The 57671-nt window shown below is 41.1% G+C and carries 56 protein-coding genes and 1 other RNA gene (2 of these 57 running past the window's edge); 29 read left to right on the top strand and 28 right to left on the bottom strand.

The genetic code is table 11. From position 1 onward, the window contains the following. The 3 genes from argC to rpiA form a co-directional block, all read right to left on the bottom strand. Positions 1-791 carry the 5' portion of an N-acetyl-gamma-glutamyl-phosphate reductase gene (gene argC, locus FD716_RS08115; RefSeq protein WP_171477007.1) on the bottom strand. The gene continues 319 nt to the left of window position 1, outside the view, so the window shows 791 of its 1110 coding nt (coding positions 1-791); the start codon lies at positions 789-791; the stop codon falls past the left edge of the window. Positions 792-1209: 418 nt separating this feature from the next. Continuing rightward, on the bottom strand, positions 1210-1893 hold the full coding sequence (locus tag FD716_RS08110; RefSeq protein ID WP_139851829.1) for a M48 family metallopeptidase: 684 nt from the start codon (positions 1891-1893) through the stop codon (positions 1210-1212). 32 nt (positions 1894-1925) lie between these two features. Further along, positions 1926-2597, bottom strand: coding sequence for a ribose-5-phosphate isomerase RpiA (gene rpiA / locus FD716_RS08105; RefSeq protein WP_139851828.1), 672 nt, complete (start codon positions 2595-2597; stop codon positions 1926-1928). Positions 2598-2713: 116 nt separating this feature from the next. Here rpiA and ilvA point away from each other — a divergent pair, with 116 nt between their 5' ends. Further along, positions 2714-4252 (top strand): threonine ammonia-lyase, biosynthetic, encoded by a 1539-nt coding sequence (ilvA, locus tag FD716_RS08100; protein WP_139851827.1) that lies wholly within the window; start codon positions 2714-2716, stop codon positions 4250-4252. A gap of 130 nt (positions 4253-4382) precedes the next feature. On the opposite strand, the gene FD716_RS08095 is transcribed toward ilvA, so the two are convergent. Further along, positions 4383-4928 carry a hypothetical protein gene (locus tag FD716_RS08095; RefSeq protein WP_139851826.1) on the bottom strand — a complete coding sequence of 182 codons (546 nt, stop codon included), beginning with the start codon at positions 4926-4928 and terminating at the stop codon, positions 4383-4385. A 163-nt stretch (positions 4929-5091) separates the two neighbouring features. Here FD716_RS08095 and FD716_RS08090 point away from each other — a divergent pair, with 163 nt between their 5' ends. Continuing rightward, positions 5092-5766, top strand: a complete 675-nt coding sequence (locus tag FD716_RS08090) for a potassium channel family protein (RefSeq protein WP_139851825.1) — start codon at positions 5092-5094, stop codon at positions 5764-5766. Beyond that, a complete protein-coding gene (locus tag FD716_RS08085; protein WP_139851824.1) occupies positions 5753-7090 on the top strand; it encodes a TrkH family potassium uptake protein in 1338 nt (445 codons plus the stop codon). The genes FD716_RS08090 and FD716_RS08085 overlap by 14 nt, the downstream gene beginning before the upstream one ends. 86 nt (positions 7091-7176) lie before the next feature. Here FD716_RS08085 and FD716_RS08080 read toward each other — a convergent pair whose 3' ends face one another. From FD716_RS08080 to FD716_RS08070, 3 genes are all read right to left on the bottom strand, one after another. After that, positions 7177-8331 (bottom strand): phospholipase A, encoded by a 1155-nt coding sequence (locus FD716_RS08080; protein WP_139851823.1) that lies wholly within the window; start codon positions 8329-8331, stop codon positions 7177-7179. Positions 8332-8364: 33 nt separating this feature from the next. Beyond that, positions 8365-11304 carry an insulinase family protein gene (locus FD716_RS08075; RefSeq protein ID WP_139851822.1) on the bottom strand — a complete coding sequence of 980 codons (2940 nt, stop codon included), beginning with the start codon at positions 11302-11304 and terminating at the stop codon, positions 8365-8367. A 201-nt stretch (positions 11305-11505) separates the two neighbouring features. Then, positions 11506-11967: a nucleotide triphosphate diphosphatase NUDT15 gene (locus tag FD716_RS08070; RefSeq protein ID WP_139851821.1), complete on the bottom strand. Its 462-nt coding sequence runs from the start codon at positions 11965-11967 to the stop codon at positions 11506-11508. A 153-nt stretch (positions 11968-12120) separates the two neighbouring features. Here FD716_RS08070 and FD716_RS08065 point away from each other — a divergent pair, with 153 nt between their 5' ends. Then, positions 12121-13131, top strand: a complete 1011-nt coding sequence (locus FD716_RS08065; RefSeq protein ID WP_139851820.1) for an adenosine kinase — start codon at positions 12121-12123, stop codon at positions 13129-13131. 11 nt (positions 13132-13142) lie between these two features. Beyond that, complete coding sequence (locus tag FD716_RS08060; protein ID WP_171477091.1) at positions 13143-13448, top strand: Rieske (2Fe-2S) protein; 306 nt, start codon at positions 13143-13145, stop codon at positions 13446-13448. A gap of 63 nt (positions 13449-13511) precedes the next feature. On the opposite strand, the gene FD716_RS08055 is transcribed toward FD716_RS08060, so the two are convergent. Then, positions 13512-13877, bottom strand: coding sequence for a 5-carboxymethyl-2-hydroxymuconate Delta-isomerase (locus FD716_RS08055; protein WP_139851818.1), 366 nt, complete (start codon positions 13875-13877; stop codon positions 13512-13514). Between the two features lie 118 nt (positions 13878-13995). Continuing rightward, on the bottom strand, positions 13996-15708 hold the full coding sequence (locus tag FD716_RS08050; RefSeq protein WP_139851817.1) for an AAA family ATPase: 1713 nt from the start codon (positions 15706-15708) through the stop codon (positions 13996-13998). 422 nt (positions 15709-16130) lie between these two features. Here FD716_RS08050 and mdh point away from each other — a divergent pair, with 422 nt between their 5' ends. The 4 genes from mdh to FD716_RS08030 all read left to right on the top strand — a co-directional run bounded on the left by mdh (position 16131) and on the right by FD716_RS08030 (position 20522). Next, positions 16131-17303 carry an iron-dependent methanol dehydrogenase gene (mdh, locus tag FD716_RS08045; RefSeq protein WP_139851816.1) on the top strand — a complete coding sequence of 391 codons (1173 nt, stop codon included), beginning with the start codon at positions 16131-16133 and terminating at the stop codon, positions 17301-17303. Positions 17304-17662: 359 nt separating this feature from the next. Beyond that, complete coding sequence (locus tag FD716_RS08040) at positions 17663-18862, top strand: multidrug effflux MFS transporter (RefSeq protein ID WP_139851815.1); 1200 nt, start codon at positions 17663-17665, stop codon at positions 18860-18862. Positions 18863-18869: 7 nt separating this feature from the next. Then, on the top strand, positions 18870-19466 hold the full coding sequence (locus FD716_RS08035; RefSeq protein ID WP_139851814.1) for a TetR/AcrR family transcriptional regulator: 597 nt from the start codon (positions 18870-18872) through the stop codon (positions 19464-19466). Between the two features lie 93 nt (positions 19467-19559). Next, positions 19560-20522 carry an alpha/beta hydrolase gene (locus FD716_RS08030; RefSeq protein ID WP_139851813.1) on the top strand — a complete coding sequence of 321 codons (963 nt, stop codon included), beginning with the start codon at positions 19560-19562 and terminating at the stop codon, positions 20520-20522. Positions 20523-20582: 60 nt separating this feature from the next. On the opposite strand, the gene FD716_RS08025 is transcribed toward FD716_RS08030, so the two are convergent. Next, entirely contained in the window at positions 20583-21764 is a 1182-nt protein-coding gene (locus FD716_RS08025) for a transcriptional regulator (RefSeq protein WP_139851812.1), read from the bottom strand. Positions 21765-22098: 334 nt separating this feature from the next. On the opposite strand from FD716_RS08025, the gene exaC reads away from it, so the two are divergent. The 4 genes from exaC (at position 22099) to xseB (ending at position 26193) form a co-directional block, all read left to right on the top strand. Beyond that, positions 22099-23610: an acetaldehyde dehydrogenase ExaC gene (gene exaC / locus FD716_RS08020; RefSeq protein WP_139851811.1), complete on the top strand. Its 1512-nt coding sequence runs from the start codon at positions 22099-22101 to the stop codon at positions 23608-23610. Positions 23611-23887: 277 nt separating this feature from the next. Next, positions 23888-24607: a glutamine amidotransferase gene (locus FD716_RS08015; RefSeq protein ID WP_139851810.1), complete on the top strand. Its 720-nt coding sequence runs from the start codon at positions 23888-23890 to the stop codon at positions 24605-24607. Positions 24608-24743: 136 nt separating this feature from the next. Continuing rightward, complete coding sequence (gene xseA / locus FD716_RS08010) at positions 24744-26006, top strand: exodeoxyribonuclease VII large subunit (protein WP_139851809.1); 1263 nt, start codon at positions 24744-24746, stop codon at positions 26004-26006. Next, positions 25999-26193: an exodeoxyribonuclease VII small subunit gene (gene xseB, locus FD716_RS08005; RefSeq protein WP_139851808.1), complete on the top strand. Its 195-nt coding sequence runs from the start codon at positions 25999-26001 to the stop codon at positions 26191-26193. The genes xseA and xseB overlap by 8 nt, the downstream gene beginning before the upstream one ends. A 265-nt stretch (positions 26194-26458) precedes the next feature. Here the strand turns inward: xseB and fghA are convergent, their stop codons facing one another. The 6 genes from fghA to FD716_RS07970 all read right to left on the bottom strand — a co-directional run bounded on the left by fghA (position 26459) and on the right by FD716_RS07970 (position 31263). Further along, complete coding sequence (gene fghA / locus FD716_RS08000; RefSeq protein ID WP_139851807.1) at positions 26459-27295, bottom strand: S-formylglutathione hydrolase; 837 nt, start codon at positions 27293-27295, stop codon at positions 26459-26461. 106 nt (positions 27296-27401) lie between these two features. Beyond that, entirely contained in the window at positions 27402-28514 is a 1113-nt protein-coding gene (locus tag FD716_RS07995; protein ID WP_139851806.1) for an S-(hydroxymethyl)glutathione dehydrogenase/class III alcohol dehydrogenase, read from the bottom strand. A 21-nt stretch (positions 28515-28535) separates the two neighbouring features. Then, a complete protein-coding gene (locus tag FD716_RS07990) occupies positions 28536-28811 on the bottom strand; it encodes a metal/formaldehyde-sensitive transcriptional repressor (protein WP_139851805.1) in 276 nt (91 codons plus the stop codon). 885 nt (positions 28812-29696) lie between these two features. Further along, positions 29697-30140: a hypothetical protein gene (locus tag FD716_RS07985; protein ID WP_139851804.1), complete on the bottom strand. Its 444-nt coding sequence runs from the start codon at positions 30138-30140 to the stop codon at positions 29697-29699. Between the two features lie 253 nt (positions 30141-30393). Next, positions 30394-30723, bottom strand: coding sequence for a hypothetical protein (locus tag FD716_RS07975; protein WP_228714926.1), 330 nt, complete (start codon positions 30721-30723; stop codon positions 30394-30396). Positions 30724-30837: 114 nt separating this feature from the next. Further along, entirely contained in the window at positions 30838-31263 is a 426-nt protein-coding gene (locus tag FD716_RS07970) for an energy transducer TonB family protein (RefSeq protein ID WP_139851802.1), read from the bottom strand. A 234-nt stretch (positions 31264-31497) separates the two neighbouring features. Here FD716_RS07970 and FD716_RS07965 point away from each other — a divergent pair, with 234 nt between their 5' ends. The 3 genes from FD716_RS07965 (at position 31498) to recA (ending at position 33822) form a co-directional block, all read left to right on the top strand. Beyond that, complete coding sequence (locus FD716_RS07965; RefSeq protein WP_139851801.1) at positions 31498-32202, top strand: HAD-IA family hydrolase; 705 nt, start codon at positions 31498-31500, stop codon at positions 32200-32202. Then, positions 32186-32626 carry an RNA-binding S4 domain-containing protein gene (locus tag FD716_RS07960; RefSeq protein WP_139851800.1) on the top strand — a complete coding sequence of 147 codons (441 nt, stop codon included), beginning with the start codon at positions 32186-32188 and terminating at the stop codon, positions 32624-32626. Before FD716_RS07965 ends, FD716_RS07960 begins: the two co-directional genes overlap by 17 nt. Positions 32627-32775: 149 nt before the next feature. Then, positions 32776-33822 carry a recombinase RecA gene (gene recA, locus FD716_RS07955; RefSeq protein ID WP_139851799.1) on the top strand — a complete coding sequence of 349 codons (1047 nt, stop codon included), beginning with the start codon at positions 32776-32778 and terminating at the stop codon, positions 33820-33822. Positions 33823-33937: 115 nt separating this feature from the next. Here the strand turns inward: recA and FD716_RS07950 are convergent, their stop codons facing one another. Then, complete coding sequence (locus FD716_RS07950) at positions 33938-34303, bottom strand: NirD/YgiW/YdeI family stress tolerance protein (protein WP_139851798.1); 366 nt, start codon at positions 34301-34303, stop codon at positions 33938-33940. 174 nt (positions 34304-34477) lie between these two features. After that, complete coding sequence (locus FD716_RS18865; RefSeq protein ID WP_171476964.1) at positions 34478-34615, bottom strand: hypothetical protein; 138 nt, start codon at positions 34613-34615, stop codon at positions 34478-34480. 114 nt (positions 34616-34729) lie between these two features. On the opposite strand from FD716_RS18865, the gene FD716_RS07945 reads away from it, so the two are divergent. Further along, entirely contained in the window at positions 34730-35341 is a 612-nt protein-coding gene (locus tag FD716_RS07945) for a regulatory protein RecX (protein ID WP_139851797.1), read from the top strand. A 232-nt stretch (positions 35342-35573) separates the two neighbouring features. On the opposite strand, the gene ffs is transcribed toward FD716_RS07945, so the two are convergent. Beyond that, positions 35574-35670: signal recognition particle sRNA small type (ffs, locus tag FD716_RS07940), an RNA gene on the bottom strand. A gap of 330 nt (positions 35671-36000) precedes the next feature. On the opposite strand from ffs, the gene FD716_RS07935 reads away from it, so the two are divergent. Next, positions 36001-36831 carry a YbgF trimerization domain-containing protein gene (locus tag FD716_RS07935; protein WP_139851796.1) on the top strand — a complete coding sequence of 277 codons (831 nt, stop codon included), beginning with the start codon at positions 36001-36003 and terminating at the stop codon, positions 36829-36831. Positions 36832-37061: 230 nt separating this feature from the next. Beyond that, positions 37062-38224, top strand: a protein-coding gene (locus tag FD716_RS07930) for an IS3 family transposase (protein WP_139851795.1) whose coding sequence is annotated in 2 segments (ribosomal slippage) — positions 37062-37317 and positions 37317-38224 — 1164 coding nt in all. Because the reading frame shifts where the segments join, the coding sequence is not laid out codon by codon here. Between the two features lie 267 nt (positions 38225-38491). On the opposite strand, the gene FD716_RS07925 is transcribed toward FD716_RS07930, so the two are convergent. After that, positions 38492-39730, bottom strand: a complete 1239-nt coding sequence (locus FD716_RS07925) for an alkane 1-monooxygenase (RefSeq protein WP_228714989.1) — start codon at positions 39728-39730, stop codon at positions 38492-38494. A 208-nt stretch (positions 39731-39938) separates the two neighbouring features. On the opposite strand from FD716_RS07925, the gene FD716_RS07920 reads away from it, so the two are divergent. After that, complete coding sequence (locus FD716_RS07920) at positions 39939-40889, top strand: AraC family transcriptional regulator (protein ID WP_139851793.1); 951 nt, start codon at positions 39939-39941, stop codon at positions 40887-40889. 100 nt (positions 40890-40989) lie between these two features. Here the strand turns inward: FD716_RS07920 and FD716_RS07915 are convergent, their stop codons facing one another. From FD716_RS07915 to FD716_RS07905, 3 genes are all read right to left on the bottom strand, one after another. Continuing rightward, a complete protein-coding gene (locus FD716_RS07915) occupies positions 40990-42855 on the bottom strand; it encodes a SurA N-terminal domain-containing protein (RefSeq protein ID WP_139851792.1) in 1866 nt (621 codons plus the stop codon). 130 nt (positions 42856-42985) lie between these two features. Further along, positions 42986-43258, bottom strand: coding sequence for an HU family DNA-binding protein (locus FD716_RS07910; RefSeq protein WP_067659107.1), 273 nt, complete (start codon positions 43256-43258; stop codon positions 42986-42988). A gap of 159 nt (positions 43259-43417) precedes the next feature. After that, entirely contained in the window at positions 43418-43906 is a 489-nt protein-coding gene (locus FD716_RS07905) for a phasin family protein (protein ID WP_139853640.1), read from the bottom strand. A 196-nt stretch (positions 43907-44102) separates the two neighbouring features. Between FD716_RS07905 and FD716_RS07900 the strand changes: the two genes are divergently transcribed. The 8 genes from FD716_RS07900 (at position 44103) to fdx (ending at position 50333) form a co-directional block, all read left to right on the top strand. After that, positions 44103-44744, top strand: a complete 642-nt coding sequence (locus FD716_RS07900) for a hypothetical protein (RefSeq protein WP_139851791.1) — start codon at positions 44103-44105, stop codon at positions 44742-44744. Between the two features lie 158 nt (positions 44745-44902). Beyond that, positions 44903-45376, top strand: a complete 474-nt coding sequence (locus FD716_RS07895; protein ID WP_139851790.1) for an Rrf2 family transcriptional regulator — start codon at positions 44903-44905, stop codon at positions 45374-45376. A gap of 1 nt (position 45377) precedes the next feature. Beyond that, positions 45378-46595, top strand: coding sequence for an IscS subfamily cysteine desulfurase (locus FD716_RS07890; protein WP_139851789.1), 1218 nt, complete (start codon positions 45378-45380; stop codon positions 46593-46595). Positions 46596-46681: 86 nt separating this feature from the next. Further along, positions 46682-47068: a Fe-S cluster assembly scaffold IscU gene (iscU, locus tag FD716_RS07885; protein ID WP_139851788.1), complete on the top strand. Its 387-nt coding sequence runs from the start codon at positions 46682-46684 to the stop codon at positions 47066-47068. 30 nt (positions 47069-47098) lie between these two features. Further along, positions 47099-47419 (top strand): iron-sulfur cluster assembly protein IscA, encoded by a 321-nt coding sequence (gene iscA, locus FD716_RS07880; RefSeq protein ID WP_139851787.1) that lies wholly within the window; start codon positions 47099-47101, stop codon positions 47417-47419. An 81-nt stretch (positions 47420-47500) separates the two neighbouring features. Then, on the top strand, positions 47501-48016 hold the full coding sequence (hscB, locus tag FD716_RS07875) for a Fe-S protein assembly co-chaperone HscB (protein ID WP_139851786.1): 516 nt from the start codon (positions 47501-47503) through the stop codon (positions 48014-48016). 102 nt (positions 48017-48118) lie between these two features. Then, positions 48119-49981 (top strand): Fe-S protein assembly chaperone HscA, encoded by a 1863-nt coding sequence (gene hscA / locus FD716_RS07870; RefSeq protein WP_139851785.1) that lies wholly within the window; start codon positions 48119-48121, stop codon positions 49979-49981. A 13-nt stretch (positions 49982-49994) separates the two neighbouring features. Continuing rightward, positions 49995-50333 (top strand): ISC system 2Fe-2S type ferredoxin, encoded by a 339-nt coding sequence (gene fdx / locus FD716_RS07865; RefSeq protein ID WP_139851784.1) that lies wholly within the window; start codon positions 49995-49997, stop codon positions 50331-50333. A 114-nt stretch (positions 50334-50447) separates the two neighbouring features. On the opposite strand, the gene FD716_RS07860 is transcribed toward fdx, so the two are convergent. The 5 genes from FD716_RS07860 to FD716_RS07840 all read right to left on the bottom strand — a co-directional run bounded on the left by FD716_RS07860 (position 50448) and on the right by FD716_RS07840 (position 57226). Continuing rightward, complete coding sequence (locus FD716_RS07860; protein WP_139851783.1) at positions 50448-51905, bottom strand: adenylate/guanylate cyclase domain-containing protein; 1458 nt, start codon at positions 51903-51905, stop codon at positions 50448-50450. A gap of 50 nt (positions 51906-51955) precedes the next feature. After that, positions 51956-52390 carry an HIT domain-containing protein gene (locus FD716_RS07855; RefSeq protein WP_139853639.1) on the bottom strand — a complete coding sequence of 145 codons (435 nt, stop codon included), beginning with the start codon at positions 52388-52390 and terminating at the stop codon, positions 51956-51958. Between the two features lie 219 nt (positions 52391-52609). Continuing rightward, complete coding sequence (mfd, locus tag FD716_RS07850; RefSeq protein WP_139851782.1) at positions 52610-56071, bottom strand: transcription-repair coupling factor; 3462 nt, start codon at positions 56069-56071, stop codon at positions 52610-52612. Positions 56072-56200: 129 nt separating this feature from the next. Next, positions 56201-56788 carry a TetR/AcrR family transcriptional regulator gene (locus tag FD716_RS07845; RefSeq protein ID WP_139851781.1) on the bottom strand — a complete coding sequence of 196 codons (588 nt, stop codon included), beginning with the start codon at positions 56786-56788 and terminating at the stop codon, positions 56201-56203. 102 nt (positions 56789-56890) lie between these two features. Next, positions 56891-57226 carry a carboxymuconolactone decarboxylase family protein gene (locus tag FD716_RS07840; protein WP_139851780.1) on the bottom strand — a complete coding sequence of 112 codons (336 nt, stop codon included), beginning with the start codon at positions 57224-57226 and terminating at the stop codon, positions 56891-56893. Positions 57227-57382: 156 nt separating this feature from the next. Between FD716_RS07840 and FD716_RS07835 the strand changes: the two genes are divergently transcribed. Beyond that, positions 57383-57671, top strand: partial view of a hypothetical protein gene (locus FD716_RS07835; protein WP_139851779.1) — the 5' end (the start) only. 296 nt of this gene lie beyond the right edge of the window; the window shows 289 of its 585 coding nt (coding positions 1-289); it begins with the start codon at positions 57383-57385; the stop codon falls past the right edge of the window.

Here is a 57671-nt window from a genome sequence, read left to right as displayed (position 1 = left end):
CGAATCATGGGCACCAAATGCGGCACAAAAATAAGATGATCGAACACCCCATTTAGACCCGAAATATTTTCAAGTGCTTCAACAATTTCTGGATGATGACGATGACCTGAAACAGCATAGGCTTTAAAGTTGTCTGCATTTTCTGAATAAATCATGCCCAAGCTGGCTTTACGCCCTGCGCCTGATACACCAGATTTTGCATCAATAATAATACTTTCTGGTTTAAGGAGTATTTCAGCGGACTTTAATAAAGGCGCTAAACCCAACTGTACTGTTGTTGGATAACAACCCGGGTTACCCACTACCTTGGCTTGTTTGATTTTTTCACGGTTTAACTCAGACAAACCATAAACTGAAGCTTGAAGTATTTCTGGACATGCATGGGTAAGACCATACCATTTTTCAAACTGCGCCAAATTTTGTAAGCGAAAGTCAGCGGCTAAATCGATCACTTTCGTACCTGCCGCAGTCAGTTCTGCGGCATGATGCATTGCAACGCCATGTGGGGTTGCAAAGAACACCACATCACACTGTTTCAGTGCATTGATCTCTAAATCTGAAAAAGCCAAATCGGTATGACCACGTAAACTTGAAAACATCTCATCTACGCGCTTGCCCGCTTCTGTACGAGAAGTGAGGACCTGAACCTGCACATTTGGATGTCGTAGCAAAAGACGCAATAATTCAACGCCTGTATAACCTGTACCACCGACAATTCCAACTGTAATCACAATCCTAACCTCAAAAATATAAGCATTGAATAACGCAGTAGTATGACAGGAAGTTGGCATTTTCCAAGCTATTTTAGCCGACTCGCCTTGATTATTTAAATTGTATAAGACCGTGTAGCGCGTATAAAATCTTCAATGCAGCCTTGCATTTAACGGATCTCTCGATAAGAGAGAAGCAGGAACAGCCGCTGGTGTGGATTAATCCCGATCATTTTTTGGAAACTGCGAATGGACGTATTTGGATCATTGAACAGCTTAAGCGATCATTCAAGGCTTACTGCAATGAACAGCACAGCCTAAAACCAAACCTTTTAACCAACACAACATTATTTAGCAGCCCGTAAATATGGTTTAAACCGAACACAATGAGTTCAAGGACCAGTTTATTCCATATCATTTAAATCTACGCGCTCAAAAAATGATTATGACTAAAGCAAGTAATCGCAAGACGTCTAGATGCATTTTGGTACAAACGGAATTAGTTTAAATGCCACCAATACGGAAGCCGGCCAGACTTCAAGTATTTGCGATGTTGCTTAAACTCAGCATCGTGCTGTTGTACTTCCATCCAAAACTGCGGACTATGATCGAAATGCTTGGTATGTGCTAACTCATGCACGCAGACATAGCGCACCTGTTCAATCGGAAACAAAATCAATGCGGCATTCAACATAATGTCATGTCGACCACTGCAACTGCCCCAACGGGTTTTGGCCTGACGGATGTTACATTTGGCAAACTGTAAACCGATCTCAAGACTGAGCTGTTCAAGGTAAAGCGGTAATTGCTGTTTGGCATAGGCCATGCAAAAGGCTTTTAAGGCAGCTTCAGCAACTTGATCACTGAGTGTTAAAGTGTAGTGTTCAACATCATAAATAAATGCTTTTTTTTGGCTTTGCTGTTGAATCGTGATGGGTTGTTCAAGGTTAAATAGTTTAAGTTCAGTCGGCAAAAGATCTGGTTGGGCTGTGATTTTCTGTTGTTGTTTGCGCCAAGTCTCCAATAACCACGTTGTAGACTGCTGAATAAAGGCTTGGATTTGTTTGTTGCTACAAAAAGGCGGCACGGTTAAGCGAATCGCGTTGGGCTCGACACGCAAGCGCAAGTGTTTAGCGCTAGCGTGGCGAACAATTTTAATCTCAGGTAAATCGTTAAGCGTCATGGACACCCTGAAAAATAATAAGCTGCAATAGCTTAAACCGCACGGCGCTCTTCAATGCCTTGACTGGTCGCGACAATTGCGATGTCTGCTTTATTTATGGCAAAAATACCATTGGTGACCACACCGGGAATATTGTTGATGGTACGCTCAAGCTCTAGTGCATTCAGAATGTTTAAGTTGTAGACATCTAAAATGACATTGCCGTTATCAGTACGCACACCTTCACGGTAAACCGGATCACCACCAAGCGCGACCAATTTACGTGCAACTGCCGAACGTGCCATTGGAATGACTTCTACTGGTAACGGGAAATCGTGACCCAATTGAGCAACCCATTTTGAATCATCGACAATACAAACAAATTTTTGAGCAATAGAGGCCACAATCTTTTCACGAGTCAATGCTGCGCCCCCCCCTTTGATCATATGCAAGTGACGATCAATTTCATCTGCGCCATCGACATAGGCATCGAGACCACCGACATGATTCATATCGACCACTTCAATACCGAGTTTTTTTAGACGATCAGCAGTTGCTTCTGAGCTGGCAACCGCAGCTTCAAGTTGTAATTGCGGTAAAAGCTCAATTAAGAAATTGACGGTACTTCCGGTTCCCACTCCCAAGATGCCGCCATTTGGTAGGTGCTTTAAAGCAGCTTCTGCAGCAGCTTGTTTTTTCTCATCTTGGGTTGCATATAGGCTCATGACTTTACTCTTTTTAATTTCTTCAGTTTTTGCAGATTCCGCATAAAATTAAGCCAAAATCTACAAGGGTTTGTTACAATAGCCGACTATTTTAAACTGTTAGATGGAAAATTAACATGCTGTCTCGTATGGTTCGACAAATTTTACAGGCAACCGTCTATGACGTTGCAATCGAAACCCCACTCGAAGCAGCGCCACGAATTAGTGAAAGACTAAATAACAACATTCGTTTTAAGCGTGAAGACTTACAACCGGTCTTTTCTTTTAAACTTCGTGGAGCCTATAACCGCATTAGTCAACTCCCAAAATCTCAATTGGAACGTGGCGTCATCACCGCTTCAGCAGGCAATCATGCGCAAGGCGTAGCACTCTCAGGCCAAAAGCTTGGAATTCGTGCGATTATTGTGATGCCCGTAACCACCCCAGAGATTAAAATTCAAGCGGTTAAGCGTTTAGGTGGAGATGTCGTTTTACATGGCGACGCTTTTGATGCCGCCAACAAATATGCAATCCAACGTGCCGCAGATGAAGGTCTCACCTTCATTCCACCCTACGATGACGAATTAGTCATGGCTGGACAAGGTACGATTGGCAATGAAATTTTACGTCAATGGCGTGATGTCGACTATGTCTTTGTGGCGGTCGGCGGTGGTGGTCTAATCGCAGGTGTTGCCGCCTACTTAGGTGATGTGGCACCGCATGTCAAAGTGATCCCAGTTGAATATGATGAATCTGCTTGCCTAAAAGCCGCTTTTGAAAGCAATCAACGTGTGATCCTGCCGCATGTTGGTTTATTTGCGGATGGTACAGCGGTTGCGCAAATTGGTGAAAAACCATTTGAGGTGATTCAGCTGCAAAAGTCGGACAATTCAGGTCCGATCGTTGAACGTGATGTGATCTTGGTCAACACCGATGAAATTTGTGCCGCAATCAAAGACACCTTTGATGAAAACCGCAGCATCGTTGAACCTTCTGGTGCCATGGCTTTGGCTGGTATTAAAAAATACGTCAAACAACATCAGCTGCAAGACAAGAATATTGTCTCGATCATTTGTGGCGCCAACATGAACTTTGACCGCTTACGCTATATCGCTGAGCGTACTGAGTTGGGCGAACGACGTGAAGCCATTTTTGCAGTCACCATTCCTGAAAGCAAAGGTGCCTTCCTGGATTTCTGCCGTAGCCTACAAGGTCGTAATATCACTGAATTCAACTACCGTGCTTCGGCATCAAACCTAGCACAGGTCTTTGTTGGGATTAGCTTGAAAGCGGGTGAAACGGAACGCCTTGAGATCTACAACATGTTGCAAAGCAAATATGATGTTGCAGATCTCTCCGATGATGAAGTGGCTAAATTGCACATTCGTTATTTGGTTGGTGGACACGCAAATGTTGAAAATGAACGCCTATTCCGGGTGGAGTTCCCAGAACGCCCAGGCGCACTGTTAACCTTCCTAGAACGTTTAGGACCAACCCACAACATCACTCTGTTCCACTATCGTAATCACGGTGCTGCTGAAGGGCGGGTTTTGGTTGCTTTAGAAGCGACAGATGCACAGCAAAACCCAGATGGTTTAATTGAAACACTTGAAAATATTACTTATCCATATGAAGAGATCTCAGATAACTTGGGTTATTTGCGCTTCTTAAAATAAGTCACTTTCCAAGTGTTGGGTCAAGAGGCCAGCCTCTTACTGAAAGCCGACTTCCATTTGATGTAAAAAGAGCGCAATGCGCTCTTTTTATTTTCTTGATATATAACATTAATATTCAAACGCCTGCTCCTTAAGTACTCCAAGACCAATGTCTGAGCTGATAATGCTCGATATTTTGATTTTGATCTTTAAAGTGTTGATTAAACAGCCGACAAAATTGATCAATTTGTACCTCATCATTCGGTACAGCCAACCAACAGTTTTGCCCCCCATAAATAAGCAACATCGCAAAATTCAAGCGCTTAAGCAGTATAAAAATCTCTTCAATCACAATGTCATTGATTTGGCTATATAAATCACAATGCGAACCAATCACTTTTTTATACTTTTCATAATGCGCAAAAATCGGCTGACAACGGACTGAAATTTGCTGTTGCGTCATTCCAATATCCACCGCTAGATCTTGCAATACCGCGCAGTGATTTAAGCCATTTTGCAAATATTGCTGACTATGCATTGGCATAAGATAAGAACGAAAGGTATGCGGCTCGACTGTCACATACAACCATTGCCTAAAGGTCTCATATTGCGTACGTTGCTCCTTACTTGGTAAATCTCGATAAGCCAGCTCTGGAAACCATTGTTGCAGTAATTTATAAATCGACTGAATACCCATTGCTTCTCTCCGTGAACCAATGATGCGGTGCGCTAGGCATTGCCATTATATTTTGTCTACACCACCAAAATTTTACATGACCTTTGCCGCGCCAATCCGTATGATAGTGCAAAATACATTTGTAAAAATGCTTTAGCACATCATCGAATTGTAAGGATTTTTAATGGCTCAGTTTGCTGTCATCGGTTTGGGGAGTTTTGGTGCCACAGTTGCATTAGAACTGGTTCATCTTAATCACGATGTCATTGGCATCGACAGTATAAAAAAGAATGTTGAAAACATTGCCGATCAACTCACGCATGCCGTGATTGCTGACGCTTCAGATGAACATGTGTTACAAGAACTCAATATTCAAAATTGCGATGCGGTAGTGGTTGCCATTGGTGAAGATATTGAAGCCAGTATTTTATGTGTGCTGCATCTTAAAAATATGGGGGCCAAGCGAATCTTAGCCAAGGCCAAATCCAAAGCACATCATATGATTCTGTCACACTTAGGCATACAGAAAATCATTCATCCTGAAGAAGACATGGGGACGCGGGTTGCACAGTCGCTCAGCTACCCCATGGTGCGTCGTTATATGGCGATTAACAATAATCGCTATATCGTCAAAATTGAAATTGGGGCGAATTTGCGCGGTGCTCAATTTGGCGACCTGATGCAACGCAGTGAAGAAACTGATTTTCAAACTTTACTGCTACAACGCGGCTCACATGTGTTATATGACATTCCACCTGGCACCATTCTGCAAGACAAAGATATTTTAATCGTTGAAGGTGCGGTAGACGTGCTCAGACGCCTTTCTACTCGATTCATAAAAAATTATGCTGCCATTTAATAAAAGTCGTAGACACGTCAATCTAAGCCCACCGAGCTTACTTGCGCTGGGTTTTTTAAGTTTTATTATCGTGGGCACGTTGCTGTTGAAATTACCGTACTCACATCACGGCGATCTCAGTTGGATTGAGGCGATGTTTACCGCAACCTCAGCGGTCACCATTACTGGATTATCGGTGGTGAATATCGGTCAAGCCTACACCCCTTTTGGTAAGATCGTGGTGATGATGTTGCTGCAATGTGGCGGACTTGGTTTTATGACTTTCGCACTGCTGGCAGTCATGAGTTTATCCTCCAAAATCGGTCTCAAACATCAAGTTATGGCGCAAGAAACCATCGGTCAGACGAGCTTATACAAAGTCTCATTTACCGTCAAAGCGGTCTTACTGTATTCCTTGTTTTTTGAAGCGGTTGGCACCACTATTTTGACCATTGCATGGATGCAATATTACGATTTCCCACATGCCCTGTTCTATGCTGCGTTTTATAGTATCTCAGCATTTAATAATGGCGGGTTTTCGCTATTCCCCAACAGTTTAATGAGTTTCTCAGGCCAATACATGGTCACACTGACCATCAGTATGCTGTATATTTTTGGTGGTATGGGCTTTTTGGTATTGATGGATATCAAACGTAAAAAGAGTTGGAAAAAGCTTTCACCCAACAGTAAATTGGTGCTCTGTACCATTGCAGGCTTGAATCTGTTCGCCTTCATTGCAATCTGGAGCATCGAAGCCAGCAACCCACTCACCTTGGGTCCAATGTCGATTGGGGACCAAGCGATTAACTCTTGGTTTCATGCCACCGTACCACGCTCATCTGGCTTTAATAGCTTAGATGTTGCCAGCTTAAGTAATGCCTCCACCTTGGTGACCATGTTTCTGATGTTTATCGGTGGTGGCTCGCTGAGTACCGCTGGTGGGATTAAGATCGGTACCTTCATCGTTGTATTATTGAGTGCGATTAACTTTTTAAGGCGCTCTGAAGAACTGACCGTGTTTAACTATTCAATTCCACAACAGACCCGCTTTAAAGCGCTTGCTGTGGTCTCGATTAGTTGCATTACCATCTTTCTAGGTTTCTTTTCACTGCTCATTTTAGAGCCCGACAAGCCCTTTCTCGACTTATTGTTTGAGACCTTTTCTGCAGCCTGTACCGTCGGTTTATCGCGTGGAGTCACCGAAGATCTACAGCCTGCCAGCTTATTGGTATTGATGATTCTCATGTTTACTGGACGCTTAGGCCCACTGACCTTGGCCTATCTGATTGCCACACCGAAAAAGAGCCGACTCAGACACCCAAGTACTGAAATTCAGGTGGGTTAAGCTTGAGCGCTTTATAAATGAAAAAGCCGCAACATGATTGTAAATCAATCATATTGCGGCTTTTATTTTACTAAATCGAGCCGAACTTAGTACCAGTCCATCAATGAAATACCGACACCGGCATAGGTTGCACGGTGATTATAATCAATCATGCTTTCGCCATAACCATCAAAGAGTTGGAAATTACCACGTAATTTGCCTTTAATTGGGAATGACCAAACAAATTGTGCAGCACCATGCGAGCGATCACCACCACGCAGGGAGTGACGCAGCATCATCGAAAAATCATGTTCTTTCCAACGATAAAATGCGGTTAAGTCACCACGTCCCATATAGTCTTCAATATCTGGATTATTGTCATCTTTGGCTTTTTCTGGCATGCGATACCACGGACGTAGCATCAATACAAAATTGTCTTTTTCCAATCCCACATTGAGCATCACGCGATTCCAGCTACGTGACAACGGATCAGCACGGCCATTGGATTGATGATTGAATGTCAGCCCAAGTAAACGACCATTTAAGCCGAGTAATTCATAATTGGTACGGAAAATCAAACTGGCTTCTGGTTCGTAATTGGTTTCTCTAAATGGTCGAGAATCTTCAGCATTGTAGACTTGCCAACGTGAAGACTGGGTATAACCAAACCAAAGATCGCCATTCTTTCCAAAAATATCATCCAAAGCTTTGGTTTTGAGTGAAATTTGGAATTTGGCTTCCGTTGAATCTAGGATTTGTTTTTGATCTGCTGGAACAGTGTTATCTGGATTGGGACTGTGCGGTAATGGGTTTTTACTGCTGGTCCAAAATACCGGCAACAAATATACCGGTTGATGTGCACGAATATTCCAAGTACCTAATTTACTGTTTTCAGAAAGTTCCCAACGCTTATCGAGTAAAGAACTATTGGCATCAAATTCAGGTCCTTCCAAAGAAAAAAGTGAATCGAACTTTTCTCCAATCTGAGCCTTTATATCTACAGGCTCAGTCTTCGGTACGGAAATTTCTTTGGCTGCTTGACGCTCTGTAACAAAAGATACTCGCTGATCATTTGGCACTTTAAACCAAGTATCATAACAAGTTAAACGTTCAGCATTAGATTCTAAAGCTGTGCAGGCCTGAGCACTGCTCGGTTGAATTAAGGCTGAATCATCAGCCCACAGCAAGGACGACATCCCCAAGCTGAGTATTGATACAATACTCAGCTGTAAAGTTGTGCGTTCAAATGATTTGAACCGCATCATATTCTCCAACCTTTTTTTATTTGGTTTATTTTATTTAACTTGCTTGATATCAAAGCCCAACTGCACCAAGACATCCTTTTTAGTGATCGGTGCAACCACTGCACGTACAGGTTTTTGCTCAATTAAATATTGAGTTGCAACCCGTTTGATGTCCTCTAAACTAACATGCAGTAGACGCTCACGCAAAACTTTTCTAAATGCTGGCGTACGACCATGTAACAAGGCATAACATGCACTAATCGACTCTCCTGCTGGTGATCCTGGCTTATCCATGCCAGAGACCAAACCTAAAATCGCCTCTTCAAGTTGATGCGGCAATTGTTCAGTATTCATCAACCACGCCAAACTTGCTTCAAAGTCTTGGAACGTCTCTGCTAGACGCGGATCACGGTAGCTATAGAAACGGAATGAACACGCATTGCCGTCATAGCTTGCGCCACCACCATAAGCCCCACCTTTCTCACGAATCGCACTGTGTAAGAAGCCATTACGTAGATAACCGGCCAAGACCATCAGCGGTGCAGCATCTGGATGTGATACATCAACTGCTGCATAGGCGGATGCACAGAACTGTACATTGGATTGAATCAACCAAGCTTGGTCGAGATTATCATTCGGTTGTTCAACTTGAGTTAGTGCTGCAACAGTTGCAATACGTGGTGATTTATCCCACACCTTTTGAATTTCTTCGATCAAGCGTTCTGAATGATGTTCTTCACAGACCAAGAGAAACTGCTTTGGCACAGCCATTAACTGTGCATGAATGGCTTGTAATTCTTGAATTAATGCAGCGTAAGCCTGCGCATCGGTTTCAATTTTCTCAACCAAATCACTTAACCAATTTAAAGCACCAAGCCCAGTATTGTGATAGTCACGGCGCGCCAAGGCACTCATCTGACGTGAAGCAACCTGCATTGCATAACTATGACCCGCACCCGAAACGCGCGAAGCCCAACGGGTTTTACGCTGTTGCAACAACTCGATAATGCGATCTTTTTCATCAAAACGTAGTTGTTCAAACGCCAGTTTTAACAACTCAATGGTATCGAGTTTAGCTGTCAATGATTTGGTGGTCAGGGTGAGCCAAGCACTGATTTGACCTTTGTCATTAATTTCACTGCGCAGTGATGCACCCATGCCCAAACCACCACTCACGGCAGTTTGCAGCTGTTGCAATTCGAGGTAGTCGTACTCACCCGCACCCACTTCACCCATCAAAATCGAGAGTAAGTTGAAATATGGGGACTGTACGACTTCATCTGGCAGTTTGATCAAAACTTGTTGGTAATAAATACCGTTGGTGCCGGCATGATATAAGTGAAGTGGTCGATCCATGCTATTGCAGATAATTTCACGCAATTGCCCTTGAGCAATCGCAAGCTCAGCGGGAATGTCTTCGAGGCCAACTTTTGGCAGTAAATTCAAATCATCGACACTTTCTTGACGCTGTTTTAACGCTTCGGTTTGCTCAACAATTTCAGCTTTATCCGCTGCTGTTAAAGATTCGCCTAGCTTTTGCAAACGCGCTTGTTCATCTGCTGCCTCAGCTGCGGACTTGTTGGCATCTGGTACCAAGGTCATTTGCACGCGGTGTGGGTTGTCTAATAAATGGGTTTGAATCAAGTTAGATAACCACATTGGATCTTTTAATTCGAGTTTAACTTGTTCAATCGCAGCATCTACATCCCACACATCAACAGGATCGCTGTGATGAATTGCACTGCTCAGACCATTTAAAATTAGGCTTAAACCATATGGCGTGCCATCGCCACCGATTTCACGTTGATGCAATTCAATCTGATGTAAGATTGCATCGACCATCGCCGTATCGACAGGTTTTTCAGCCACTTGCTGTAAAATATTTAATACGCCATCTTTAAACTGTTGTGCATGTTCAGGGTTTGAACCTTGTACACCACAGAAGAAAGTCATTTCATAATTCGAGTCATCGACCCCCATAATTGGGCCAGTCGATTGTGCATAATCACAGGTTTCTAAATAATGACGCAGCGGTGAAGCCGAGTCCTCAAGTAAAATCCCCTCCACCAAGCGCATGCCAAGACGTAATTTAATATCACTTGATTTTGGCAATAACCAAGACAACATATGATAAGTTTTGTCTTTTAAATCTTCTGCATCGACTGCATAGGTTTCAGAGACTGTAACTGGTGCAGCCAAACGCTGTTCAGCCACTGAGAATAGCGTTTCACCTTTGGCAAACTTATTCAGTGCCAAGCTTTCAAATTGTTCTTGTAAATCATAGGCCGATTGATTGCCAAAGGTCATGAAAATCGCATTACTTGGATGATAATGCGAGGCATAAAATGCCAGTAACTCATCATAACTGAGATCTGGAATATCTTTAGGATCACCACCTGAGTTGTAATGGTAGGTGGTTTTTGGGAATAAATGATGTGCCAATTGATGATAAAGCTGATCTGAAGGTGCGCTCATCGCCCCTTTCATTTCATTAAACACCACACCTTTATAAACAGGTTGCCCATCTTCGAGTTCAACACGAATGCCTTCTTGAGCAAAATCCAGTGGATTTAAGTTGGCTGCAAAAGCTGCATCTAAATACACTTCGAGTAGGTTTTGAAAATCTTTTTTATTCTGCGTTGCAAATGGATAAGCCGTCCAATCCGCAGCGGTAAAGGCATTCATAAAAGTATTTAATGAACGACGAATCATTAAGAAGAAAGGGTCACGCACTGGGAATTTTTCAGAACCACAGAGTGCTGTATGTTCAAGAATATGTGCTGCGCCTTTAGAGTCCATCGGTTGGGTTCTAAACGCCACTAAAAATACATTTTCATCTTGATCTGATGCCAAGTGATAATGTGCTGCACCGGTCACTTTATGACGATATTCGGAAACTAAAATGTCTAAAGCTTCAACATGGTGTTGACGTATCAACTGAAACGCAGGATGAATAGTTTGAGTAATGGTTCCAGTAACATCTACAGTCATGTTATCTCCTAATTTGGGCTTATAAAGTCTTCCGCATTATAACTATAGTTTGCTAGACAATTCACCCTCAATTACTCGGGATTCAAATCTTGTTCAACTATTTATAGCGTGTTTACAAGGGTGATCCCACTTTTCCCAATAAAATAGCGCCAAATCTGTGTTTTAACCCTATTCTTATTTTGGAAGAATTCGACAACTGTTTTAAACCGCCTTCAAGCGATAAGCTGACCATGCTGCCGATAACACTTGCCCATTCCAAAGCTTAAGCATCACTTCTGTTTCTGGAAATAACGGTGCTGGCAATTGATCGCGCTCAAACCATTGCCATACTTCAAAAATATGTGGTTCAGTCACTTTAATCTGCTGTATTTCCTCAGTCTGAATTTCCAGTGTCATGCCCATAGTGGTATTACAGCGTGGTGCAGCAGTATTGGTCATTACACAAAATGCCTGCATCCGAGCGATATCAATCCGTAAATCAGTTTCCTCATGCAGTTCACGCACGGCAGCTTGAGCATAGGTCTCGCCCAAATCCATTTTCCCACCCGGAAAACACCACGTCATCGTTTCATCACTTTTAATGCGTTTGCCCAATAAAACTTGACCTTCAGGATTGATCAGCATAATACCCACACCCAAAATCGGGATTTGCTTGTTACTCATTATTGATATCCTGCTATACACATGGCGGCTTCACTTCAGATGACTGATTTTTAAACAATACCTTAACAACTAAGCTGAAATTTATTCATTCAACTACAGCAAAACTGAGCATTGGTGTAAACTTCAGGTTTTACTCTAATTGTGATGAATAACATGGCGACAGTTGACCTTTTTGCGATCGGTAATGCACTGATTGATCAGGAATTTAAAGTTTCAGATGCGTTCTTGACCGAACAAAACCTACAAAAAGGCACCATGCAACTGACTGACGCCGACACCCAAGTCAAACTTTATCAAGATTTGATTGCATCACAACAGTACAAAGGCCAAGCCGCGGGGGGCTCTGCTGCCAACACCACAGTGGCTTTTAGTGCCTTAGGTGGTTCAGCATTTTATGCCTGTCGCGTTGGCCAAGACGATTTAGGCCGAGTCTATCTACAAGGCTTAAGCGAAGCAAATATCAAAACAACTGAAAAATCAATTAGCCCCGGTGTCACTGGCACGTGTATGGTACTGATCAGTGAAGACTCGGAACGTACCATGCATACCTTTTTGGGTTGTACTGCTGAACTTTCTGATGGTCAAATTGATTTCACTGCATTAACCACTGCACAATGGTTGTATATCGAAGGCTATTTATCAACAAGCGATTCAGCACGTGCAGCAGTCAAACAAGCCCGTTTGATTGCCAAACAAAATCAAGTGAAAATTGCACTGACGCTTTCAGATCCAGCCATGGTGCAATATGCGCGTAGTGGTCTAGATGAATTACTGGATGATGGCGTTGACTTGATTTTCTGTAACGATCAAGAAGCCATGATGTACACCGGCACTGATTCCGTTGCTGCCGCATTACTTCAATTAAAACAATTTAGTAAATCTATTGTTATTACTCTTGGCGCACAAGGTGCATTGGTTGCTGATGCAACACAGCAAGTTCTAATCGCTGGACGTCAAGTCAATGCAGTCGATACCAACGGTGCTGGTGATGCTTTTGCAGGTGCTTTCCTGTATGCACTGAATGCTGGTGAAAATATTACCCGTGCAGCCGAGCTTGCTATCTTAATTTCTAGTGAGGTGGTTGCACAATTTGGCCCACGTTTAGATTTGGCAGATTATGCTAAGCTATTGCAAACTTTCAAAGAAGAACAGGTTGGTGCATGAATAAAATTTGTATGACCGAAGATATTCCAGAGCGTGAAGCACGTAGCTTTGACAATGCAGAAGGTGCAACCTTCTTCATTACGCAACGGGATGGTGCTTTTTTTGCTTATCAGAATCTGTGCCCACATTTACAGACCGAACTCGAATTTCTAGAAAATCAATTTTTAGATCAAGATGGTGAATACATTGAATGCTCAACCCATGGCGCATTATTCAATGTTGAAACTGGTGAATGTATTGCAGGCCCATGTTTAGGCGAATCATTACAACCGATTAAAGTCACTGTTCATTCGGATGGTGGAATTTATTTAGATTAAATATGCACCCTCTCCCGTTGGAGATGAGCAGCATTGCTGCGCCAGGGAGAGGTTGCTTTTAACTTAAATCTGCACAACCGCTTTACGATAATCATCAATCGGCATTTCAGTCAGTTCTACACATAACTGCAAATCCAGCCCCAATCCTTGACCATAATCAAACTGTTGTAAGGCTGCAAACACTTGATCAGCTAATAGTTTCTTTTCCGCAAGACTACGACCATTCAAAATATAAAGATGCGCATGCACATAAGCTTGCTGTTGATCACCTAAGCCAATCAGAAAACGATGATTGGCGTGAATGCGTGATTTGAGATCTTTTCCAACCACCAAACCGGTTTGAATCAAATGCTGATTCAGACTCAGCAATAACGCACTCTCATCAAGCGCTTTGATATTGTCAGAATATTCAATGATTAACTGTGGCATCCATTTCCCCTTCGTCTAAACATTTTTAAGTTAACCGAATAACCCATTTAAAACCTGTGCTGAGCGCAAAGCTGCTGTATTCGCCCAAATAATGACTTAAGAATATGACTCAAGACAATCATTCAACAAACAGTAAAGCCAAACGCACCTGATCGTATCCCATTTTCGGACTGGTCGCTTCAACAATCGGGCGTAATTTAATCGCACCATCATCACTGAAATGTTCGGGGCTTTGACGTTTCAACAAACGTTTATAAATTTTACGAACTTGCTCGACCACTTCTTCACCGGGATTTGCTACGGCAATATCCAAGCCCTGCTCACGGTGTAACCGCGCCAAGTGATTGATAATTGTTGCAGGTGTTAGGCCGCGTTCCACTGCAATATCTTGAATCGTATAACCAGACTCAAATAATGCCTTGGTTTCATCAATGGTGGCCGTTGCATAATTTTGCTTCGCGCCCTTGGCGATTTTCTTCTCATTGCGTTCAATTTCAGTCGGATTTAAAGTCCCACCACAATGACGAATAAAGGCCTGATGTTGTTTGGTTAAATCAGACTCAATAAAATGCTGCTCTGCTTCTGCCGACAGCTCTTGAAAACGACGATCTGCTTTAATCGCTAAGGCATCCAATTCTAAAGCTTGGCTATTAAAGCCCAGTAATCTCAAACCATTAATTGATTTTAACCGTGACAAAGCTACATAACCTTGCCCTTTTTCGAAGGTATGGCTGAGGTTAATTTCCGCTGCCGCCAAAGTCATGCCTTGAGATTTATGAATGGTAATTGCCCAAGCCAAACGCAAAGGTACTTGTTCTAGACTGGCAATGGTCTTGCCAGCGTCATTGTCAACCGACCACGTTTCTGGTTCCACCAGCATGACCGTGCCATCCGTCAAGCGCACTTTAGGCAAAATACCATGTTGGTCATCTTCTTCAAAACCAATCACTTCACCCATGCTGCCATTGATATACCCCATATCAAAATTGTTTTTAACAAACATAACCTTGGCATGTTTTTTAAGGGTGAGTTCTTCAGGTGCCCGAACGGATGACTTCAGCGTTTCAATCAGCTTATCGTTGCCATCACCTACCGCGATAAACTGATGGCCATCACCAGAAATTTCATTAAGATGTTGATAGTTAATATTATCGACATCCATATTGTGGGTATAAAGCCGAGTATAGGTTTCACCGATATCTTGATGCCTTGTTTCTTCAAGTGCTTTAATATGTTGTGGTTCAATTTGCTGGGCACGAATCGCATTTAAAATATCATTCAATGCAGAATCATCTTGACGATGTTGCTCCGTCAAATAGCAGACTCGAAACTTCGCTTCAACCCAAGCATTTGACATAAAACAGAATTTATCACGATTTTTTTCATCATTACGACCCACTGGTGGTAACTGAAAGAAGTCACCTGCTGCAATCACTTGAATTCCACCAAAAGCCTCGTCGCTTTCTTTAAAGTATTTCAAGACTTGATTGACCAAATTGAGTTGTTTGGCGTGCAACATGGAAATTTCATCAATAATCAAAACTTGGGCATTTTCTAAATGCTCTTTTAAATATTTACGCTCTTTCATGCGTTTTAAGTCATCGTCAGACAAGACATCCTTAATACCGATGCCTGCCCAAGTATGAATGGTCATACCATTCATATGCGTGGCCGCAATTCCTGTAGATGCCGTAATCGCTACAGGTACTTTTCGTGCTTTTAAGTAATGAATATATTGGTTGAGCGTATAGGTTTTACCTGCACCTGCTGACCCTGTCAAAAAGACATTTTCACCTGCTTGCATTAATTTCAGTGCAGTGTCTTGTTTCATAACAACCCTAAACTTATAGAACTGCTATAGCCTAACGATTTTTCCTCTAAATGTTAAGCAATCAAGCGATAGATGCTTGGGATTCATTAAAAATAAGCCAGTGCTGCGACAAGCTATGTCCACAAACAGCTATTTCCCATGAAGTCAGAAGATTAAATATATATAAAATCCAGATCAATTTTAAACAAAACAACAATCCTTAAAATAAGCTAGCACCCTGTTTTAACGCAAGAAAAATGTAAAGCACTCCTCAACATCTGTGTATTACACACAGTCCCAAAAACTAGGTTTTAGCTAACATTCTGTTTTGGTAGGTGTTTAGTAGGTTTCTTAATATGTATGTTACTTAGATACTCAAAGTGTAGGGGCAATTACACCCCCAGGATAAAATTAACTTACTGTATGGTAGAAGGAATCGCACCATGTCATTTAAAAATATTGCAGATCAAACCAACGGCTTTTATATTCCTTGTGTTTCATTATTTGGTCCAGGTTGCGCGAAAGAAGTTGGCGCAAAAGCACAAAATTTGGGTGCTAAAAAAGCATTAATCGTTACAGATGCAGGCCTTTTCAAATTTGGCGTTGCAGACATCATCGTAAACTACCTAAAAGAAGCGGGTGTTGATAGCCACATCTTCCCTGGTGCAGAGCCTAACCCAACAGATGTAAACGTACATAATGGTGTTGATGCCTATAACCAAAACCAATGTGACTTCATTGTATCGCTTGGTGGTGGATCATCACATGACTGTGCAAAAGGTATTGGCCTTGTGACAGCAGGTGGTGGACACATTCGCGACTACGAAGGTATCGATAAAAGTACCGTACCAATGACACCGTTAATTGCAATTAACACCACCGCGGGTACTGCATCTGAAATGACGCGTTTCTGTATTATTACCAATACAGACACCCACGTAAAAATGGCAATTATCGATTGGCGTTGTACTCCATTAATTGCGGTTGACGATCCTAAACTCATGGTCGCTAAACCTGCTGCGTTAACAGCTGCAACTGGGATGGATGCTTTAACTCACGCGATTGAAGCTTATGTTTCAACGGCTGCAACACCAATTACCGATGCTTGTGCTGAAAAAGCCATTACCATGATTAGCCAATGGTTAAGTGCTGCAGTTGCCAATGGTGAAAATCTTGAAGCACGTGATGCAATGAGCTATGCACAATACCTTGCGGGCATGGCATTCAACAATGCATCGTTGGGCTACGTGCATGCAATGGCGCATCAATTGGGCGGTTTCTACAACCTTCCTCACGGCGTTTGTAATGCAATCTTGCTCCCTCATATCTGTACCTTCAACGTAATTGCCTGCCCAGAGCGCTATAAGAAAATTGCTGAATTGATGGGTGTGAATACCGACGGCCTGACTGTGACAGAAGCTGCATTTGCTGGTATTGATGCAATTCGTGAGCTTTCAGTTTCAATCGGGATTCCTTCAGGTCTCGCAGAACTTGGTGTGAAAGCAGCGGATCATGCAGTTATGGCTAAAAATGCACAGAATGATGCTTGTATGTTGACCAATCCACGTAAAGCCAATGATGCACAAGTGATCGCACTGTTTGAAGCGGCAATGTAAGTCACAACTGAAGTAAAGCCAACAAAATTCAGTGTCCTCTATACGTAGGGGGTTATCGCGGCTGAATATGGGGACGATCTCAAAACACTCTGAGATCGTCCCTTCTGATCAAACTCTCCCTTTATTTAGTTTTACACTTGGTTTCAGTTTTCCTGAGAATAGCGACCCATCGCTATTCTTTTTTTTGCTGTATTTTTTGTTTAACGTAAACCAAGCCAACCTATCGCACAACAGTGCCTTTCTTGCTATCAGGCCATTACAAACCTCTCCGCTAAAATAATGCTAAAAAAACTTGTATCTTCTGAAAAAATCGTTAAATTAACTACCTGTCGGTAGGTAGTCTTACTTTAGAGTTATACATGTCATCCCAAATTAGTTTTAAATTAACCCTATCATTTGCCATTGTGGTGGCTCTAGGCCCCGCAGCCATTGATATGTATCTTGCCTCAATGCCACAGATGGCACTAGATCTGCATGTTTCTTACGCATCCACGCAACTATCTTTAACGGTCTTTCTCATTTTTATGGGACTGGGCCAACTCTTTTTTGGCCCAGTCTCCGATGCCATTGGTCGACGACCGCCACTGTTGATCGGCTTATTGGTTTATTTCTTGGCATCCTTGCTTGCAGGTTTTGCCACCAGCTTAGAAATGCTCATTTTTGCACGTACCATTCAAGGTTTAGGTGCTGCCATGGCAATTGTGGTCATTATGAGTATGGTTCGAGATGTCGCTTCGGGTACACAAGCGGCACAACTCTATGCGCTGCTCAATACCATTGTCGCATTGGGTCCGATTGTGGCACCTGCACTGGGCGGACTTTTGGGTGCAGCCTATGGCTGGCAAGGCATCATGATCTTTCTTGGCATCTTGGGCCTAGCCGTCTTTTTAAATAGCCTGTTCAATATTCCAGAAACCTTGTTCAAGCAACAACGCGTTGCACTCAACCTCGCCAATATTTTTCAAAGCTATGCCAATATTTTAAAAAATAAAGCATTCTTGTTAAATCTAATGGCTTTGTCTGCCGTATTTTTCTTTTTATTTGCCTATATCGGTGGCTCTGCTTATGTCTATCAAAAGCAATTTGGCTTAACCGCTGAGCAGTTTGGTTTAGTCTTTGGCTTAACCAGTGTGAGTTTAATTTGTGGTGCCTTATCTTCAGCCTATTTAGTCAAAAAAATCAAAGTCAATCAATTGGCCTTGATCGGTGCTGTATTAATGACTTTAAGTGGTTTATCGTGTGTTGCAGCCGAAATACTACATTGGGGATTACCAGGTATTGTCTGTAGTATTGCCCTGGCCTTATTCGGCTTGGGCATATTAGAAGCGACCTTGATGGCGATTGCCATGGAAACTCAAACGACTGCACTGGGTTCAACCGCAGCATTATTGGGTGCAATTCCCATGGTTTTGGCATCAACTGCCACACCAATCGCGGGTGCACTGGTTGAAATCAGTTCGGTCTATTGGCTCAGTTTATTAGGTGCAATTTCACCTTTAATTTTAATACTGGTGTATTTCGGTTCACGCACAAAAGTCGCTCACGTTTCATTAAAATAGGGAAACCATGCCAAATTCCAAACCACGTTCTGTCGCAAAAGAACGCATCTGCACAGCAGCACTCGAACATTTCGTCATTAATACTTATGAGGGTGCCTCGCTGAATAACATTGCAGAAATGGTTGGAATTCGCAAAGCCTCGATTTATGCACACTTTAAAAGCAAAGATGAACTCTTCAAACAATTGATTGAGGATGCTCTACAAGTTGAGTGTGCATTTGTTGCGGAGAGTTTTAACAGCAATGCTACTGGTGATCCTGGGGAGTTCTACTGTCGTGCGCTTAAGCAACGCTATATCGAATCAATTCATCTGCGCTTTTTAATCCGTACTGCCTATGTACCCCCTGTACATATGGTTGATTATATTGCGACACACTACCAAAACTATATCGATTGCTTGACCGATTACTTTATTCAGTCCATGCAAAAAAATACTGCACTTTTAACTGAACAAACGACGCTTTATGGCGATGCTTATATTGGTGTCGTCGATAGTCTGCATGTTGACCTTCTCTATAGCGGACTCGACAATTTTGAGCGAAAGCTAGAAGCCATGCTCTTTCTACTCAAAAATGCCATCCATAGCCTCTCCACCTCTAAGTAACTCTAAATTGACTGAAAATTCATTTAAATAAAATTGACAAATCAGGGCAAATCAACAAGGATCAATGCTCGACAAAAATAATAGTGACGACACATGAACATCATAGAAACAAGTTATCAACCCGATATTTTGGGAACTGGTTATCAGCAAATCACCCTCAACTTTCCTGACGATTATGAGGGTCCTGTGGTTGCCACCTTAGTGCGCAAACAAGCCCCGCAGAAAACCCCCAAAGCAGTTTTATATATTCATGGATTTCTTGATTATTTCTTCCAAACTGAAATGGCAGATCAATTTAATCAGCATGGCTATGACTTCTATGCACTTGATCTCAGAAAGTATGGTCGCTCCCACCGCCGCCACCAAAAACGCTTTAATGTCCGTGATTTAAATGAATATGAAGCCGAAATCAGTGTGGCACTGGATCGTATTGGTCAAGAAGGTCATGATCACGTTATTTTGGCAGGACATTCGACTGGTGGGCTAATCGTGACACGCTATGCTGCACATCATCCAGAACATCCGTTACTGAAAGGGCTTTGGTGTAATAGTCCCTTTTATGACTTCAACAACAATCCCTTAAAGAAAAAAATTGCATTGCCACGCCTCAGCGCCTTGGGTAAATATTTACCCAACTTAAAATTTCCAAGCGAACTAAATAAATGGTATACCCAGAGTCTGCATCAGCGTTTTCATGGTGAATGGGATTTCAATTTAGAATGGAAACCCGTTACTTATCCTTTTGCATATTTAAGTTTTGTGCATGCCATTTTTGAAGCTCACAAGGACATTCATCAAGGTGCTCACTTGGGTATTCCTGCATTAATTATGCACTCACATCGAACGACATTTCCTCGGAAATGGGGCCATGATGCGCAAAGTAGCGATGTCATTTTATCGGTAAAAGATATTGAAAAGTATGCAAAAAAATTACAAGGTGATGTCAGTGTAATGACAATTAAGAATGGTTTACATGATTTGGTTTTATCTGCACCCCAAGTGCGTCAGACAGTTTATCAACAATTATTTGCTTGGTTACAGCAAAAAAACCTTTAACTTGAGCTTGGTTGAAGTGGTTAATTTCACTTTATAAACAGCAGAAAATCTGTATCGCGACTACTGTGCATCTTTATATTTTAAAAATAACTGATGCGCAGGATGTCCTGCTGGAGTCAGCTCGATTAGACGCTCAACCGCATCAATCGCTTCTGGACAATAAGCCAAATGCTTTAATAAAACATCCGCCTCATTGGCATTAAAGATCGCCTTACTTAAACGGGATTCTAGACAATCACGCCATGCGCATAAAAATGGGCTTTCCGTTTTGGCCAAAAATACACCACGACAAAGTTTGAGTGCGTGCTCGATATAACCTGAATCCAGTGCTTGTTCTGCCTGTAAAAAATCAGCTTCTACTGTCGCCAATAAACGATAAGGCCGAGAGCCCAACAAGCCTCCCAAAATATCGCGTAATTGCGACATTTCAGCTTTCAAGGTTCCCATGCTGACTTTACGTTCACCATAAAGTGCCTGATGTAAACTCTCTAAATTCATCCCTTGCGGACACAGCGCCAAAATCGTCAAAATTTCAATTTGGCGGGGGGTCAAGACAGCAACTTTACCATTAAACAACACTTGCGGTACCGTAAAGGCACGAATAAAGATGTGTTGTTGCTGCGACTCCAATAATGCCGACTGGATAATCGAGGCACAACGCTCTGCAGCCAATAAACCTAAACTATTATGATTATTCCACGTGGTAGATAAATCAATTACACCGAGTACTTGTTTAGAAAAGGGATCAATGATTGGCGCTGCATAGCACACCCAATCATGAATAGACGACATATAATGTTCGTTAGAAAATACACAGCTCGATTTTTGAGTTTTCAATGAAAGTGCCAAAGCATTGGTTCCGACCAAATCTTCACGCCATTGCCCCCCCTGCACAAAATGCACGCGTTCAGCAGCTTGTCGCATTTGACCACTGGCGGCTGACCAAACAATCGTACTTCCCACATCCCCAACAGCAACCACCATGGCGGATTGCTGTGCAATGTGTTTGAGCTCATTTTCACAATGAGACAGCGCCATTTGCAGCGCACTGGGCTGTTGTGTGGTCGAACCGAGTAAGGGGGCTGCTTCTCGCTCTACCGGGATGGAAGCAAGCTTGGAACGTTGCCAAGAACTATGAATACTTTGATCGTGTTGATCTGATTGCCTTAAAGAAAAATTACTATTTTCGCGTAAGACTTCAATCTCATGGCGTTTTTGTAATAACTCATGTTTGCTCAACATATTCATATCCTTATGGCTTGTTGTGGCATTTTCAAGTTGAGATTATTTATAATAAGCCTACTTTTCAAATGAATTAATATACGTCGTAGTGACTAACAGTTATATCAAAGCTTTTCGCCTAAACAAAACCTTAGATTGAATTAACCTTCACTTTAGACCAATCACTTAAAAAAATGAATGCTTAAAATTACAATCTGACCAAAAATACCACAGAAAACCGCCTACCTTTCTCCAACCTTAAGACTTATATGCTCGAATTACAATGGATGGGGTGGCCAACAGGCCATTACTATATCTATATTTTATTTGGAAAAATAAGTAAAAGGACATTCTTATGCGTTATGTAGATCCGAATCAACCTGGCTCTAAAGTCCAGTTTAAAGCACAGTATGATAACTTTATTGGTGGCCAATGGGTTGCACCTGTAAAAGGACAATACTTTGAAAATAGTTCACCTGTAGACGGTAAAGTATTTACCAAAGTATCTCGCTCATCGGCTGAAGATATCGAACTTGCACTTGATGCAGCGCATAAAGCCAAAGCAACTTGGGGACAAAGCTCTCCAACAGAACGCTCAAACATCTTATTAAAAATTGCTGATCGTCTTGAAGCCAATTTAGAAACCTTGGCTGTGGCTGAAACTTGGGATAACGGTAAACCAATTCGTGAAACCTTGGCTGCTGATATTCCATTAACCATTGATCATTTCCGCTATTTTGCAGGCTGCATCCGCGCTCAAGAAGGCGGTATCTCTGAAATTGACAAAGATACTATTGCCTATCATTTCCACGAGCCTTTGGGTGTTGTTGGACAGATTATTCCTTGGAACTTTCCAATCTTGATGGCAGCATGGAAATTGGCTCCTGCACTTGCAGCTGGTAACTGTATCGTGCTTAAACCAGCTGAACAAACTCCAGTCAGCATTTTAGTATTGGCTGAATTAATCCAAGACATCCTGCCACCGGGCGTTTTAAACATCGTCAATGGTTTCGGTGTTGAAGTGGGTCGCCCATTGGCAACCAATCCACGTATTGCAAAAATCGCATTTACGGGTTCAACCAAAGTCGGTCAAATGATCATGGAATATGCGACTGAAAACATTATTCCAGTGACATTAGAATTGGGTGGTAAATCGCCAAACATCTTCTTTGAAGATGTAATGGATCAAGATGATGACTACTTAGACAAAGCTTTAGAAGGTTTTGCAATGTTTGCCTTGAACCAAGGTGAAGTTTGTACTTGCCCATCTCGTGCACTTGTTCAAGAAAGTATTGCTGACAAATTCTTGGAAAAAGCCATTGAACGCGTTAAACGTATCAAAACAGGTCACCCGCTTGATACAACAACGATGATTGGTGCACAAGCGTCACAACAACAGCAAGACAAAATTTTGGGCTGCATCGCAACTGGCCGTGCTGAAGGCGCGCAAGTACTCACTGGTGGTGGCGAACGTCAAGACGTTGGTGGTGGTTTCTATATCGAACCGACCGTGTTTAGAGGCACCAATGAAATGAAGATTTTCCAAGAGGAAATTTTCGGACCTGTGCTTTCTGTAACAACCTTCAAAGATTATGATGATGCAATCCGCATTGCCAATGACACCATGTATGGTCTAGGTGCTGGTGTTTGGTCTCGTTCTGCGCACACCTCTTATCGTGCGGGTCGTGCGATTGAAGCTGGTCGCGTTTGGACCAACTGCTACCACATCTACCCTGCACATGCGGCATTTGGCGGTTATAAAAAATCAGGTATTGGTCGTGAGAATCACAAAATGATGCTTGATCATTATCAACAAACCAAAAACCTGTTGGTGAGCTACTCAACCAAAGCAATGGGCTTCTTCTAAGCGAGTACTCACTCATTTAGTCGATTAAAACAGATACAGCACAAGGCGAACTTCGGTTCGCTTTTTGTTTTTAACAACCAATCTTGACGTACGTTAAATTTAAATAAAATATATACTGAGAATATTTAGTACAGGCTTTAAAGCCATATAACGCTTAACTCAATATCGTAAATATGCTTTATTTTGACTAGATCCATAAAATTTCAGTTTACGCGTATTCACTCAGCTGGTATTTTCGGTTACATTAAATCATTCACTCACAAAGCAATCACTTCTTATGAGCCTCTCTCATTCAACACTCCCTAAAACGATCTATGCTATTCAACACGTGGCTTTTGAAGATCTCGGTATTTTTGAAGATCGCTTATATGAACTTGGATTTCGTGTGCGTTATTTTGAAGCAGGCGTCGACGATCTCGCGCCAGCATTTAATTTTGAGGGACTCTTGATGATTTTAGGAGGTCCCATTTCTGCCTATGATACGCAGGACTTCCCCTTTCTAAATACCGAGCTTGAACAATTAAAACAACGCCTAGCGCAAAACAAACCCACCTTTGGAATTTGCCTTGGTGCACAATTGATAGCCATGGCTTTGGGTGCCAAGGTTTATCCTGGTCATGTAGCAGAAATTGGTTGGAGTGAATTAGAACTAACACCATCACCGCACAATATTCTTGCCCCACTTAAATCAGTATCAGTCTTACACTGGCATGGCGATACCTTTGATTTACCTGAACATGCAACACTTTTGGCCAGCAGTGAACATTATCCGCATCAAGCCTTCCAAATTGGCCAGCAAATTTTGGCATTACAATTTCATTTAGAAGTTGATTATCTCGGCCTAGAAAAATGGTTTATTGGCCATAGCTGTGAGTTACGCCAATCCAAAATTAATATTGCACAACTCCGTGCTGATAATCGGGCTTTTGGGAAAGCCTTAATACAACCTGCTTGTGAAATATTTGAAAACTATTTAAATGGTTTAACAGTGAATTAATCGAATGACATGCATAATATCGTTAAGCCATGAGATCAATTGATCATGCGATTTGCATGGCACATTAAACAGCGTTGATTGCCTTTCCGTACTGAGCCGTATACTATTTTGTTAATTTAAATTTTCACTTTATTTTATGTCTGAATTTCAGCTTTCATTAAGCGAATATCTCTCTACCGTTCAGGAAATTATCCACGTCGCGTTTAATGAGCCAGTTTGGGTCAAAGCAGAAATTCGCAATCTCAATATCAAAGCTGGCCATTATTATTTAGAACTGGCGGAAAAAGACGAAGATACCGACAAAGTTATTGCCAGCTGCAAAGCCATGATTTGGAAATTTTCTGCGGCCAAAATCATCTTAAAATTTGAACGCGAAAGCGGTATTGAACTGTCCAAGGATTTAAATGTCCTGATTAAAGTCAAAGCCCGCTTCGATCCTCAATATGGCTTTTCAGTCACCATTGAAGCAATTGATTCAAGTTATACACTCGGTGATATTGCACGGCGCTATCAACAAATACTAACAAGACTGGATACCGAAGGCTTACTCAATAAAAATAAATCCTTGCCAATCCCCTTTGATATTCAAAATGTATTGGTGATTGCGCCAGAAAATGCAGCAGGCTTGGGGGACTTTAAAAAAGATGCCGATGCCTTAGCGCATGCTGGTGTTTGCCACTTTCGCTATCACACAGCAACCTTTCAGGGCAATACTGCTGCAGATAGCATTACAGAATCACTTAGCCTTGCCTTACGTCAGTGGGCTGCAACATTTGCTACAGCGCCAGATTTGATTGTCCTGATTCGTGGTGGCGGTGCGGTGAATGATCTGGCTTATCTAAACGACTACAATCTCGCGGCCTTGCTGTGTAAGCGCTCAGTCCCCATTTGGGTTGGGATCGGTCATGAAAAAGACCGCACCATCCTCGATGAAGTCGCCAACCGCTCCTTTGACACCCCCAGCAAAGTCATTGGCGGGATTCGCAATTTGATCGTTGAACGCAGTCAGGAAGTACTTGAAGCATTACAGAAAATCAAACTTCTGTCTCAACATCAAATTACCGCTTATCAAAGCCAAAACGATCAATACCTGCAAGTGATTAAGACCTTGGCACATACTCAAATTCAAGAGAGTCATAAAACCCTCGATTTGATTAAAGGGACAACGCACTATCTCGCACAACAGCAAATCAGAATGGCGACGACTCAACTTGAGTCACTGATGCGTGAAACGCTACTACAAAATCCAAGGCATGTGATGGCCAAAGGCTACGCGATTGTGCGTCACCAAGGCAAAGCCATTCGTTCCATTCAACAACTTTCAGCCGATAACATCCAAATTGAATTGCAGGATGGTACGATTGAAGCCAATGTCATACAGGTAAATCGCAATGACTAAAAAAGAAATCAGCTTTAAACAGGGCTATGACATTCTCAAAAAGAATGCCGAATTGCTAGATAATCAAGAAGAGCCTGACATTGACAATTTAATGAAAATTGTTGAGGAATCAATGTCTGCCTATCAAGCCTGTAAAACCCGGGTTGATGCCGTACAACAGGCATTAAATGAGACCTTTAAAGAGTAGGACTTTTTTCAATGTTTATAGCGTACGCTAAAAGGTATAAACAACTGATATAGCCTACTTTTACTCGGCTCATAGTTCCATGGCAGTAGCCGTGTTAATGGTTCATATGCGATGCTGAAAATACCAAAAGCCCATCTTATGATGGGCTCTACACGTATGCTCACTTAGACTGAACCGTTTTTCTCTAAAGTACTTATATGCGCTTATCATTTTCAACGTTTCAAAAAACTGTTTTGTTTGATTCACACATCATAAAAAGTGCTTTTTAAGCTTGGCTTGCCAAGTATTTACAGTGAAATTCTATGTGTTCTGCGATAAAACTCGCTATAAAATAATAGCTGTGATCATATCCATCTCTCATATTCAAAGAGATCGGATATTCTTTATCACGGCAAACATTTGCTAAGAGTTCAGGCTTTAATTGCGCTTCCAAAAAAGAATCTGCAGTTCCCTGATCAATTAAAATAGGTATCTTCACCGCACTTGATTTGATTAACTCAACGGCATCATAGTTAGACCATAAAGCCTGATCTGCACCAAGATAAGCGGTAAATGCTTTGTTACCCCAAGGCACTTGAGAAGGTGCAACAATTGGAGAGAAAGCAGAAATACTCTGATATATCTCAGGATTTCTTAACCCAATCACTAATGCCCCATGCCCACCAGCACTATGCCCCATAATGCTTTGCACTTTATTTGTCGGGAAATTACTCTCGATTAAAGTTCTTAGCTCATAGACAATATAGTCATACATTTTATAGTGTTCTGACCAAGGTACTTGAGTAGCATTGACATAAAAACCAGCACCCTGCCCCAAATCATAAGCCGCGTCGTCGGCAACACCATCACCACGTGGGCTTGTGTCAGGCGCAACAATAATTACCTGATGTTCAGCAGCATACTTTTGTGCTCCTGCTTTGGTGATAAAGTTTTGTTCATTGCAAGTCAATCCTGATAACCAGTATAAAACCGGTAATTTCTCACCTTCAACATGAGGCGGAATATAGATTGAGAAATTCATTAGACAGTTTAAGGTCGTTGACTGATGACGATACACTTCTTGCCATCCTGCAAATGAAGCGTGTCTTTCCATTATTTCCATAACCAATTACCCCTGTAGAGCTGCTTAATCGATGCTGCGCTGTAGCAAATATCGCCATGCACACAAAGCTTCTCGTGTGCATGGAAAAGATTGATTTAGAATAAAATTACTCGTAATGAATAACGGTACGAATAGATTTGCCTTCATGCATTAAATCAAATGCTTCATTGATTTGGTCCAAGCCCATGGTATGCGTTACAAAAGGTTCGAGTTGAATCTCGCCTTTCATTGCATCTTCTACCATTCCTGGAAGCTGAGAACGACCTTTCACTCCACCAAAGGCAGAGCCTAGCCATTTACGACCGGTTACGAGCTGGAACGGGCGGGTAGAGATTTCCTTGCCAGCACCTGCCACCCCAATAATCACGGACTGCCCCCAACCACGGTGTGCAGATTCAAGTGCCGAACGCATCACATTCACGTTACCAATACACTCAAATGAATGATCCACTCCCCAACCTGTCATTTCAACGATCACTTGCTCGATTGGTTTATCATAATCTTTAGGATTTAAGAAATCCGTTGCACCAAAGGTTTTTGCGAGTTCAAACTTTTCAGGATTCATGTCGACTACAATAATGCGCCCAGCCTTGGCTTGCCGTGCACCTTGTACCACTGCAAGGCCAATACCGCCTAAACCAAAGACTGCAACACTATCACCTTCTTGTACTTTAGCGGTGTTGTGTACCGCACCAATACCCGTTGTTACACCACAGCCCAGCAGGCATACCTGCTCATGATTGGCTTCAGGGTTAATTTTAGCCAAGGATACTTCTGCAACCACAGTATATTCACTAAAAGTTGAACATCCCATATAGTGGTAAATGGGTTGACCGTTATAAGAAAAGCGCGTTGTACCGTCTGGCATCAAACCTTTACCTTGCGTTTCACGAACAGCAATACAGAGGTTGGATTTTCCAGATTTACAGAATAGGCACTCGCCACATTCAGCAGTATAAAGTGGAATAACATGGTCACCAGGCTTGACGCTCGTCACACCTTCACCAACTTCCACAACAACGCCAGCACCTTCATGGCCTAAAATGACAGGGAAAACGCCTTCAGGATCATCACCAGATAAGGTGAAAGCGTCTGTATGACATACACCAGTATGGGAAATTTTAATTAATACTTCCCCTTTTTTCGGTGGTTCAACATCAACATCAATAATTTGAAGGGGTTCGCCAGGACCAAATGCGACGGCAGCACGTGACTTCATAGAATTTTTCCTTATACCAATCTATTTTAAATATGACTTTAGAATCTTTGCTATTTCAGCAAGTTCTTTGCTTCGTTGTTGTTCTGTCGTTTCACCAGATACCAGCGTGTCTTTTAAATGAACCTCTAGCATCTCATTCATTAGACCATTAATGGCACCACGTACAGAACATATTTGCTGCAGAATCGCGTGACATTCCACATTACTTTCTAGCGCTTTTTCGATCGCTTCAGCTTGACCTTTGATTCGCCTGACGCGTGTCAGAATCTTTTTTTTATCTTCAATTTCGTTTGGCATAAAAGTAACTCCTTAATGCGATAAATAGTATAGTACCCTATAGTATGGTGGTTGACAATAATCCCTAAGCAAATTAGTTGTTAATAGAAACCTATAATTGAAGAAACCTACATTTAATTTTGAGTTTTCTCAGCTTAAATACCATAAAAACCCATGCCATATTAATTTAATATTTAAAATAAATTCAACAACTTAGGTTGAAATATAAAGCTTGCCGTATCGAATAAAACTTTTTATGTAAATCTAACCACTTTATGGGTAATATTTCCTCAATACTGCTTATCACACTTCAATCATTCTTTATATTTTCAATTTACTTTGGTTACGTCCAACCCAATCATTCTTTATCAATTCGCTCTGCATCAGCTGCTTTTACTACAGTTTAATGCAAATGTTTCTACATATTCACCACTCACCAAAGTGTAGATGATAAAAAACCCGCATAAGCCTTAGGTCTGACTCATACAGGTTATTGTATTTTAAAGACTTATTTCCTAACCGATGCTTCAGTGGTAATTTTTACAGTGATCTTATCTCCAACATTTGGACGGTTTATTTTAATTTTATAAATCAATATGTTATATCTAATTGGTGCTTTTTTGGTGTAGATGGGTCGTTATCCATAATTAAAAACACCCTTATTACGACTATTTGGGTCTGACATCAAACCAACTTCAAACACCACTATGTCGTCATCTATTTTTATTTAGTTGACAAATCCTATTTTTAGCCATAAATCTTGGTTGACAGATTAGTAATTTAGCCAAAATTGAGCTTTGGGTCGCTTGTATTTGCACATGGTTTTATCACTGAAACCAGCTTAGTCAAAAATCTAGACAGTGCTGGTTTAGTGCTGATATAAAAATCGGAGATATTCTGGATAGGCTAATTATATCTATTTTTTAATTCTTGTTTCATACTCTCTAACGTATCGCAACTTCCGGATGCTTGCCAAGATTGAATAATCCCTTTTGCATTACTAACGAATAGTGTGTCACAGTACCGTGATACTGAACCCAGCATGGAATACTTATAATAAGTTCGCTCTCGGTAAGTGACATGGCGGCCACCATCAGCTCTATTGTATGTATTGGTTGGTCCACCCCAAGCTAAAACCAGATCATCAACACTTTTACCAACCCACGGGGCTCTATCAGCATTGAATTTTAATATTTTATGAGCTCTTTCCTTAAACTCACTCTGTGTTATTGGTTCTACTCTTTCATATTGCGCATAAGTTTGAGTCGTAGATAGGGATATTGCAAACATAAAAGCAAACCCAATTGAGTGAATCACCAAACCATTACGCATATAACTACCCTTTTCCATTCACTTTGTCCAAATAATCAATTATATTTCCCACTTTTATACTATCTAATTGAGTATATTTATGCAAAGAAAGAGCCCCTAGCTAAAAATCTAAAATAGAGTGGGTATTCGCTCTCACTCGAGGGCTTTCACAATAACACCATGTTTCATCTGACATTGGTTATATTGAATCACAGTGTCCACAGACCACAGCATTAAATCACTACCCAGTCCTCGCTCTAGTTCCTGCAAATCAGCATAAGATACAAGTAAATTATCTGGTATTTTTGGGGATGAGACTGTTGATTGCTGACACCCCGTCAGCATCAATACAGATGTTGCGATATACAGGCCTATCAATGATTTTTTGCACTTCTTTAATAACGACTTTATTTTTCACTCGCTGTTCTGATTTAAGTTTTTCATAGTCGGCACTGGCTTGGTTAGCCTTATCTTGTGCTTTGATTAACTCTCTCTTCTGATCATCATTTAGCTTTTGAATCTTTTGCTGACATCCAAAAATTGGTAAAAATAAGGACCGCAATTGCGATCCATGATTTGTATCTCCAAAGTGTGTAAAGGCGACCTCATCGTCTTGGCTCACCCCCATGTCCACCAAAATACATTTGCCCTAACTCAAACTGAGCACCCGCATCACCATTATTGGCAAGTTTTTAAGAAAGGCTAAATATCCCAGATATAAATCTCAATAAACGGCTTAATGTGAAAAATAAAATGGTGCCTTAAAGGTAAATGGAAATACAGTGCCTTGTTTAAACTTCGGCTTGACCTTAGCAGCCAGTGCCGCCCTTAAAATTTCTTGGTTTTTAAAAGTAACCCCGTTGCTGCTCAATATTTTGGCATCAACGACATTACCTTGGACATCGACTTGAAATTCAATTTCTGCAAAATAAAAATCTTGTCCAATCACATTGCGAAGATAATAGAAATCTTCTCGGCTAATTTCAGGTTTTGGTGACTGTATCCATTCAGGCTGATACCAATTTATTTCAAAGGATTCATCGGTGGGTGTAATGCCATTCTTCCCCATAATCATTCTATTTAAAAAATTAAATCCAGCATGAGCATGCGATAGCGACATTGCACCGAGGCAGACCGTCAATATTATTTTCCTTACTTGCATAACAACTCCCAATAATTGACGCCACCATAACAAAAAAATAGTCCCGAATCGGTGCTGATTGTATTATGTCTAAGATGTACACAGATCTGTACATATTTTTTACGACTCTAAATCGTCTTATTTTAAATTAACGTTATTAAAAGTGATTTAATTTGACTATTTAGGATTAAGCTCAATAATAATGACAAATTGAGTCACATATTATTAGACTTTAAAAACATTAAGGATTTTTGAATGACCCTGCCCATCATTATGTTCGATATGGACGGCACTCTCCTCGATCTAGCCTTTGACGATCTGATCTGGAACCAACAACTTCCAATTCGCCATGCACAAACGCACCAATGTACACTCGAGCAAAGCCAAAAAATCTTAGGCAGTTTTTATCAGCAGCACAAACATACCCTTGCTTGGTATTCATCCAAATATTGGACCGAAAAAGTCGGTGTTGATGTGCTGCAATTGCAGTATGATCATTGTGATCGAGTGAATACGCGTCCAGGCTGCATCGAACTTTTACAACAACTACAAGCCCAAGGCTATCGTTGTTGGCTCGTGACCAATGCAGATGTTGCAAGCCTAACGTTCAAACTCAAATTAATGAAGATTAAAGATTATTTTGAAGTGATCGTCAGCAGTGAACAATTGGCGCACGCCAAAGAGGAGCAAGCCTTTTGGCAGTTATTACAACAACAGCACCCTTTTAATCCTAATGAGGTTGTGTTCGTTGATGATACTGCTCCAGTATTAGATGCTGCCCAAAAATTTGGATTACAACATTTGGTCACGATTATTCAGCCCTCAAGCATACAGAAACCACGCGATGCTGCTGAATTAAATTACCCGAGTATTCAAGTACTCACAGAGCTGCTTCCCTATTTAAGCAAAATCAACTTATCCCCATCATCAACGAAGGAAGCCAATGTCAAAACAGCCTGAACAATGCCCCCTCGAATCCATGCGTGTCGATAAATGGTTGTGGGCTGCCCGATTCTTTAAAACACGCTCACTCTCTAAAGCAGCCATTGAAGGCGGTAAAGTGCATCACAATAGTGATCGAGTCAAAGTCTCCAGAGAGGTTCGTGTCGGGATGGAGTTAACCATCCAGCAAGGCTTTGATAAGAAAACTATTTTGATACTCGCACTGTCAAATAATCGCGGACCTGCACCGGTTGCACAACAACTTTATAGTGAAACTGAGGCGAGTATTGAGCGTCGTGAGTTGCTTTCCACCCAACGAAAGCTGCATAATTTAGCGCGCCCTGAACATCGCCCCAGTAAAAAAGATCGGCGTGATATCAGTAAGTTTAAACAACAAAATGATCAATCCTTTGAACAAAACTGGTCTCCTGATCATGACTAAGTTACTGCGACAAGCCTTGTCGCTGAACTAAAAATACAGATAGAATCGCTTGGGCTTTTCTGTCACTATAATTGCCGTGGACTTAAAGCATTAATGAAAGACATCCACTTATATATTGAATGAAATTAGATAGTCTTGAGGTTAGAAAGATGGATGAGAACAAAAGTAAAGCACTCACAGCTGCGCTCAGTCAAATTGAAAAACAATTTGGTAAAAATACAGTCATGCGCTTGGGTGATAATACCGTTCAAGCTGTTGAGGTGGTGTCAACAGGCTCTCTGACCTTAGATATTGCCTTAGGAATCGGTGGTTTACCTAAAGGCCGTATTGTTGAAATTTATGGTCCAGAATCTTCGGGTAAAACCACAATGACATTACAAGCCATTGCGCAATGTCAAAAAGCTGGCGGCACCTGTGCATTTATCGATGCAGAACATGCTTTAGATCCACAATACGCACGCAAACTGGGCGTTGATATCGACAATCTCTTGGTATCGCAGCCTGACCACGGTGAGCAAGCACTTGAAATTGCAGATATGCTGGTTCGTTCTGGTGCAGTTGACATGATCGTTGTCGACTCCGTTGCAGCCTTAACCCCACGCGCTGAGATTGAAGGCGAAATGGGTGATTCGCATATGGGCCTACAAGCACGCTTAATGAGCCAAGCCCTACGTAAAATTACGGGTAATGCCAAACGTTCAAATTGTATGGTGATCTTCATTAACCAAATTCGTATGAAAATTGGTGTGATGTTTGGTAGCCCAGAAACGACAACTGGTGGTAACGCACTAAAATTCTATGCTTCAGTCCGTTTAGATATTCGTCGTATTGGTCAAGTGAAAGAAGGCGATGAAATTGTTGGTTCTGAAACCCGCGTAAAAGTCGTTAAAAATAAAATGGCGCCTCCATTTAGAGAAGCACTGTTCCAAATCCTTTACGGCAAAGGCACCAATCAGCTTGGTGAATTGGTTGACCTTGCGGTACAGCAAGAACTGGTACAAAAAGCTGGTGCTTGGTACTCATATCAAGGAAGTAAAATCGGACAAGGTAAAAACAATGTGATTCGTCATTTAGAGGAACACACACAAATTGCTCAAGATCTTGACCGCATGATTCGTGAGAAATTATTAACCACGGCACAAGCTGAACCAGAAGATAAAAAAACTGAAGAACTTGACGAGGCATTAGACGCTTAATATTTTAAACCCGTTAATCGTCTATAAAAATAAACGCCAAGCTTGGCGTTTATTTTTGTTTATGATCTAAGAATTGTTGTTAAATATCTAACTTGACTCAGCTTCTAAAAGCCAATTACAGAAATTCAACCCGCACAACATCAATATCAGTTGCTCTATAGCGGTGTGTATCCACTTCACCAATCACACGAACTTTACTCCCTGGTTTGAGTTGAGCAGGGCCAGCGATATCATCATCAATCTCAACCACAATCGTACCGCTCTGGTCTTTCAGCTCATAATGTTCATGTTTAAGTTGACGTACAATTGTCCCAACAATCGTTACCGCGGTTTCATCTCTGGCTTTCGCAGCTTGAGCAACTGTGATGACATTGTTCGCTGCTGCCGCTATTACCCGTTGATCATCATCATGACCAGCCAAAACATGCGTGGAAACTGCTGTAAGTAGACCAACAATCAATAGTATTGGTTTAATTTTCATTTCTCATACCACTCCCACTTTGTGAAGTAAATAACAATAACCAATTTTAGTTGTGAAGTAAAACTTAATACAAGTAAAAAGCCAAACAATAAAAAACCGCCCACTGTTGTAGACGGTTTAATCAATTTAAATTTGACTAGACATTACATATTTAACAATGCGATTGTTAGACAGTTATTGCACTTCTTGAATATTAATCGGCTGATCTTTTTTAAACTCAACGATTCCCTCCCCTTTTTTAAAGTGAATTGAAACTCCTTCATCGTTAGCCATTTTAATACCACAATCGGTTATAATATCGAGTGTTCCCATTCAATAATTTCACTTGAATAAATCATGCACTGTTATATTTTATTGAGCAGATGATCAGCGATTATTTTGGGAGCATATCCTCTTATCTCGATCGTAAAAATAAAAGGTTGTGGCATGTCAGGCGCGAAATTCCCAAAGTACTTAGATTATGATCAGCTGGTGATGGCAACACAGTCACAACAAGATTCTGAGCTAAAACAGGAACAGCAGCCAGTCCGTCCTCACCCCCAGCTTCCAAGCGATTCGACTGAAACAGATTCAGAAATAACGCTCGACATTCCAGTTGGATTGACCGGAACCAAACTGCGCTCCTATGCTTTTGCAGTACTGACCCGCAAAGAATATTCAAAAATCGACCTAATTGAAAAGCTCATGCTTCGCGCACAAGATCGCAATGAAGTCATTGCCTTAGTAGATGAGTTCGCTGCTGCAAATTACCAAAGTGATGATCGAATGGCCGAAATGCTATTACGCAGTCAAGTGCGTAAAGGAAAAGGTCCTCAGCACATTAAACTTGCATTAAAAAGTAAAAGTTTAGATATCGAGCATTTAAAAGAAGACTTAAAAGAAATCGATTGGCTTGCACAAGCCTATGCTCTTAAAGTAAAAAAATTCGGTACTGACGTTGCCCAAGAACCTAAGGCCAAAGCCAAGCAGATTCGATTTTTACAATATCGGGGTTTTGATTTCGATGTCATTTTTAAAGCGATTGCACGAAAAAAATAAATCCACTGGACATATACGCTGATCATTCAATCACGATTCTAGCAAACACACTGAAGCGAAGATGCGAAGATGCGAAGATGCGAAGATGCGAAGATGCGAAGATGCGACAATATACTCAATAAATATCAAAAGTATAAATAAGTTAAATGAACAGGATTCGGTGGGATTGCTTAATCGCAAGACTGCGATAAAAAGGAAATGATTAATCTTATTATTGTAAAATTGGTGGCAACCCTATTAGCAAAATCTCGGCACATCATATATCTGCTACCGTTGCTACCTTCCGGTCCTGGCGGGGTTTACAGAATACAATTGCGAAACCACCAATAGGGTCACCATTACAGGATCAAAGTATAGCGATTTTTAAAATTGTTGCAATAAAGAAATTTGATTTAAAACAGATAAATCGCTCAACTGATTATTTGATCAGCGATCTGGGAATAATCCGCCTACATAATAAGCAAATCCTTGTTTTTGAGTTTTAAATAACGTATTCCCAGCCTGCTAGATAACACAAATATTTGAGAAGATTGTAAAACCATCTTGCAATTCAACTATGAGCCGTCTTTAATAACATATGATTTTCTGTGCTTATTTTCTAATAAATATTTAGCATAATATTGATTGGAAAAAAGTTTTAACAATACGGGTTTAATTTTATGCTCAAACAGCATCTGGCATTTTCTATCGCATTACTGAGTTCAGCAACCTTATACGCGATTCCAATTGAATCTCGCGAGCTTAGCCAACCAGGAAACTTTACGACCATCGAAAATAGTGCATCGCCTATTTCAGGGAATATGAACTGGGATTTAATGCAAAAGAATCAACAGTTAGAAAATCAAATTCGAGAACTACGCGGTAAAATAGAAGAGCAAGATCACCTGCTTGATCAAATGAATAAAGAACTCAATAGTCGTTATACCGACTTAGATCAACGTCTTGAGTTATTGCAACAGAAAATTGATCCTGAATCGCAGCACACTGATGAAGAAACATCGAATGAATCTGGTACGCCTGCCACAACCCCATCTGATAGCAATACAACCACTAACAGCGCCACTCCTGCCGCACCCAAAACCAACAACCCAGCAGCGGCAAACACCAATACCAGTAACGCAGTCGAACTAGAAAAAGCGGCCTACACAGTCGCTTTAGATGCCTATAAAAAAGGTGGTGCCAAACAAGCAATTGCACCGATGACCAACTTTATTAAAAGTTATCCAAACAGCGTCTACACAGGCAATGCTTATTTCTGGTTAGCTGAGTTTAATCTTGCAATTGATCCGCCGAATTACAACGAAGCCAAGAAAAACTATGAAACTGTCGCTGCAAAATTCCCCGATTCAGCCAAAGCGCCCCGCGCGCTGTATCAACTTTATAGCATTGCAAAAGATGTAAATAAAAATGCCGCTACAGCGAAAGTCTTTAAAGATAAACTATTAACGACCTATCCAAAGTCTGAAGAAGCAGGTTATTTCAAAAAATAACCTGCCATTCACCTCGAAGCAGATAAAATCGGTCAGTTAAAACATACTTAACCCCCAATACATCCTTCTCCTTTCGGCATAGGTATCTACACATCTTTTGATATGCTGTTTACAACCCAAAGTAATCCATCCCAACCTTCCTTTTTCTAAGGAAGGAGCGTTGTGTTGTAGTGGTCTAATAAAACTGGACACCCAATTAGGTGGTAGTCTAACCATACTAGAGGTGTCTAATGAAAAAACAACGTCGTGTATTTAGTGCAGAATTTAAGCTTGAAGCTGCTAGTTTAGTGCTGGATCAAGGTTATTCCATTCTTCAAGCTTGTCGATCCTTGGATGTGGGCGAAACTGCTCTTCGACGGTGGGTCGATCAACTGCAATTTGAGCGTACAGGAGAAACACCAACAATGAATGCGCTTACTCCTGAGCAGCAAAAAATTCAGGCTCTAGAAGCACGTATTCACCAGCTTGAACAGGAAAAATCAATTCTAAAAAAGGCTACTGCTCTCTTAATGTCAGACGAATTCAAACGTATGCGCTGATAGACCACCTGAGAGAGTTTAGTCCTGTTAATCTGGTCTGTCGTGCTTTTGGTATTTTACGTTCAAGCTATTACCGTCATCATTGCGTTAAAAAGCGCGTAAATCATAATCGCTTGCTATTAAAAGCACATGTGATTAAGGCATTCAAACAAAGCCGTGGTGCATTGGGTAGCCGAGGGATTCGAGATACTTTGCGTAATCAAAGTATTGGTATAGGACGCTATCTAGTGCGTAAGTTGATGCAGGAAGCTGGACTCATTTCGAAACAGCTTAAGACACACCGATACAAGAAGCTAGAAAGCGAACATCTGGATATTCCTAACGTCCTAAGTCGAGAGTTTAAACCAACCGAACCGAATAAAGTTTGGACCGGTGATATCACTTATATCTGGACAGGGAAAGGCTGGTCATATTTAGCCATAGTATTAGATTTATATGCTCGTAGAGTTGTTGGGTGGTCTTTCTCTAAAAGGCCAGATAAAGAATTAGTTATTCGAGCATTGGATGAAGCATGGCATCGTAGAGGAAAGCCAAGCGGAGTTATATTTCATAGTGATCAAGGGAGCCAATACAATAGTATTTTGTTTAGGCAGAAACTTGATCTTTATCAAATAGATCAAAGTATGTCGCGCAAAGGAAACTGTTGGGATAATACACCAACAGAAAGATTATTTAGAAGCTTGAAAACCGAGTGGATTCCACGATTGGGATATCACTCGATTATTGAGGCAAAGATGGATATAGGTCTGTACCTCATGAACTATTACAACCAAATTAGACCACATCAGTTTAATGGTGGTATTAGTCCTGAGGCAGCAGAAAATAAACTTAAAACTGTGTCCAGTATTTGTTGACCACTACATGTAGCCTATACTTGGCTTTGAATTCCCCGAAAAGTCCCCCTCTTTGGAAAAGAGGGGTTAGGGGAGATTGGGCATTTCTGAAATTCAATGAAATTTGCATTCAGCCCTAAATTCCAAATCTAAAGAGGACTTAAATACCTTGTATTAAGCTCAAATAGATTACATATTTCGACTAAATACATTTCTTAAATATTTGTGTAGATACCTATGCCTTTCGGGGAGAAGCTTGAGATGAGCAGCAATCCACTCAAATCCAGCTTAATCGACAACTACGCCCACATTACCCGCATCCTTTCTTATCAACCTATCAATCACAGCGAATTGACTGAAAATCTTAGCGCGTCTTTTCGGGTCAATATTGGCTTTATTTAAATCTCCCTGATAATGCCGATAAACCAATGGATCCATAATATAAAACCAAAGTGATGGAATTAATGCCGGCAACAACATACTGGCATAACCACTGGGTAATTGGGGCGCCTCATCAAAATGTCTTAATGCCTGAAATGCTCTGTTTGGAAATGCATGATGATCTGAATGGCGCTGTAACTGGTAAAGAAATAAATTGGTCACGATATTATTATTGTTCCAACTATGCTGCGGCATCATTCGTTCATATTGGCCATTGTCCTTTCTCTGACGCAACAAACCATAGTGCTCAATATAATTAATCAACTCAAATAAACTCAGCCCATAAAATGCCTGTGTCGCTAAATACGGCATGATTCCCCTACCAAACTGAGCCAACATGGTTAAATGAAAAACGCTCGCCATGCCCCAGCCCAGTAGCAATTCATTCTCTTTAGACCAAAAGCTTTTGGCTTTACGTTGCAGCCGATGTGTTTCAATTGCGATTGCTGATTTTAACGAACCCAATACAGTTCGCGGCCAAAACTGATAGTAACTCTCCCCCATTCTTGATGAGGCTGGATCTTCCGGTGTCCCTGCACGTTTATGATGCCCATATGGGTGTTCAATCCGGAAATGGTTATATCCCGTTGGAATAAGCGCTAAATGCGATAACAGATGATTAAGACGGTCTGGTTTATGACTGAGTTCATGCGCTGTATTAATCGCAATCCCATTAATCGCCCCCATGCTGATTCCCAATAATATTTTATCAAGCAATGAAGTGGTTTTTTGACTCACAATATAACCAGCATAAATATTTGCTGCGTATTGCAGTGGAATAAAAGCTTTTACCAGCCTTGCATAATATGGATCCTGTTCTAACAGTTTAATCTGAGTTGCTGTGGGATTATTTTGATCTTGACCCACGATATGGTCAACAACAGGAATGATCACGTGCAATAGAATTGGGCCTGTCAGCGCCCACGCTTTTTTGAATGGTCGAGGTGCAAACTGATAGCCAACTAAGGTTACAATCCCAATCAAAGGCAATGCTGGGCTAATCAGCCATAAATAGCGCTTTTTATCCAAAGCCAAGCCAGTAGACTGATCTGGTGGTGCAGTCAATTGAGTATTTGATGCATTCATTCGAACCGAAGCATTCATTACAGTCACCTTCCTTATGTGCTTTATTACACATATCTTCAGCGATATTGGCCTGTAAAAATACTATGCAGCGTCCAGAAAAACATACGCTACGTCTTTGGCACATTCTGCATTGTTTACGTCCTAAAACAACAAGCATAACCAGTATCACCGGCTTAATATGGCCACATAATTCGATTTTAAAAATACCATGGATGCACTCAGTCAGATTCTTAATGACATACATCTCAACCAAGCCGAATATTTTTATCTCAACACACATGGCGATTGGGCTTTCACTGTTGAAAAAAAACATGCTGTGATTGCCTATATCGTGCTTTCAGGCGAAATATTTATTCAGCTCGAACCACAAACCCTTATCTTTGCACAAACAGGTGATGTCATTCTTTTACCCGCTGGATCAGCACATCGTTGTAGCGCCTCATCTGTGCAACAACCACTTATTGAAACCCTCGATTTCACAGAATATTTTGATAAAACCCCACAGCAGAGCATCGATATCGGAACAACAGCCACCACACATAATCAATTGATGGCAATCCATTCACAACTGGATAGCCTAATGGCAAAACCGCTGTTAGACAGCCTCCCAACTTATATTTATCTACAAAGCCTTGCTAACCATCGCACACCTGAGTGGCTGCAAATCGGGCTATCTTTTTTGGCACTCGAAACACAGCAGACCAGACCCGGTCGGGATAAGATTATCGACCATCTGATTAGCATTTTATTTATTGAATGTATTCGAGATCACATACTACACCTAGACGATACACAGAGCTGGTTGCGTGCTTTAAGCCACCCTCAACTTTCACAGGCGCTAACAGCCATCCACGGCAAGCCTGGCTTCGCTTGGACTGTCGAGCTATTGGCACACCAGTGCCACATGTCACGCTCCAAATTTGCCAGTGAGTTCCATCAACTCCTTGGAACGACACCACTCGCCTACTTACAGCAACACCGTATGAATTTGGCCTGTCAACTCCTCCGAGCTGGTCAGCGATCCATCCAGCAAATTGCACAGCAACTCGGATATAGCTCAGACGTTACATTCAGTCAGCGTTTTAAAAAGCAGTTAAATATCAGTCCAAAACGCTATCAAAAACTGTTTTTTGCAGCAATACAGCCGCAATCAACTTAGTCATCCAAGCAACATAGGTGGTATCCCAAACGCAATCTTACAAACAAAAAAAAGACACCGAAGTGTCTTTTTCCTTAATTTCAATTCGATTCAGATGAAATTATTTGATTTTCGCTTTGGCTTTTAAATACTCAGTGTAATCACCCAATAATTGCTCGCCTCTTTGCTGCTGATACAATTTGGTTAACTCTGAGATTTGTGCCGCTTCAACCGCATCCTGTGGGGGTTTTACCACACTTGCAACAGCAACAATCACTAACTCATTTGGTAATGCAGCCGTATTCACTGACCACATACCTGCTTTCGGTGCCATCAAACTAAATGCTGCTTGTTCAACTTTACGCTTAAGCCCTTGTGAGCGAGTAAATTCACCCGCATGTTCAAATTTAAGCGCATGCTTTGCCAATACCTGTTGTGCAGGAAGCTTTTTAAAATCATCTAACACACTATTGATTTTAGCTTTCGCTGCATCAAATGCTTTTTGCTCGATTAACTGGGTTTTGACTTTAGCACTCACCTGATTCAAGGGTTGTACTGCAGCTGGATGATAGGCACGTACTTTCACCCACACCACATCACCATTCGCCAATGCAAGATTACTACTTGCATTTTGATCACCCGCTCTAACCGCCTCATTGAAAATTTTAATTTTCACATTCGGATCAGATAACACTGGGTGCTGAGTAGATAACATCAGTGATTTTACACTTTGCACCTGTGTTGCTTTAACTTCTTGCGAAACCACATCTAAAGCATCGTTATCCGATACAGTCGTGTTTAGACGATTCACTGTATCAATAAACAGGTTTTCAGATTTAGTTTTAGCAAGTTCGGCACTCAATCTTGCTCTTTCAGCATCAAATGCAGGAATCGGCTCAGAAATCGCCTTGGTTTCAATCAAATGATAACCAAAGGTGGTTTTAACTGGCGCGGATACTTGGCCTTTATTGGCAGCAACTGTCTTATCGAAGTCTTCACCAAACGTTCCAGCAGAATAACTTAATACCCCACCTTTGTTTTTAGAAGTCGTGTCATCTGAATATTGTGCTGCAGCTTGTGCAAAAGACTCACCCGCTTTAATTTTAGCAAAAACTTCATCTGCAAGCTTCTTGGCCTCTGCATCGGTACGGCTGCTATCAACACTGATTAAGATATGCTTAACTTCTTGCTGAAATTCAGTTTTACGCTTTGCAACAAATTGGTTATACGCCTGTTGAAGCTCTTCATCTGTAACAGCCGCTGGTGTCTGATCCAACATACTTGGACTCAACACCACATAATCAACATCAAACAACTCTGGTTGCTTAAACTGATTTTGATGACTGTTGTAGTAATTACTAATATCTTGATCCGATACTTTTACGCTGGCTTTATAACTGTCTAAATTGATACTCGACAAATATAAATCACGCTTTTCTGTACGCAGATTTTGAATTTGATCAACATCTTGCTTACTGACTAAAGCATTCAACGCAATACTTGATCTCAAAATATTTAAAGCAAAATCTTGGCGTAAGCTCTGGATTAACCCTTGGCTGGTTAAGCCTTCTCGTTTTAAATAATTGTCGTATAGTGTTTTAGAGAATTTTCCATTTTCTTTAAACGCTTCCTGTTGAGCAAGCATTTGTTTAATTTGATCATCACTTAACGTGATACCCAATTTTTCAGCTTGCTGAATTAATAGGTTACGAGCAATTAAACTTTCAAGTGCGGCATTTTCAATAAAAGGAAGATTTAATAAGGTTTCATCCCCATTGGTATATTTTAAATACTGGGTTTTAAAAGCATTAGTTTGATTATCAAGATCTTTTTTTAAAATCACCTCACCATTTACAGTCTTAGCTGCATCTGCTGGTAGCCCCCCACTGAAATAGCCCTCCATGCCAACAAAGGCAAAAAGCACCAAAATAACAGTGAGTAGGAGTTTACCAAGCCAACCCTTTATGAGATTACGAAAAGATTCCATAGGTATTCCAATATTTTATTCCGTGGGGATTCTAACCGATATTCGAAAGTGAAAGAATGAGCAAAAAATTATAATTTCAAATAATGTAAAAAAAACGCGCCGAACTGGCGCGTTTTTATAAAATCTGAGCTTAAGCTACAGAATCTTTCAAGCCTTTTCCTGCTTTGAAACTAGGCACTTTGCTTGCTTTAATTTGCAATTCTTCGCCAGTCTTAGGATTACGCCCAGTACGTGCTGCACGGTCTTTAACGCTAAAAGTACCAAAACCAACTAAGGTTACTGTGTCCCCTTTTTTCAACGCTTCACCAATTGAAGCAATAGTCGCGTCCAATGCTTTACCTGCATCAGTCTTAGACAATCCCCCTTTTTCTGCAATAGCGTCAATTAATTCTGATTTATTCATGAAGATTAAGTCCTCTTATATCGTTTGTTTAAGATTCAAGGCTTGTAGTTCGAAAGGCCATGACGACTTTATAGCAATGCTTTGGGGGGAAACGCAAGACCAGACCCACTGTTTTCACAAAAATAAATCACATAAAACGGTAAAAGTGGCATTTATTGCTTAACTTAGATTGTTTTTATGCAGCTTATCGTGCAATTGTTTGTTTTCTTCGCTGAGCAAATCAACCTTTTGATGTAGCTGTAAAATCAAACTTTCTAAGTACTGTAAATCCTTGGTTGTCACTAAGCCAATTCGATGTAATGAATGATGAACCCCCAAGTCCAATATTTTCTCTACTTTGTCTTTCTTATCACTTAATCCTGCTCGTTTCTGCTCCGCAGTTTTAGCCATCAATGTTTCACTGCCTTGTTCACTTGAAGATTCTAACTCCTCTCCAACTTTCACCAATGCATCAAATAATTTATTACCTTCTTCTTCAGCACGTGAAAAAGCCCCCAAACCTGCCAACCAAATTTGTTTGGTATATTTTCTAAAATCTAAAGACGATCTCCGTGATGAAGATAGCGAAGACTTTGTTTTTCCTTGACTTGAACCAGACGTTGATCGCGCTTTTTGTTGTTCTGAAAAATCGTCTTTTTCTTGATCCATCACGAAGTTCTCCTTCTCGTATGTGAAAGTTATAGCCTAAATATCTGTAAAATGCTGCTACAATATCGAATAAAATGCTTGAACCTTTTATAAATCTGTTCTAAAAAGCAAAATGATTATTGAGATGATTTTACTAAAATAGTTCATCTCTGTTTTTTTGAGATCGAATCATCAAACACACGTTTAAGGATATTTTATGAATGAGTCGCAACATCAACAGGCTCACACGCGTTGGTTGCTAAACATTTTGATGATTATATTAGAAACAATATATTCCTTCATCTTAAAACATGATCGTATGGTCCGACTACAAGCTCAAAAATTTATCGATCAAAAGATAACTATAAAAATAAATAGTTACATCCCCTATTTCGATTTTTATGTCCAATTTACGGACAAGGGTATGTTATTTGATCTTAGTCCCCCCATACAAGCGATTGATCTAACCATTAATAGCACGCTATTTGATTTGGTTCGTATTTTTGTCTTTGGCAACAAACGCAGTATTCGACGCCTACGTTTTGAGGGAGATCGCGGCCTAAAAGATGCATTTCAGGTACTCATTGTTCACTTAACTGCACCAAAGTTACTCTCAGACTGGAAGCAATGGCTTACACAGCCAACAGATGATCAAGACAGTAGCGCCTCAAAACAAAGAATCGCACCTCTACTTGAGAAAATTGATAACCAACGCGCTAAAATTGATAGCCTTTATGTAGAAGTAAAACAGTATCAGAACCGTGTTCGTCGTCTCGAAAAAAAGCAAAAACACTTAAAAATTCTGTTATGGATTATTTCGTTATTATTCGTGGGATTTATTATGTATAATTACTGGTAATTAAACGCCGACATCCGCTATTTATCCCAATATAAAAGCCTTTCGGCCCACTTATAAAATTAAACCAACTTATTTAGTAGGAATTCAGATAAAATACTTGACTATTTTAGTCGGGATTCATACACTTTAGCTAATTCGTCTTCATTGTGTGTAAGCTCATGCGCTTAACAACTCGCGGTCGCTATGCAGTGACTGCACTACTCGACCTAGCTTTGCAGCATACTGAGCAAACGATAACGCTTGCTGAGATCGCCACAAGACAAACCATATCCGTCGCTTATCTTGAACAACTCTTTGCCAAGCTAAAACGTCATGGTCTCGTGTCTAGTGTTCGTGGTGCAAATGGTGGTTACCACCTTGCTCGTCCTGCTGATCAAATTACAGTGCTCGAAATTATCGAAGCTGTAAACGAAACTGTTGATGCAACACGCTGCGACCACAAAGGCAACTGTCAAAATGGTGCAATGTGTTTAACGCACGACTTATGGCAAGAACTCTCCCTCCATATTGCTGATTACTTAGTGAAAATCACACTTGCTGATCTTGTAGCTCGTGACAACGTACAAACCGTTGCACTACGCCAAAACTCACCATCTCTTGATTCAGCTTTCTTATCGGCTACAGGTATCTGACATGAAACGTCCAATTTATCTTGATTACGCAGCAACAACTCCTGTCGATCCGCAAGTTGCAGAACGCATGATGGAATGCTTAACCTTTGACGGTGTCTTTGGTAATGCTGCATCACGCTCGCACTTCTACGGTTGGCAAGCTGAAGAAAAAATTGAATATGCCCGCGAACAAGTTGCCAATCTGATCAAAGCAGATCCGCGTGAAATCGTTTGGACCTCTGGTGCAACCGAATCAGATAACTTAGCACTTAAAGGGATTGCCCATTTTTATCAAAGCCGCGGCAAACATATTATTACCAGTAAAATCGAACATAAAGCCATTTTAGATCCATGTCGCGAGTTGGAAGCTGAAGGTTTTGAAATCACCTATTTAGAGCCAGAACCAAAAACTGGCATCATTACCCCTGACATGGTAAAAGCAGCGTTACGTCCAGACACCATTTTAGTTTCATTAATGATGGTCAACAACGAACTTGGCACCATTACTGATGTTGCTGCAATTGGCGAATTAACACGCGAAAACAAAACATTCTTCCATGTTGATGCTGCGCAAGCTGCAGGTAAAGTCGAAATCGACCTTTCAACCATGAAAGTCGATTTGATGAGTTTTTCTGCACATAAAGCTTATGGCCCTAAAGGCATGGGTGCACTCTACGTCCGTCGTACACCACGTGTTCGCTTAAAAGCACAAATTCATGGTGGTGGTCATGAGCGCGGTATGCGTTCTGGCACATTGGCAACACATCAAATTGTAGGTATGGGTGAAGCTTTTGAATTGGCTGGCAAAAACTTAGTAGCTGAACAAACACGCTTACGCGTCCTTCGTGACAAATTATGGAATGGCTTACAAGATTTAGAGCAAATCTTTTTAAATGGCCATCAAACGCAAAGCGTTTCGAACTATTTAAATGTCAGCTTTAACTTTGTTGAAGGTGAGTCCTTGATGATGGCATTAAAAGACGTTGCGGTTTCTTCGGGATCTGCATGTACCTCTGCCACACTTGAACCATCTTATGTACTGCGCGCACTTGGCTTATCTGATGAGTTGGCACACAGCTCAATTCGCTTTAGCTTTGGTACTTATACCACTGAAGCAGATATCGACCATGTTCTTACAGTCACGAAAGCGGCTGTTCAGAAATTACGTGAACTTTCTCCACTTTGGGATATGTACCAAGACGGAGTGGATTTAGCCTCAGTTGAGTGGGCTGAACATTAATTTATCCGAGACATCCTATTGAATCCTCTTAAGATGTCTCCATATCTAATCTAATCTAGGCTGACCCCGAGGTTTGGAGAAGCATCATGGCTTATAGTGAAAAAGTAATAGATCATTACGAAAATCCGCGTAATGTTGGTATTTTAGACAAAAATGCTGAAAACGTTGGTACAGGTATGGTCGGCGCACCAGCTTGTGGTGATGTTATGCGTTTGCAAATTCAAGTTGATGACAATGGCATCATTGAAGAAGCACGTTTCAAAACTTATGGTTGTGGCTCTGCAATTGCATCAAGCTCTTTGGTCACCGAGTGGCTCAAAGGCAAAACCCTTGATCAAGCACAAGCAATCAAAAATATCGATATTGCAACAGAACTTGCATTACCACCTGTTAAAGTCCATTGTTCAGTTCTGGCTGAAGATGCGATTAAAGCTGCTGTACAAGACTACCGCAGTAAAAAAGCGAAAGTTTAATTCTTACATCCTTGTGACATTGGAGTTTTCATGATTAACCTCACAAAAGATGCTGCAACTCATATCAGCAATTACATCAAAAATCGCGGTAAGGGTGAAGGTATCCGGGTTGGAGTGAAGACTTCAGGTTGTTCCGGCTTGGCCTATGTGCTTGAATTTGTCGATGATGTAGATACACATGATCAAATGTTTGAGCAGTTTGGCGTTAAAGTATTTGTTGATCCTAAAAGCCTCGTCTATTTAGATGGTATGCAAATGGACTATGTGAAAAATGGATTAAACGAAGGTTTTGAATTTAACAACCCAAACAAGAAAGGCGAATGTGGCTGCGGTGAATCGTTCACCATCTAAGCTCAAAACCTCTTTCTTCAGTACAGTAAAACAGTGTTCACACTGTTTTACTTGTATTATTTAGCTTGGAACTTAAACCCAATGAATCACTTTGCATTATTTGATCTCCCCCCTGAACTCGATATTGATTTAGCAATCTTAAAAGCCAATTTTTTAAAATTGCAACAACAATATCACCCAGACAAGGCCACAGATAAAAATCAAGCCATGATTAAATCAAGTGAGATTAATCAAGCGTTTAAGATTTTATCTCAAGTCGATAGTCGTGCTGGATACTTGCTTTCCTTACGTAAAGAAGATCACCATCTCGATCAATCGATCAGTGACTTTGAGTTTTTACAGTCTGCACTTGAAATACGCGAACAACTCGATGAAGCCGCAACCACTGAACAATTACACTCGTTGAAACATGAAGTTCAACAGTGGATTGATAGCTTAGTGCGCGAATTCAAAATTGATTTTGATGATGAAGATTGGGCAGAAGCACGTGACACTGTCCGTAAATTACGTTTCTTTCAGAAAGTAATGAACGATATAGATAAAGCGGAAGATCGCCTATTGGATGATGAAGATTTTAGCTTAGATGATGATTTTTAAGCCAAATCAAATATCGTTCAAGTTTTAAATTCCAGTTAGAAATATTCTAGTTTTAATGTTTTTGTTTTTCGTTATCGAATAGTTAGTTGAGGATGTAACAGCATGGCACTCTTGCAAATTGCAGAACCAGGACAATCAAGTGCGCCACACGAACACCGTATTGCCATTGGCATTGATTTAGGCACCACACACTCTTTGGTGGCCACGGTACTTTCAGGCAAAGCTAAAGTTCTGAGTGATGAACAAGGTCGTGTGTTACTCCCTTCCCTTGTACACTATGGCGTAGATTCAACTGCTTATGGTGATGCAGCCAAAGAGTTTTCAACACGCGACCCACAAAATACCATTATTTCAATCAAACGCTTTATGGGGCGTTCACAAGCAGATATTAAATTTCAACATCCTTATCATTTGATTGGTGATGAAAAGCAAATGCCTGCTTTTGAAACTGCTCAAGGTCGTAAAACACCCATTGAGATTTCCGCAGACATTCTGACCCAGCTTAAGCTTCGTGCAGAAGCCAGTCTACAAAATCCAATTAATGGTGCCGTGATTACTGTACCTGCCTATTTTGATGAAGCTCAACGCCAAGCAACACGTGATGCAGCGCAACTTGCTGGTCTCAATGTATTACGCTTACTCAATGAGCCTACAGCAGCCGCTGTCGCCTATGGTCTAGACCAAGACACCCAATTAGCTACAGATCGCAACTACGTGATTTATGATCTCGGTGGTGGGACATTCGATGTTTCCATTCTGCGTTTTAGCCAAGGCGTGTTTGAAGTTCTTGCAACAGGTGGCCATACCGCGCTTGGCGGTGATGATCTTGATCGTCTATTGATCAAATGGGCAAAAAAACAATTGGCCATTGATACACTAAGCGATATTGATTATGCACACTTTATTGTTGCTGCTCGTCAAGCCAAAGAGGCCTTGTCCAATGCAGAACGTGTTGAATTAACACTACTAGATCAACGCCTAGTTTTAGACCGCCCAACATTCGAATCGATTATTCAAATTGCATTAGATAAAACGATTAGTGTCTGTAAACGTGTACTTAGAGATGCAAAATTAAGTTTAGATGATATTGAAAGTGTTGTTTTGGTCGGTGGTTCTACTCGCTCTTATGCCGTACAAAAGCTTGTTCGCGAGGTCTTCCAACAAGAACCTTTGTGCACCATTAACCCCGATGAAGTGGTTGCGATTGGCGCGGCAATTACCGCCAATCAACTGATTGGCAATCAAACTGATGGTTCACTGCTATTAGATGTCACACCGCTATCACTAGGTATAGAAACCATGGGTGGCCTTGTAGAACGCTTAATCTCACGCAACACTGCAATTCCTGTTGCACGTCGCCAAGAATTTACCACGTATCAAGATGGTCAAAGTGCCATGCTCATTCATGTGGTACAAGGTGAGCGCGATTTGGTTGAACATTGCCGCAGTTTGGGTCGCTTTGTATTGCGTGGCATTCCAGCCATGGTGGCAGGTCAAGCACGTATTGAAGTCACTTACCAAGTCGATGCTGATGGCTTATTAACAGTTGCTGCCCGCGAAACCACATCTGGTGTTCATGCCCAGATTGACATCAAACCGTCTTTTGGTATTTCTGATACAGATACTGAGCGTTTATTGCTTGACGGCTTTGAATTTGCTGAACAAGATAAGCTACTCCGCCACTTAAATGAAGTAAAAGTTGAAGCGAAGCGTGAACTTGAAGCACTTGAGCAAGCTCTTAAAGTCGATATCGAATTACTTAGCGCTGAACAACGAATGGCTTTACAACAAGCGCAAGCGCAGCTTTCAATTCAACTGGAATCAAGCGATGTTGTTGCAATTGAAAATGCCGTTGAACAGCTTAAAATACACAGCGATGCCTTTGCAGCAGCACGCATGAATCAACATATTGATCATGCACTTAAAGGCACCAAACTTGATGATTGGTCAAACTCAAACGAATAGATAGGTAAAGACTATGCCACGTATTAAAGTACTCCCCCATGAGCAATACTGCCCTGAAGGTGCTGAGTTTGAAGTCGAGCAAAATGCCAATCTGTGTCAAAGCTTATTAGACAACAACATTAAAATTGAGCATGCTTGCGATATGTCACGCGCATGTACCACATGCCATGTTGTTGTACGTAAAGGCTTTGATAGCATTGAAGAAATGGATGATGTCGAAGCAGACTTACTCGATCGCGCTTGGGGCTTAGAAGCCGACTCTCGCTTATCTTGCCAAGTTAAAATCATTGATGAAGATCTTGTGATTGAAATTCCAAAGTACAGCCTCAACCATGCTTCAGAAAATCACTAAGCCATCGCTGTCCAATTAAAATGGCAGCGTAGATGCAAAAAAAGTAAGGTCAATAAACTGACCTTACTTTTTTTTGCTTAAACTTCAGTAGAAAAACCAAAACCACTAAATACTTTAGCGCTGTTTATTTTGCTCAATCTCAATTTCATCTTCTGGGCGAAGTCGAGCCAAACCAACAAAGTTAGTAATTTCTTGCTGCAACTTAATCCGTTCAATCATTTTTTCGAGAATCTGCATCAGCTCGCTGTATTCAAAATTCTGCACTTCTTCAAGATTAAGTAGCAGATGAAACCCCTTATATTCATAATCAAACCATTGCTGATTTTCAGGCTCATCTGCCGCATATTTTTCCATCACCTGCCAGGTATTCACCAGGCCATGTATACCCTTCAATACAACTGGCTGTTTCGGTGTACATAAATAGTTATCTTTAACCAAGCGATGCGTTTCATCACCAATTAAAATTTCATCGATATTGGCAATACTTTGTAAACGCGCAGCCAAATTCGCATCACGCCCCACAATGGTATAAGTCATACGATGAACAGCGCCATAATTCCCAACGTGGCAATATCCAGTACTAATCCCCATACGAATATGTAAAGCTGGATAACCCATTTTCACCCAACGTTCACGCAAAAATTTCATTTGATGACGCATCGCAATAGCCATATCTACACAAGTTTTTGCGTCTTGCTCCACACCTTGCGAGTCCGGATCACCAAAGAAAATTAGAATGGCATCTCCCATGAACTTATCAATTGTGGCGCCATACTGTTTGGCAATCTCTGTCATATGACTCAGATAATCATTAAGTAAAAAAGCCAAGTCATCTGGAATAAGATTTTCCGAAACTTCCGTAAAACCCTGAATATCCGAAAAGAAAATAGTGATCTTCTTTCTTTTATATTCTAATTTTGCCTGCGTTTCACCACGCATAATCGCCTGCCACAACTGCAATGGTGCATAACGACTAAGCTGATTTGAAAGTTCAATATAACGATTCATTTCTGTAAAATAGTTATTTTTTTGCTTTTCCAAAGCACGAACTCGGGCCTGATTATAGTAACCGCTAATCGTAATAAAGAGGATTAAACCGATAAATGAAAGAATCGTGAGTTCAACACTGGTTTGCTGAAAATAATCTTCAAAGCCAAAAACAAAAATCGTATTTATATAGAAAATAAAAATTGAAATTAAGGTCGATAACGACAAGGTCATCATCGAAATTTTATTGGTTAAAGCAGAAAAAATAAGTGCAAATAAAAGTGTAAGCGTAATTACCAAACTTAGATGCATACCTGCTAATACGGTAGCAACAACAATTGCATCAATAATAAAGAAAATATTTCTTCTTATATATTCATCATAATTATATTGCACCCATCTCGACAATTTAGGTGAGATGAAAATAAGGGCTGCTAAAAAAAAAGGAATATAAATCTGATTTTGAGCGGTTGGTTCACCAAAGTAATAAACGACCGTAAGCAATCCGAGAATTAAATATCCCATCGTACGGAGATATTTTTCGAATTGCTTAGGACCCCTGTGCAGCATACGATCAAAAGGCACTAATTATTATTCTCCACAAACGAAGTCGTGTCCGAGTCAGGCTAGAGATCTCAATCCATGCGCCAGTCGAATGGCATATCACCTTGTCCACGAAGCGCTAACATCAACGTTTGACGCATATGTGCCAGTACATCATTACTATAAGGAACTGCTGGAGTACCCCATACTGGTTTTGGCCATACGACATCGTTGTGATAACGAACCACATGATGAAAATGTAATTGTGGAACAACATTTCCCATCGCGGCAACATTCATTTTATCCGCGCGGAATACCCGTGATAATTGGCTAGATAACCAACTTGATTCACGTAAAAATTGTTCTTGATCGGCTGGGCTTAACTCATAAAGTTCATTAACGCCAGGCACGCGTGGGATTAAGATTAACCACGGAAACTGCATATCATTCATTAAACGACATGTAGACAGCGGGAAATCACCGACAAAAAAAGTATCTTGAGCAAGTTGTGGATGCAGACTAAACATATCTTTATAAATGACGTAAAACGAATAGGTTGCCCATACTAACACAACAGACTTATTGTGAATATTGTTCACTGGCTGTTTTAGTACAAATAACTACTTTTTGCCGTAAAGCTGCGCACTCACCAGCAGATGCATCATGCCAATCTAAGCATCATGCATCTGGCTTGGTTAAAGATTTGCCAGTTTAGGCATTGCATGGGCTTTGCCACTTAACCCATATTATCTTTTTAGTTCAGCCAACAGCTTATTCAACAATTCATTAATAAACTGGATCCGTTGCTCATTCTCCGCCAACATCACCATCACTTTTAAACGTTGCCCACCATCCATACGATAATAAGTCGGTTGCTTCTGCATGAGCTGAATAATGCTCAAGGCTTGCACCGGCGTATCTTGAGCAAATTCAATGGCTCCACCATTTGAGCCAATATCAATTTTGGTAATTCCAAGCTGTTCAGCTTTGATTCGTATCTGATGCACACTAAACAAGTGTTTCACAGCTTGTGGTGGCAAACCAAAACGATCGATTAGTTCCATACGAATATGATCGAGTTTTTCTTGCGCATCCGTATTACTAATTCGCTTATAAAACAACAGCCGCTGATGCACATCTCCCAGATAACTGTCTGGAATCAAGGCCGGCATATGTAAATTAATTTCAGCAGTAAGCGACAATGGTGCATCAAAATTCGGGGTTTTACCTTGCTGAATCGCCTTGGTGGCTTTTTCCAACATTTCCATATACAAGCTATAGCCAATGGCTTGCATGGAACCACTTTGCTGTTCACCGAGTAACTCACCCGCACCACGAATTTCCAAGTCTTCTGTGGCCAAAATAAAACCTGCTCCCAGATTGGAGGCACGCTGAATCGCATCTAAACGTTTTTCAGCATCGCCTTTTAATGCTTTGAGTGAAGGCACCATTAAATAAGCATAAGCTTGGTGATGTGAACGTCCAACCCGGCCACGCAGTTGGTGTAATTGCGCTAAACCAAGTTTATCCGCCCGTTCAATAATAATGGTATTGGCATTGGGGACATCAATTCCTGTTTCAATAATGGTCGAGCAAACCAACACATTATAGTGTTTGTGATAAAACTGCTGCATGACTTGTTCAAGCTCACGCTCATGCATTTGTCCATGCGCCACAGCTACGCGTGCTTCAGGCACCAATGAACGAATATGCTCCGCAGTTCGCTCAATGCTGTCGACTTCATTGTGCAGAATATAGACCTGACCACCACGCAATAATTCACGCAATATCGCTTCTTTAAGCGTGGCGTCAGTTTGCTCAAGCACAAAAGTTTTAACTGCTAAACGTCGTGCAGGTGGTGTCGCAATAATCGACAAATCTCGCATGCCCGAAAAAGCCATATTTAAAGTTCGCGGAATTGGCGTCGCGGTTAGGGTCAACATATCAACATCGGCACGCATGGCTTTGATTCGCTCTTTGTCACGCACCCCAAAACGATGCTCCTCATCGACAATCATCAGGCCTAAACGCTTGAATTCCACAGTTTCTTGGAGGATTTTATGCGTACCAATCACAATATCGACTTTACCTGCGGCCAAATCTTCCAAGATTTTGACATGCGCCTTGTTGCTCCCAAAACGAGACAACACCTCAATGCGGATTGGCCAATCTGCAAAGCGGTCTTTAAACGATTCAAAGTGCTGCTGCGCCAATAAGGTCGTAGGTACTAAAACCGCAACCTGTTTGTCGTTTTGCACAGCCAAGAATGACGCACGCATAGCAACTTCGGTTTTACCGAAACCAACATCACCACACACCAAGCGATCCATCGGCTTAGCCAATTGCATATCATGTAAAGTGGCTTCAATGGCATTGGCTTGATCAAGAGTTTCCTCATAGGCAAAGGCATTGGCAAATTGCTTATATGCCAAATCATCCAGTTCAAAACTAATGCCGGGTTTGGCCTGACGTCGGGCTTGAATATGCAATAACTCAGCAGCAACATCATGGATTTGTTCCAATGCTTTACGCTTGGCTTTGTTCCATGCATCTGTGCCTAGCTTATGCAGTGGTGCAAGATCTGGATCTCCACCACTGTAACGGCTGATTAATTGTAAATGCGTGACAGGCACATAGATTTTGGCTGCATCCGCATAGTCAAGTTGTAAAAACTCATAATCTTGCTCATCAATACTTAAGATCACCAAGCCCGCATAGCGTCCAACCCCATGATCGATATGCACGACTGGTGCACCAATACTCAGCTCGGTTAAACTGCGAATTAGAAATTCTTCCGAGACCTCATATTGACGCTTACGACGTCGCTGCACGACCCGATGTTCGTAGAGCTGATTTTCAGAAATAATAGCCAGCTGATCACGAACCACCAGACCACGATCTAACACGGCATGGGTAATTGCAATCGAATATTTAGACTGCGTAAATTGTGCAAAACTCTCAACCGATGGAATCTCACCAAGACTGGCACGCAGCGCATCTTTTAAGCTCTCACGTCGTCCTGCACTTTCTGCCACCAATAAAATTGGATAAGTTGCTGCATCAATATATTTTTTTACTGTTGCAAAAGGCTGCTGTTGTTTTGGATCAACCACCAATTGCGCAGGTGCTTCGAATGGTAAATTAACCACTCCTGCTTTCACTTCAATGACTTCACTTGATACGATCAAACGCGGAAATTGATTTAAGGATTCTAGGACTTTCTGGGTCTGTATAAAAATATCTTCGGGGGCTAAAATCGGTTGATCAATGTTGTGACGTCGATCTTCATAACGACGCATCACCTCCATCCAAAAACTTTGCAAACCCTCATCTAAATGCCTATCTGTAATGACAATCGCATTACTTGGGAAGTACGCAGTAATATTACTCTGGGTTTCCATTGCTGTCTTACTGAAAAACAAAGGAAAATAGAACTCCAATCCAGGTGATGCAATCCCCTCTAGCACATCTTGATAAATTGGATTTTTCTTTGGATTTGCAGTCGGAAAGCTTTCAGCATAGCGGTCACGAAAAATCGAACGCGCTTCCTTCAGTGGAAACTCTTTGGCTGGCAAGACTGTAAACTGTTTAAGTTGTTCTGTGGTGCGCTGCGTTTCTGGATCAAAGAATTTTAACGTTTCAATTTCATCATCAAATAAATCAACACGAATTGGAAAATTCTGTCCTGATGCATAGATATCCATAATACTGCCACGAACTGCAAATTCACCATGATCGTAGACCGTGTCGACCAAATGATAGCCCGCTTGAATTAAACGTAACTTTTGCTGTTCTAAATCAAACTTTTGTCCGACAGCAATATCAAAATGCTCTCCCAACACCCACGAACTCGGCGCCACACGTTGTGCCAACGTGGTTGCTGAAATCAACAAAACACCTTTTTTAGGCATATTGGATAAAATTGAAAGTCGCTCAGAAACGATATCTTGATGCGGTGATAAACGATCATAAGGCAAAATTTCCCAATCAGGAAAAATCGTTGGCTTTAAACCATAAAACTCAAGTTCGCTTTCTAACTGAGCGAGATGTTGACTATTGCGTGCGACCAGCACCAGCAGCTGCTCGGTCTGATCGGCAATTTGTTTTAATAATAGGGCTGCGCCTGAGCCAAGTAAGCTCCCGACCCATCTTTTTTCATTCGGTTTGAGTTTTTTTAAATCAAGTTCAGAAATGATATGTTGAAACATAAACAGTGCTTTGGGTTTAAATCATATGTCCGCTATCTTAACATGATGTCGCTTGTTTACAGAAAAGAGAACGCTAATCTAAGCGCTAAAATAAGTTGGTTTTTTATTTATACTGCTGAGCTTCGTCATTTATGCTTCAGCCGTTTTCTGAAAACATAATGCCAAATAATTAATACTGTCGCGCATATGCGTAATCGAAGTTTCGTCCTCAGTCACCCAATCTACAAAGCTCGCCCCTTCTAAAAAACTAAAAAAGAGAAAGGTCATTTGTTTGGCGCTGCCATGGCGATTTATTTCTTGCGTACTTACTCCCTGTTGAATGGTTTTTTCTAACCACTCCAATTGCAGCTTAAAATATTGTTTGGTCAATAACTGTAAGGATTCGGGTAATACACGCATCTCTGCAGATAAGGCACCACACAAAGGTAATAAATGATCTTGCTTTGACTGAATAAATATCTCAGCAAAGGCATTTAAACGTTGAATATGACTGCTGTGGGTTTGCTCAATCTGCTCTAGGATATTCACGGTATTGAGCATATTTAGTTCTATAATTTCACGGCCCAAATCTTCTTTACTGGGAAAGTGATGATGAATACTGGCTTTGCGAATGCCTACAATCTTTTCAATATCGGCATAACTAAAAGCGGCATATCCATGAGAACGCAACAACACCACCGAAGCCTGAATTATTTTTTGTTTAGTCGTTAAGGTCATTTGCAGAATACACATTTTAAAATGTAAAACCGCATTGTATTCGAAATTGACTGTGTTTGTTGGAATTGGGGAATCCCCTGCTGGGAATTCCCGCTAAATGCTTCAAAGTTCTTCAAATGCCTCTAAGACACGGGTTGAATAAACCAATGCCGCACCAGCATTTAATGCAATTGCAGTCCCCAGAGCTTCTGCAATTTCTTCTTTGCTTGCACCTGCTTTTTTTGCAGCAAACGCATGCGCTGAAATACAACCATCGCAACGCGTGGTCACAGCAACGGCTAGCGCAATTAACTCATGGGTTTTATCATCTAAAACTTTATTGGTTCGCGTTGCAGCATCTAATTGCTGAACTGCACTGGCGATAGGTTGGTTTAATTTGGCGAAATTACCCACACCTTTGACCAAATTTTTAAGTTTTTTGCTCCACTCATGTTCCATTTAAAACTCCATCTCAAAAACAAACCTATTAGTAGGTAGGTTTATATTATCGTGAGTTTAATCACTGTCAAGTTAAATAACCAAAGCAATTGAAAATTGAAAAGACCAAACGAATGCTTTATTTTAATTTTATTATTTAACTTAAACATCGATCTTATGCGTAGCAATAAACTTGTATTACTGGGCGGACTCCTTGCAATCAGCTCAATCTCATTTGCACAAAACACGTCTCCTGCGCCTTTGGCCGGTGTGATTAAAACCTTTACCATTACCCTGCCTAAAGATCATACCAATAATAGCTGGCACGACTTAAAATACATGAAAAATGTCAAATGGGCAGCTTCAGATTCGGCGATTACACCAGATGGTAGGATTCAATTTACCAATCCACAGAATGGTAAAAGTGTGGATGCACCGATTTATATATCAGGTGCAAGAACGATGA

Origin of the sequence: Acinetobacter pullicarnis (assembly GCF_006352475.1) — a bacterium.
In the GTDB taxonomy this organism is placed as follows: Bacteria; Pseudomonadota; Gammaproteobacteria; order Pseudomonadales; family Moraxellaceae; genus Acinetobacter; species Acinetobacter pullicarnis.
Note: the sequence above shows the minus strand (reverse complement) of the source record. Positions and strands in the feature narration are given on the sequence as shown.

What these genes read in the sequence shown, in the direction of transcription:
- FD716_RS08080 (WP_139851823.1), bottom strand. Translation starts at nt 8,331, where the DNA reads ATGCGGTTCAAATCATTTGAACGCACAACTTTACAGCTGAGTATTGTA.
- FD716_RS08060 (WP_171477091.1), top strand. Translation starts at nt 13,143, where the DNA reads ATGACCGAAGATATTCCAGAGCGTGAAGCACGTAGCTTTGACAATGCA.
- exaC (WP_139851811.1), top strand. Translation starts at nt 22,099, where the DNA reads ATGCGTTATGTAGATCCGAATCAACCTGGCTCTAAAGTCCAGTTTAAA.
- FD716_RS07935 (WP_139851796.1), top strand. Translation starts at nt 36,001, where the DNA reads ATGCTCAAACAGCATCTGGCATTTTCTATCGCATTACTGAGTTCAGCA.
- FD716_RS07960 (WP_139851800.1), top strand. Translation starts at nt 32,186, where the DNA reads ATGTCAAAACAGCCTGAACAATGCCCCCTCGAATCCATGCGTGTCGAT.
- FD716_RS07985 (WP_139851804.1), bottom strand. Translation starts at nt 30,140, where the DNA reads ATGGAAAAGGGTAGTTATATGCGTAATGGTTTGGTGATTCACTCAATT.
- FD716_RS08070 (WP_139851821.1), bottom strand. Translation starts at nt 11,967, where the DNA reads ATGAGTAACAAGCAAATCCCGATTTTGGGTGTGGGTATTATGCTGATC.
- FD716_RS07915 (WP_139851792.1), bottom strand. Translation starts at nt 42,855, where the DNA reads ATGGAATCTTTTCGTAATCTCATAAAGGGTTGGCTTGGTAAACTCCTA.
- FD716_RS07950 (WP_139851798.1), bottom strand. Translation starts at nt 34,303, where the DNA reads ATGAAAATTAAACCAATACTATTGATTGTTGGTCTACTTACAGCAGTT.
- xseA (WP_139851809.1), top strand. Translation starts at nt 24,744, where the DNA reads ATGTCTGAATTTCAGCTTTCATTAAGCGAATATCTCTCTACCGTTCAG.
- FD716_RS18865 (WP_171476964.1), bottom strand. Translation starts at nt 34,615, where the DNA reads ATGGGAACACTCGATATTATAACCGATTGTGGTATTAAAATGGCTAAC.
- FD716_RS08015 (WP_139851810.1), top strand. Translation starts at nt 23,888, where the DNA reads ATGAGCCTCTCTCATTCAACACTCCCTAAAACGATCTATGCTATTCAA.
- FD716_RS07905 (WP_139853640.1), bottom strand. Translation starts at nt 43,906, where the DNA reads ATGGATCAAGAAAAAGACGATTTTTCAGAACAACAAAAAGCGCGATCA.
- FD716_RS08090 (WP_139851825.1), top strand. Translation starts at nt 5,092, where the DNA reads ATGGCTCAGTTTGCTGTCATCGGTTTGGGGAGTTTTGGTGCCACAGTT.
- FD716_RS07945 (WP_139851797.1), top strand. Translation starts at nt 34,730, where the DNA reads ATGTCAGGCGCGAAATTCCCAAAGTACTTAGATTATGATCAGCTGGTG.
- FD716_RS08065 (WP_139851820.1), top strand. Translation starts at nt 12,121, where the DNA reads ATGGCGACAGTTGACCTTTTTGCGATCGGTAATGCACTGATTGATCAG.
- FD716_RS08085 (WP_139851824.1), top strand. Translation starts at nt 5,753, where the DNA reads ATGCTGCCATTTAATAAAAGTCGTAGACACGTCAATCTAAGCCCACCG.
- FD716_RS07925 (WP_228714989.1), bottom strand. Translation starts at nt 39,730, where the DNA reads ATGAATGCATCAAATACTCAATTGACTGCACCACCAGATCAGTCTACT.
- FD716_RS07910 (WP_067659107.1), bottom strand. Translation starts at nt 43,258, where the DNA reads ATGAATAAATCAGAATTAATTGACGCTATTGCAGAAAAAGGGGGATTG.
- FD716_RS07970 (WP_139851802.1), bottom strand. Translation starts at nt 31,263, where the DNA reads ATGCAAGTAAGGAAAATAATATTGACGGTCTGCCTCGGTGCAATGTCG.
- FD716_RS08025 (WP_139851812.1), bottom strand. Translation starts at nt 21,764, where the DNA reads ATGTTGAGCAAACATGAGTTATTACAAAAACGCCATGAGATTGAAGTC.
- FD716_RS08035 (WP_139851814.1), top strand. Translation starts at nt 18,870, where the DNA reads ATGCCAAATTCCAAACCACGTTCTGTCGCAAAAGAACGCATCTGCACA.
- xseB (WP_139851808.1), top strand. Translation starts at nt 25,999, where the DNA reads ATGACTAAAAAAGAAATCAGCTTTAAACAGGGCTATGACATTCTCAAA.
- FD716_RS07920 (WP_139851793.1), top strand. Translation starts at nt 39,939, where the DNA reads ATGGATGCACTCAGTCAGATTCTTAATGACATACATCTCAACCAAGCC.
- FD716_RS08040 (WP_139851815.1), top strand. Translation starts at nt 17,663, where the DNA reads ATGTCATCCCAAATTAGTTTTAAATTAACCCTATCATTTGCCATTGTG.
- FD716_RS07990 (WP_139851805.1), bottom strand. Translation starts at nt 28,811, where the DNA reads ATGCCAAACGAAATTGAAGATAAAAAAAAGATTCTGACACGCGTCAGG.
- FD716_RS08075 (WP_139851822.1), bottom strand. Translation starts at nt 11,304, where the DNA reads ATGACTGTAGATGTTACTGGAACCATTACTCAAACTATTCATCCTGCG.
- rpiA (WP_139851828.1), bottom strand. Translation starts at nt 2,597, where the DNA reads ATGAGCCTATATGCAACCCAAGATGAGAAAAAACAAGCTGCTGCAGAA.
- fdx (WP_139851784.1), top strand. Translation starts at nt 49,995, where the DNA reads ATGCCACGTATTAAAGTACTCCCCCATGAGCAATACTGCCCTGAAGGT.
- FD716_RS07900 (WP_139851791.1), top strand. Translation starts at nt 44,103, where the DNA reads ATGAATGAGTCGCAACATCAACAGGCTCACACGCGTTGGTTGCTAAAC.
- hscB (WP_139851786.1), top strand. Translation starts at nt 47,501, where the DNA reads ATGAATCACTTTGCATTATTTGATCTCCCCCCTGAACTCGATATTGAT.
- ilvA (WP_139851827.1), top strand. Translation starts at nt 2,714, where the DNA reads ATGCTGTCTCGTATGGTTCGACAAATTTTACAGGCAACCGTCTATGAC.
- mfd (WP_139851782.1), bottom strand. Translation starts at nt 56,071, where the DNA reads ATGTTTCAACATATCATTTCTGAACTTGATTTAAAAAAACTCAAACCG.
- FD716_RS07890 (WP_139851789.1), top strand. Translation starts at nt 45,378, where the DNA reads ATGAAACGTCCAATTTATCTTGATTACGCAGCAACAACTCCTGTCGAT.
- FD716_RS08110 (WP_139851829.1), bottom strand. Translation starts at nt 1,893, where the DNA reads ATGACGCTTAACGATTTACCTGAGATTAAAATTGTTCGCCACGCTAGC.
- iscU (WP_139851788.1), top strand. Translation starts at nt 46,682, where the DNA reads ATGGCTTATAGTGAAAAAGTAATAGATCATTACGAAAATCCGCGTAAT.
- FD716_RS08030 (WP_139851813.1), top strand. Translation starts at nt 19,560, where the DNA reads ATGAACATCATAGAAACAAGTTATCAACCCGATATTTTGGGAACTGGT.
- iscA (WP_139851787.1), top strand. Translation starts at nt 47,099, where the DNA reads ATGATTAACCTCACAAAAGATGCTGCAACTCATATCAGCAATTACATC.
- recA (WP_139851799.1), top strand. Translation starts at nt 32,776, where the DNA reads ATGGATGAGAACAAAAGTAAAGCACTCACAGCTGCGCTCAGTCAAATT.
- FD716_RS07840 (WP_139851780.1), bottom strand. Translation starts at nt 57,226, where the DNA reads ATGGAACATGAGTGGAGCAAAAAACTTAAAAATTTGGTCAAAGGTGTG.
- FD716_RS07845 (WP_139851781.1), bottom strand. Translation starts at nt 56,788, where the DNA reads ATGACCTTAACGACTAAACAAAAAATAATTCAGGCTTCGGTGGTGTTG.
- fghA (WP_139851807.1), bottom strand. Translation starts at nt 27,295, where the DNA reads ATGGAAATAATGGAAAGACACGCTTCATTTGCAGGATGGCAAGAAGTG.
- FD716_RS07895 (WP_139851790.1), top strand. Translation starts at nt 44,903, where the DNA reads ATGCGCTTAACAACTCGCGGTCGCTATGCAGTGACTGCACTACTCGAC.
- FD716_RS08055 (WP_139851818.1), bottom strand. Translation starts at nt 13,877, where the DNA reads ATGCCACAGTTAATCATTGAATATTCTGACAATATCAAAGCGCTTGAT.
- FD716_RS07855 (WP_139853639.1), bottom strand. Translation starts at nt 52,390, where the DNA reads ATGTTTAGTCTGCATCCACAACTTGCTCAAGATACTTTTTTTGTCGGT.
- FD716_RS07965 (WP_139851801.1), top strand. Translation starts at nt 31,498, where the DNA reads ATGACCCTGCCCATCATTATGTTCGATATGGACGGCACTCTCCTCGAT.
- FD716_RS08095 (WP_139851826.1), bottom strand. Translation starts at nt 4,928, where the DNA reads ATGGGTATTCAGTCGATTTATAAATTACTGCAACAATGGTTTCCAGAG.
- FD716_RS07995 (WP_139851806.1), bottom strand. Translation starts at nt 28,514, where the DNA reads ATGAAGTCACGTGCTGCCGTCGCATTTGGTCCTGGCGAACCCCTTCAA.
- mdh (WP_139851816.1), top strand. Translation starts at nt 16,131, where the DNA reads ATGTCATTTAAAAATATTGCAGATCAAACCAACGGCTTTTATATTCCT.
- FD716_RS08050 (WP_139851817.1), bottom strand. Translation starts at nt 15,708, where the DNA reads ATGAAACAAGACACTGCACTGAAATTAATGCAAGCAGGTGAAAATGTC.
- hscA (WP_139851785.1), top strand. Translation starts at nt 48,119, where the DNA reads ATGGCACTCTTGCAAATTGCAGAACCAGGACAATCAAGTGCGCCACAC.